The 55,556-nt window shown below is 71.0% G+C and carries 51 protein-coding genes and 1 riboswitch; of the genes, 31 read left to right on the top strand and 20 right to left on the bottom strand.

The genetic code is table 11. The annotated features are described in order from the left end of the window. The first annotated feature begins 169 nt into the window (after positions 1-169). Genes dcd through H9I38_RS06700 form a run of 4 tightly spaced genes read left to right on the top strand, consistent with a single transcriptional unit; the run spans position 170 to position 3,886 of the window. Positions 170-814: a dCTP deaminase gene (gene dcd, locus H9I38_RS06715; protein WP_226337996.1), complete on the top strand. Its 645-nt coding sequence runs from the start codon at positions 170-172 to the stop codon at positions 812-814. A gap of 11 nt (positions 815-825) precedes the next feature. Next, positions 826-2,034 (top strand): sensor histidine kinase, encoded by a 1,209-nt coding sequence (locus H9I38_RS06710; protein WP_226337995.1) that lies wholly within the window; start codon positions 826-828, stop codon positions 2,032-2,034. After that, on the top strand, positions 2,031-3,152 hold the full coding sequence (locus H9I38_RS06705; protein WP_226337994.1) for a hypothetical protein: 1,122 nt from the start codon (positions 2,031-2,033) through the stop codon (positions 3,150-3,152). The genes H9I38_RS06710 and H9I38_RS06705 overlap by 4 nt, the downstream gene beginning before the upstream one ends. Continuing rightward, the gene (locus H9I38_RS06700; protein WP_226337993.1) at positions 3,149-3,886 is read left to right on the top strand and encodes a response regulator transcription factor; all 738 of its coding nucleotides are present in this window, start codon (positions 3,149-3,151) and stop codon (positions 3,884-3,886) included. The genes H9I38_RS06705 and H9I38_RS06700 overlap by 4 nt, the downstream gene beginning before the upstream one ends. 253 nt (positions 3,887-4,139) lie before the next feature. Here the strand turns inward: H9I38_RS06700 and H9I38_RS06695 are convergent, their stop codons facing one another. Then, positions 4,140-5,486: an MFS transporter gene (locus tag H9I38_RS06695; protein ID WP_226337992.1), complete on the bottom strand. Its 1,347-nt coding sequence runs from the start codon at positions 5,484-5,486 to the stop codon at positions 4,140-4,142. Positions 5,487-5,611: 125 nt separating this feature from the next. Between H9I38_RS06695 and H9I38_RS06690 the strand changes: the two genes are divergently transcribed. The 6 genes from H9I38_RS06690 to mnhG are packed head-to-tail and all read left to right on the top strand — an operon-like array spanning position 5,612 to position 12,302. Beyond that, complete coding sequence (locus H9I38_RS06690; protein ID WP_226337991.1) at positions 5,612-8,647, top strand: Na+/H+ antiporter subunit A; 3,036 nt, start codon at positions 5,612-5,614, stop codon at positions 8,645-8,647. Then, positions 8,644-9,072, top strand: coding sequence for a Na(+)/H(+) antiporter subunit C (locus H9I38_RS06685; protein WP_319002208.1), 429 nt, complete (start codon positions 8,644-8,646; stop codon positions 9,070-9,072). Before H9I38_RS06690 ends, H9I38_RS06685 begins: the two co-directional genes overlap by 4 nt. After that, entirely contained in the window at positions 9,072-10,685 is a 1,614-nt protein-coding gene (locus H9I38_RS06680; RefSeq protein ID WP_413463530.1) for a Na+/H+ antiporter subunit D, read from the top strand. Before H9I38_RS06685 ends, H9I38_RS06680 begins: the two co-directional genes overlap by 1 nt. Continuing rightward, on the top strand, positions 10,682-11,461 hold the full coding sequence (locus H9I38_RS06675) for a Na+/H+ antiporter subunit E (RefSeq protein ID WP_226337989.1): 780 nt from the start codon (positions 10,682-10,684) through the stop codon (positions 11,459-11,461). Before H9I38_RS06680 ends, H9I38_RS06675 begins: the two co-directional genes overlap by 4 nt. Continuing rightward, entirely contained in the window at positions 11,458-11,739 is a 282-nt protein-coding gene (locus H9I38_RS06670) for a monovalent cation/H+ antiporter complex subunit F (RefSeq protein ID WP_226337988.1), read from the top strand. The genes H9I38_RS06675 and H9I38_RS06670 overlap by 4 nt, the downstream gene beginning before the upstream one ends. Continuing rightward, entirely contained in the window at positions 11,736-12,302 is a 567-nt protein-coding gene (mnhG, locus tag H9I38_RS06665; RefSeq protein WP_226337987.1) for a monovalent cation/H(+) antiporter subunit G, read from the top strand. The genes H9I38_RS06670 and mnhG overlap by 4 nt, the downstream gene beginning before the upstream one ends. A gap of 19 nt (positions 12,303-12,321) precedes the next feature. On the opposite strand, the gene H9I38_RS06660 is transcribed toward mnhG, so the two are convergent. The 3 genes from H9I38_RS06660 to H9I38_RS06650 form a co-directional block, all read right to left on the bottom strand. After that, the gene (locus H9I38_RS06660; protein WP_226337986.1) at positions 12,322-13,020 is read right to left on the bottom strand and encodes a potassium channel family protein; all 699 of its coding nucleotides are present in this window, start codon (positions 13,018-13,020) and stop codon (positions 12,322-12,324) included. Beyond that, positions 13,013-14,506 (bottom strand): TrkH family potassium uptake protein, encoded by a 1,494-nt coding sequence (locus H9I38_RS06655; RefSeq protein ID WP_226337985.1) that lies wholly within the window; start codon positions 14,504-14,506, stop codon positions 13,013-13,015. The genes H9I38_RS06660 and H9I38_RS06655 overlap by 8 nt, the downstream gene beginning before the upstream one ends. 90 nt (positions 14,507-14,596) lie before the next feature. Then, positions 14,597-14,860 (bottom strand): DUF4235 domain-containing protein, encoded by a 264-nt coding sequence (locus tag H9I38_RS06650; protein WP_226337984.1) that lies wholly within the window; start codon positions 14,858-14,860, stop codon positions 14,597-14,599. Positions 14,861-15,002: 142 nt separating this feature from the next. Further along, a riboswitch (TPP riboswitch) is annotated at positions 15,003-15,121 on the top strand. A 40-nt stretch (positions 15,122-15,161) separates the two neighbouring features. Here H9I38_RS06650 and H9I38_RS06645 point away from each other — a divergent pair. From H9I38_RS06645 to H9I38_RS06635, 3 genes are read left to right on the top strand one after another with little or no spacing between them, the layout of a single operon-like run. Then, positions 15,162-15,854, top strand: coding sequence for an ECF transporter S component (locus H9I38_RS06645; protein ID WP_226337983.1), 693 nt, complete (start codon positions 15,162-15,164; stop codon positions 15,852-15,854). Next, positions 15,847-17,421 carry an ABC transporter ATP-binding protein gene (locus H9I38_RS06640; RefSeq protein ID WP_226337982.1) on the top strand — a complete coding sequence of 525 codons (1,575 nt, stop codon included), beginning with the start codon at positions 15,847-15,849 and terminating at the stop codon, positions 17,419-17,421. Before H9I38_RS06645 ends, H9I38_RS06640 begins: the two co-directional genes overlap by 8 nt. Continuing rightward, the gene (locus tag H9I38_RS06635; RefSeq protein WP_226337981.1) at positions 17,418-18,206 is read left to right on the top strand and encodes an energy-coupling factor transporter transmembrane component T family protein; all 789 of its coding nucleotides are present in this window, start codon (positions 17,418-17,420) and stop codon (positions 18,204-18,206) included. Before H9I38_RS06640 ends, H9I38_RS06635 begins: the two co-directional genes overlap by 4 nt. A 76-nt stretch (positions 18,207-18,282) precedes the next feature. Here the strand turns inward: H9I38_RS06635 and cls are convergent, their stop codons facing one another. Continuing rightward, positions 18,283-19,761, bottom strand: coding sequence for a cardiolipin synthase (cls, locus tag H9I38_RS06630; protein ID WP_226337980.1), 1,479 nt, complete (start codon positions 19,759-19,761; stop codon positions 18,283-18,285). A gap of 135 nt (positions 19,762-19,896) precedes the next feature. On the opposite strand from cls, the gene H9I38_RS06625 reads away from it, so the two are divergent. The 4 genes from H9I38_RS06625 to H9I38_RS06610 all read left to right on the top strand — a co-directional run bounded on the left by H9I38_RS06625 (position 19,897) and on the right by H9I38_RS06610 (position 22,846). Continuing rightward, a complete protein-coding gene (locus H9I38_RS06625; RefSeq protein WP_226337979.1) occupies positions 19,897-20,835 on the top strand; it encodes an aminodeoxychorismate lyase in 939 nt (312 codons plus the stop codon). A 168-nt stretch (positions 20,836-21,003) separates the two neighbouring features. Continuing rightward, positions 21,004-21,864: a cation diffusion facilitator family transporter gene (locus tag H9I38_RS06620; protein ID WP_226337978.1), complete on the top strand. Its 861-nt coding sequence runs from the start codon at positions 21,004-21,006 to the stop codon at positions 21,862-21,864. 497 nt (positions 21,865-22,361) lie between these two features. Beyond that, a complete protein-coding gene (locus tag H9I38_RS06615; RefSeq protein ID WP_226337977.1) occupies positions 22,362-22,610 on the top strand; it encodes a ribbon-helix-helix domain-containing protein in 249 nt (82 codons plus the stop codon). Continuing rightward, positions 22,607-22,846, top strand: coding sequence for a toxin (locus H9I38_RS06610; RefSeq protein ID WP_226337976.1), 240 nt, complete (start codon positions 22,607-22,609; stop codon positions 22,844-22,846). The genes H9I38_RS06615 and H9I38_RS06610 overlap by 4 nt, the downstream gene beginning before the upstream one ends. 40 nt (positions 22,847-22,886) lie before the next feature. Here the strand turns inward: H9I38_RS06610 and H9I38_RS06605 are convergent, their stop codons facing one another. The 5 genes from H9I38_RS06605 to H9I38_RS06585 all read right to left on the bottom strand — a co-directional run bounded on the left by H9I38_RS06605 (position 22,887) and on the right by H9I38_RS06585 (position 27,590). Continuing rightward, a complete protein-coding gene (locus H9I38_RS06605) occupies positions 22,887-24,968 on the bottom strand; it encodes a chorismate-binding protein (RefSeq protein ID WP_226337975.1) in 2,082 nt (693 codons plus the stop codon). Between the two features lie 3 nt (positions 24,969-24,971). Further along, positions 24,972-25,511: a low molecular weight phosphotyrosine protein phosphatase gene (locus H9I38_RS06600; protein ID WP_226337974.1), complete on the bottom strand. Its 540-nt coding sequence runs from the start codon at positions 25,509-25,511 to the stop codon at positions 24,972-24,974. A gap of 78 nt (positions 25,512-25,589) precedes the next feature. Further along, positions 25,590-26,216, bottom strand: coding sequence for a LysE family transporter (locus tag H9I38_RS06595; protein WP_226337973.1), 627 nt, complete (start codon positions 26,214-26,216; stop codon positions 25,590-25,592). An 81-nt stretch (positions 26,217-26,297) separates the two neighbouring features. Then, the gene (locus H9I38_RS06590) at positions 26,298-26,483 is read right to left on the bottom strand and encodes a hypothetical protein (RefSeq protein ID WP_226337972.1); all 186 of its coding nucleotides are present in this window, start codon (positions 26,481-26,483) and stop codon (positions 26,298-26,300) included. 90 nt (positions 26,484-26,573) lie between these two features. After that, positions 26,574-27,590 (bottom strand): trypsin-like serine peptidase, encoded by a 1,017-nt coding sequence (locus H9I38_RS06585; RefSeq protein ID WP_226337971.1) that lies wholly within the window; start codon positions 27,588-27,590, stop codon positions 26,574-26,576. A 373-nt stretch (positions 27,591-27,963) separates the two neighbouring features. Here H9I38_RS06585 and dnaK point away from each other — a divergent pair, with 373 nt between their 5' ends. The 4 genes from dnaK (at position 27,964) to H9I38_RS06565 (ending at position 32,176) form a co-directional block, all read left to right on the top strand. After that, positions 27,964-29,829, top strand: a complete 1,866-nt coding sequence (dnaK, locus tag H9I38_RS06580) for a molecular chaperone DnaK (RefSeq protein WP_226337970.1) — start codon at positions 27,964-27,966, stop codon at positions 29,827-29,829. A 9-nt stretch (positions 29,830-29,838) separates the two neighbouring features. After that, the gene (locus tag H9I38_RS06575; protein WP_226337969.1) at positions 29,839-30,498 is read left to right on the top strand and encodes a nucleotide exchange factor GrpE; all 660 of its coding nucleotides are present in this window, start codon (positions 29,839-29,841) and stop codon (positions 30,496-30,498) included. Positions 30,499-30,620: 122 nt separating this feature from the next. Continuing rightward, on the top strand, positions 30,621-31,679 hold the full coding sequence (locus tag H9I38_RS06570; protein WP_226337968.1) for a DnaJ C-terminal domain-containing protein: 1,059 nt from the start codon (positions 30,621-30,623) through the stop codon (positions 31,677-31,679). Positions 31,680-31,756: 77 nt separating this feature from the next. After that, positions 31,757-32,176, top strand: a complete 420-nt coding sequence (locus tag H9I38_RS06565) for a heat shock protein transcriptional repressor HspR (protein ID WP_226337967.1) — start codon at positions 31,757-31,759, stop codon at positions 32,174-32,176. Positions 32,177-32,636: 460 nt separating this feature from the next. Here the strand turns inward: H9I38_RS06565 and H9I38_RS06560 are convergent, their stop codons facing one another. Next, the gene (locus tag H9I38_RS06560; RefSeq protein WP_319002207.1) at positions 32,637-34,268 is read right to left on the bottom strand and encodes an AMP-binding protein; all 1,632 of its coding nucleotides are present in this window, start codon (positions 34,266-34,268) and stop codon (positions 32,637-32,639) included. A 191-nt stretch (positions 34,269-34,459) separates the two neighbouring features. On the opposite strand from H9I38_RS06560, the gene H9I38_RS06555 reads away from it, so the two are divergent. The 3 genes from H9I38_RS06555 to H9I38_RS06545 all read left to right on the top strand — a co-directional run bounded on the left by H9I38_RS06555 (position 34,460) and on the right by H9I38_RS06545 (position 37,461). Beyond that, complete coding sequence (locus H9I38_RS06555) at positions 34,460-36,631, top strand: neutral/alkaline non-lysosomal ceramidase N-terminal domain-containing protein (RefSeq protein WP_226337966.1); 2,172 nt, start codon at positions 34,460-34,462, stop codon at positions 36,629-36,631. A 69-nt stretch (positions 36,632-36,700) separates the two neighbouring features. Continuing rightward, positions 36,701-37,045, top strand: a complete 345-nt coding sequence (locus tag H9I38_RS06550) for a ribbon-helix-helix protein, CopG family (protein WP_226337965.1) — start codon at positions 36,701-36,703, stop codon at positions 37,043-37,045. A gap of 44 nt (positions 37,046-37,089) precedes the next feature. Continuing rightward, positions 37,090-37,461, top strand: a complete 372-nt coding sequence (locus tag H9I38_RS06545; protein WP_226337964.1) for a PH domain-containing protein — start codon at positions 37,090-37,092, stop codon at positions 37,459-37,461. A gap of 93 nt (positions 37,462-37,554) precedes the next feature. On the opposite strand, the gene H9I38_RS06540 is transcribed toward H9I38_RS06545, so the two are convergent. Together H9I38_RS06540 and H9I38_RS06535 are read right to left on the bottom strand one after the other, a co-directional pair. After that, a complete protein-coding gene (locus H9I38_RS06540) occupies positions 37,555-38,964 on the bottom strand; it encodes a TIGR01777 family oxidoreductase (RefSeq protein WP_226337963.1) in 1,410 nt (469 codons plus the stop codon). Positions 38,965-39,376: 412 nt separating this feature from the next. Then, the gene (locus H9I38_RS06535; RefSeq protein ID WP_226337962.1) at positions 39,377-41,329 is read right to left on the bottom strand and encodes a BCCT family transporter; all 1,953 of its coding nucleotides are present in this window, start codon (positions 41,327-41,329) and stop codon (positions 39,377-39,379) included. A gap of 217 nt (positions 41,330-41,546) precedes the next feature. Here H9I38_RS06535 and H9I38_RS06530 point away from each other — a divergent pair, with 217 nt between their 5' ends. The 5 genes from H9I38_RS06530 (at position 41,547) to H9I38_RS06510 (ending at position 47,343) form a co-directional block, all read left to right on the top strand. Continuing rightward, positions 41,547-42,890 (top strand): TIGR03773 family transporter-associated surface protein, encoded by a 1,344-nt coding sequence (locus H9I38_RS06530; protein ID WP_226337961.1) that lies wholly within the window; start codon positions 41,547-41,549, stop codon positions 42,888-42,890. After that, positions 42,887-44,446 carry an anchored repeat ABC transporter, substrate-binding protein gene (locus tag H9I38_RS06525; protein ID WP_226337960.1) on the top strand — a complete coding sequence of 520 codons (1,560 nt, stop codon included), beginning with the start codon at positions 42,887-42,889 and terminating at the stop codon, positions 44,444-44,446. Before H9I38_RS06530 ends, H9I38_RS06525 begins: the two co-directional genes overlap by 4 nt. A 74-nt stretch (positions 44,447-44,520) precedes the next feature. After that, a complete protein-coding gene (locus H9I38_RS06520; RefSeq protein ID WP_226337959.1) occupies positions 44,521-45,573 on the top strand; it encodes a choice-of-anchor M domain-containing protein in 1,053 nt (350 codons plus the stop codon). After that, entirely contained in the window at positions 45,570-46,430 is an 861-nt protein-coding gene (locus tag H9I38_RS06515) for a metal ABC transporter ATP-binding protein (RefSeq protein WP_226337958.1), read from the top strand. The genes H9I38_RS06520 and H9I38_RS06515 overlap by 4 nt, the downstream gene beginning before the upstream one ends. Next, positions 46,417-47,343, top strand: coding sequence for an anchored repeat-type ABC transporter permease subunit (locus H9I38_RS06510; protein ID WP_226337957.1), 927 nt, complete (start codon positions 46,417-46,419; stop codon positions 47,341-47,343). The genes H9I38_RS06515 and H9I38_RS06510 overlap by 14 nt, the downstream gene beginning before the upstream one ends. Here the strand turns inward: H9I38_RS06510 and H9I38_RS06505 are convergent. The 5 genes from H9I38_RS06505 to H9I38_RS06485 form a co-directional block, all read right to left on the bottom strand. Beyond that, positions 47,318-47,953: a GNAT family N-acetyltransferase gene (locus tag H9I38_RS06505; protein ID WP_226337956.1), complete on the bottom strand. Its 636-nt coding sequence runs from the start codon at positions 47,951-47,953 to the stop codon at positions 47,318-47,320. The genes H9I38_RS06510 and H9I38_RS06505 overlap by 26 nt on opposite strands. Continuing rightward, complete coding sequence (locus H9I38_RS06500) at positions 47,950-49,026, bottom strand: SDR family oxidoreductase (RefSeq protein WP_226337955.1); 1,077 nt, start codon at positions 49,024-49,026, stop codon at positions 47,950-47,952. The genes H9I38_RS06505 and H9I38_RS06500 overlap by 4 nt, the downstream gene beginning before the upstream one ends. A 265-nt stretch (positions 49,027-49,291) precedes the next feature. Next, entirely contained in the window at positions 49,292-49,699 is a 408-nt protein-coding gene (locus H9I38_RS06495; protein ID WP_226337954.1) for a hypothetical protein, read from the bottom strand. A 589-nt stretch (positions 49,700-50,288) separates the two neighbouring features. Continuing rightward, positions 50,289-50,525: a hypothetical protein gene (locus tag H9I38_RS06490; RefSeq protein WP_226337953.1), complete on the bottom strand. Its 237-nt coding sequence runs from the start codon at positions 50,523-50,525 to the stop codon at positions 50,289-50,291. Between the two features lie 349 nt (positions 50,526-50,874). After that, positions 50,875-51,111 (bottom strand): hypothetical protein, encoded by a 237-nt coding sequence (locus tag H9I38_RS06485; RefSeq protein WP_226337953.1) that lies wholly within the window; start codon positions 51,109-51,111, stop codon positions 50,875-50,877. A gap of 604 nt (positions 51,112-51,715) precedes the next feature. Here H9I38_RS06485 and H9I38_RS06480 point away from each other — a divergent pair. Next, complete coding sequence (locus H9I38_RS06480) at positions 51,716-52,726, top strand: hypothetical protein (RefSeq protein WP_226337952.1); 1,011 nt, start codon at positions 51,716-51,718, stop codon at positions 52,724-52,726. Between the two features lie 106 nt (positions 52,727-52,832). On the opposite strand, the gene trmB is transcribed toward H9I38_RS06480, so the two are convergent. After that, positions 52,833-53,747 carry a tRNA (guanosine(46)-N7)-methyltransferase TrmB gene (trmB, locus tag H9I38_RS06475; protein ID WP_226337951.1) on the bottom strand — a complete coding sequence of 305 codons (915 nt, stop codon included), beginning with the start codon at positions 53,745-53,747 and terminating at the stop codon, positions 52,833-52,835. Positions 53,748-54,223: 476 nt separating this feature from the next. Between trmB and H9I38_RS06470 the strand changes: the two genes are divergently transcribed. Then, positions 54,224-54,616: a YccF domain-containing protein gene (locus H9I38_RS06470; RefSeq protein ID WP_226337950.1), complete on the top strand. Its 393-nt coding sequence runs from the start codon at positions 54,224-54,226 to the stop codon at positions 54,614-54,616. Between the two features lie 196 nt (positions 54,617-54,812). On the opposite strand, the gene H9I38_RS06465 is transcribed toward H9I38_RS06470, so the two are convergent. Continuing rightward, on the bottom strand, positions 54,813-55,556 hold a 744-nt coding region (locus H9I38_RS06465), incomplete at its 5' end, for a M23 family metallopeptidase (protein WP_413463526.1).

Raw genomic sequence — 55,556 nt, 5'->3', positions numbered from 1 at the left:
CGGGACCTGGCTTCACGCCCAACAGGACTCCCCTCACAAAAAACCCCGCCAATCCCTTGCGGGAGGCGGGGCAGAATGCACTCAGTATACCGGGGTCGGGAGTTGGCCGTCAACGGGCGAGAGGAGGACCGCAACAGCGTCTCCAGCCCCTCCTGATAGGTTGAGCACCGTGTTGCTCTCAGATCGTGATATCCGCGCGGCGCTCGCGGACGGGCGCGTGGGCCTTGATCCGCTCGACCCGGAGATGGTCCAGCCCTCGAGCGTCGACGTGCGCCTGGACCGCTTCTTCCGGCTCTTCGACAACCACAAGTACGCGCACATCGACCCGGCCCAGGACCAGGACCAGCTCACCCGCCTCGTCGAGGTGGATCCGGACGAGCCGTTCATCCTGCACCCGGGGGAGTTCGTCCTCGGCTCCACGTTCGAGGTGGTGACGCTCGGGACCGACGTCGCGGCCCGCCTCGAGGGCAAGTCCTCGCTCGGACGCCTCGGCCTGCTCACGCACTCGACCGCAGGCTTCATCGACCCGGGCTTCTCCGGCCACGTCACGCTCGAGCTCTCCAACATGGCCACCCTGCCGATCAAGCTCTGGCCGGGATCGAAGATCGGCCAGCTCTGCTTCTTCCAGCTCTCGAGCGCCGCCGAGACCCCCTACGGCTCGGGCGCCTACGGCAACCGCTACCAGGGGCAGCGGGGGCCCACGGCCTCGCGCTCGCACCTCGGGTTCCACCGCACGGACGTCTCGGCCGTCGGCTCCGGTTCGGCCGGGGGCTCCGGGCGGACCGCGGAGGCCGAGCCGGCCGGAGAGCGCTAGGGCAGCGCCGCATGGCGGACTGGGCCATCGGCCCGCGCTTCGGCCCCCTCGACCCGGACGAGCCCGGCGGCCGCGTCTTCCGCCGCGTCAACTCGATCGACCGCGTCACCGCCCTCATCTGCGCGTTCGTGGGGCTCCCGCTCCTCGGCCTGCAGGTCTCCGGGCTCATGCGCGCCTGGCCCTCCACACCGGCCCGCGGGGCCACGGCTGCGGCGGTCCTCGCCGTCGGCGTCGGGATGCTCGTGCTGTGCGTCCTCCAGTCTCTCGAGAGGATCCGTGTGCGGGTCGTTCCGCCGCTCGCGGCGGTGCTTCTCGCCGCGCTCACCGTGCTCATGGCCTGGGTGGGCGTCCGCGTGGACCTGCCCGGGGCGGCGTTCGGCCCGGTCATCTTCTTCCTCGTCCTCTGCATCAGCACGGAGTGGCAGCTCGCGTGGCCTCTCGTCTTCGTGGGTGTGTACGCCGTGGCGGTGCCGCTGCTCGCGTCGGAGCAGTCGCCGCTCGACATCCTCTGCGCCGTCCTGGCCCTCGGCTTCCACGGCATCGGGTTTCGGTTCGTCGTGCGGGCCATCCAGCGCCACGAGCGCGCCGTCGAGGAGGCCGAAGCGGAAGCGCGGGCGAGGACCGTGGCCGTCCAGGGCGAGTCCGTAGCCCTCCTCGAGCGGACGCACTGGGACACCCTGGTCCACGACCACGTCATCAACGTCCTGCGCTCCGCCGCCAACACGCACGGTGAGAGCAGCCCGTGGCTGCGCGCCGAGTCCCGGCGCACGCTCGCCCTCATGAACGCGCCGGTGGAATCCGCCTCGACGACGACGGCGAGCGAGGTGGCCCGCCGCCTCTCGGCCGTGGTCCAGGGCATCGCGCCGGGCGCCGTGCTCAGCGTCGAGTCCGGCTCCGCCCGCGAGGACTACGACTCGACCGCCGTCACCGCGATCGTCGCCGCCTGCGGCGAGGCCCTGCGCAACGCGGTGCGCCACTCGGGCGCGGAGAAGATCGAGGCCGCGGCGCTGCTCACGCAGGAGGGGATCGCGGTGACCGTGACCGACGACGGGATCGGCTTCGACCAGCGCCACGTCCGGCCGAGCGCGATGGGCATCCGCGGATCGATCACGGGCCGCATGGCCGGAGCGGGCGGCCGTGCGGCGATCTCCTCGCGCGAGGGCGGCGGCACGTCGGTGCGGCTCGAATGGGCCGTCCCGGAGGAGGGGGCGCGGCCGTGACCCCGATCTTCCGTGCCGCCATCCGCCCGATCCTCGCGTTCCTCTGGGGGTACCTGGGCCTGCACGTCGTCTTCGGGCTGGCCAACACGGGCCGCTCCGACTGGGGGCCGGGCATCTGGCTCGCGGCCATCGCGGGACCGTGCCTCTGGATCGCCGTGGTGCGCATGACCGGGGCCTCGCTGCCGTGGGCCAATGCGGCGGCCGTCGCCTCGGTGCTCGTCGGAGCCGCGGTCAACGTCTTCGCCCTGGGCCCGCAGGACCTCAACTCCTACGCCAACTGGTGGCCGGGGCACGCCTCGGTGCTCGCCTCGCTCCTCGTGGTCTACGGCAAGCGCCGGCAGGCGGCCGGCGCCCTCGCGGTCGCGGCGGCCGCGGCCTTCGGGTTCGGGGCCCTGCGGCACGGGGGATTCGCCATGGGCTTCGGGTACGCGCTCAGCTCTGTGGCGACGCCGGTGGTCTGGACGGCCGCTGTCGCGTGGACCCTCTCCCTGCTCGGGCACATCTCGGACCGCCAGCTGGGGCTCGCGAGCCTCACCATGCAGCAGGACCTCGAGGCGGAGCTGAGCCGCGAGGCGGCCGAGCGGCAGCGCCGGGACGTGGAGGTGATGCGCTCGGAGTCGGCCGTGCACCTGGCGGAGATCGCCGGTCTCCGGCACGGGGCGGAGATCACGCCCGCCCAGCGGCGCCGCTGGGACCTCGGCGCCCTGACGCTGCGGGACGAGCTCGCCTCGCGCGCCCTCCTCGACGACACCCTGCGCAGGGCCGTCCGACTGGCGCGGCGCCGGGGAGCTGTCGTCGAGCTCCAGGACGGCCGCCCGGAGCAGGGCGAGGTACCGCTCAGCGCGCGCCGGGTCATGGCCTCGGCGGTGCGCCGTCTGACAGCGGAGGACAGCCTCTCCCTGCGCCGCCAGCCGGGCGTGGGCCAGCTCTCGGTCGCGTTCCTCGGGCCGAGCGCCGGGGCCTGGCTCGACTCTCTCGGAACCCTTCCAGATGGCACGGCCGTGCTTCGCGACGACGGCGTGGCGCACCTAACATTTGAGCAGGGCCTCTTCGAGCAGGCGAAGGCGCCTGCGGAGTCCCCGCAGAACCGGGTCCGGGAGGACGGGCAGGCACGATGACACTCAACGGCAGCAGCGGCACCCTGAACAGCGACGCGGGGAACGGCGGTCGGATCAGGATCGGCGTCGTCGACGACCACCCCCTCGTCGGCGACGGCCTCAGGGCCGTCCTGGGGCAGAAGGACGCGGGGATCGACGTCGTCGCCACCTCGGACACGGTCGAGGGGCTCCGGCGCAGCCTCGCCGAGCCGCCGTGCGCCGTGCTGCTCGACATCCGGCTCGCGGACTCGTCCACCCCCACGGACAACACCAAGCGGCTGCTCGCCTGGGGCACGCGGGTGCTCATCTACACGCAGGGGGACCAGCACGAGGAGATCCTCCGCGCCCTCCAGGCCGGCGCGTCCGGGGTGGTCCACAAGCAGGACCCGGTGGACGAGCTCGTCGAGGCCGTCCGGATCGTGACCACGGACGAGTTCCGCATCACCGCGGACGGCCGGGGCGAGCGGCGGCCCGGTCAGCACGTGTCCCGGCGGCTCGCGCAGGCGCTCGAGATCCTCATCCACCGCGCGCCCAACGCTAACCTCACCGCGCAGGAGCTCGAGGTGGTGCGGCTCTACGCCTCGGGCATGGCCGGGCGGCACGTGGCCCAGGTCATGCACCTCTCGGAGGCCACGGTGAAGACGTACCTCCGCCGTGCTAAGGACAAGCTCATCCAGGAGGGCTTCCAGGCCGGGACCAAGCACGACATCCGCACGGCCGCGATCAAACTGGGCATCATCCCGCCCATCCGCTGACGCCGTGTCATCCGTTTGGGTGACAGAGGGCTTGCTTTTTCACCTGAATTGATGTCACCCCCTCCGAGGCGGGGTGGGGTTGGATGGAGATGTGCCCGGGAGACCGGGACACCGCAGGGGTTTCGAGAGGTCGCCCCGAGCGGGGGTTTCAGAGGGTCTGTCCAACGTGGGGGTTTGGACAGGCCCTCTTCCGCTGTCCGGGACGGCTCAGGGCTCGGGGCAGGCGCTCCGGGCGGCTCAGGACCCCGCGGCCTCAGGTCTCCGGACGGACCGTCGGCTCCCGGACCGGCAGGAGCGCGAGGAGCCCCGCCGCGAGCACGAGCGCGATGCCGACGACGCCGTGGATCTGCCGCCCGCCGATCGCGATGCAGAGGCTGAAGAGGCTCGGCGCCAGGAAGCTGACGGCACGGCCCGTTGTGGCGTAGAGGCCGAAGAACTCGGACTCCTTGCCCTCCGGGGCCAGGCGCAGGAGGTACGAGCGGCTCGCGGACTGGGCGGGGCCCACGAACAGGCAGAGGAAGAGGCCGAACACCCAGAACGTCGTCGTCGCCGACCATGTGAAGGAGCCGAGCGAGAGGGTCCGGGTGTTGAGCGCCAGGATGAAGCCCGCCGCGACGAGCAGGCCCGCGAGGGCGCCGAGGATGACGCGCTTGGGGCCGAGGCGGTCGTCGAGCCGGCCGCCGAGGAGGGCGCCGAGGGCGGCGACGATGTTGCCCGCGATGGCGAAGACGATGACCTGCGGCTGGGTGAAGCCGAAGGTGACCGTGGCGATGGCGCCGCCGAGCGTGAAGACGGCGGCGAGCCCGTCCCGGAAGACGGCGGAGGCGGCGAGGAACCAGATCGCGTGGCGGTCGGTCCTCCAGAGGCCCGCGAGGCGTCGCCCGAGGATGCGGTAGGACTCGAGGACGGAGACTTTCGCGGCCCGGGGCTCGTCCGCCCGTGTCTCGGGGACGAGGAAGAAGAGCGGCAGCGCGAAGACGAGGAACCAGAGGGCGGAGAACACCGCTGTGAGGCGGAAGGGCCAGCCGTCCTCCGTGGGGACGGGCAGCCCGAGGACCGGCTTGACGAACCCGAAGAGCACGATGACGAGCGCCGCGATCCCGCCGAAGTACCCGAGCGACCAGCCGAAGCCTGAGACCTTTCCGGCCGTGGCCGGCGTGGAGACGTCCGCGAGCATCGCGTTGTAGTTGACCGAGGCGAGCTCGAAGAAGAGGGTGGCCGCCGCGATGAGCCCCACCCCGAGCAGGAGGTACTCGGGCGCCGGGCGCACGAAGGCTCCGGCGGCGCAGAGCGCGACGACGACGAGCGTGGTCGCCACGAGCCACAGCTTGCGCCGTCCGCCCGCGTCCGAGCGCTGGCCCAGCACGGGCGCGAGGAGCGCGAGGACGAGTCCCGAGGCGCCGAGGGCCCAGCCGAGCACGGCCGAGGACCGGTCTGGATCTCCGAACTGCGGGGAGACGAGCCAGACGGTGAAGACGAACGTGGTCATGACCGCGTTGAAGGCGCTGGACCCCCAGTCCCACGCTCCCCAGGCGAGGACGCGCCGGCGGGGGACGGGGGAGGCCTGCGAGCGCGGGCGACCGGGGGCGATGTGGCTCATGGGCTGAGGATACGCGGTCTGCGCTCAGCCTGTGGACAGCGCAGGGCCCCGTGAGACCCGGACCGGTAGAATGGACTCTCCACGCCAACGATCCGGCCGCCCCCGCGGTCAGTAAGGACCGCGCGTTGCTCATCGCCCTCGCCCTGCTCTCTGCGAACGCCCTGGCGGCGCCGCTCGCCTACAGGGCGTTCGGCCGCCGCGCGTTCTACGGGCTGGCGGGGGCGCCGGCGCTCGTCTTCGGCTGGCTCGCGTGGCTCTGGGCCTCGGACCCGGAGAGCGTCCGGGAGCAGTCCTTCGCGTGGATCCCGCAGCTCGGCATCAGCCTGGCCTTCCGCATGGACTCCCTCTCCCTCACGCTCGCGCTGCTCGTGACCGGCGTGGGATCGCTGGTGCTCGCGTACTGCGCGCAGTACTTCCTCAAGGCGAGCCGCACGGCCGTGGGGCAGGCCATGTTCGCGGGCCAGCTCACGGCGTTCGCGGCGGCCATGTTCCTGCTGGTCACGGCGGATGACCTCATGGTGCTGTTCATCGCGTGGGAAGCCACCACGATCCTCTCCTACCTCATGATCGGCTTCGCCCGGACACGCCTCACGGCCCGCCGGGCGGCGCTGCAGGCGCTCTTCGTGACCACAGCAGGCGGGCTCGCCATGCTCGTGGGCCTGCTCATGCTCGCGCAGTCCGCAGGCACCATGCGGATCTCGGGGGTGCTCGAGGCCGTCGCGAGCGGACGAGCGGACGCCCACAGCCCCTTCCTCACGGCCGCGGGGGTGCTCGTCTTCCTCGGGGCCGCCTCGAAGTCCGCGCTCGTCCCGGGGCACTTCTGGCTGCCGGGCGCCATGGCCGCGCCCACGCCGGTCTCCGCGTACCTGCACGCCGCGGCCATGGTCAAGGCCGGCGTCTACCTGCTCGCGCGGTTCGCCCCGGCGTTCGGGGACACGGAGGCCTGGCGCTGGCTCGTGGTGGCCCTCGGGGCCGGAACCATGCTCCTCGGCGGATACCGGGCGCTGCGGCAGTTCGACCTCAAGCTCATCCTCGCCTACGGCACGGTCAGCCAGCTCGGCTTCCTCACGCTCGCGGTGGGCTTCGGCACCCCGGAGCTCCTGCACGCGGGCATCGCTCTGCTCGTGGCGCACGCGCTCTTCAAGGCGGCCCTGTTCCTCGTGGTCGGCGTCATCGACCAGCGCTCGGGCACCCGTGACATCCGCGAGCTCGCCGGCCTGGGGCGCCGCGCGCCGGTGCTCTTCTGGACGGCGCTCGTCTCCGCAGCGTCCATGGCGGGCCTGCCGCTCACGCTCGGGTTCGCCGCCAAGGAGGGTGTCCTCGAGGCGCTCCTCCACGAGGCGCACGAGCTCCACGCCCTCGCCGCCCTCGTCGCCGCCGTGCTCGGCTCCGTCCTCACCGTGGCCTACAGCGCCCGGTTCATGATGGGAGCGTTCGGGGACGGGCGGTTCTTCGACGTGGACGGCTCGCGGATCATCCAGCGGATCAGCGCCGCGTTCATCCTGCCGCCCGCCGCGCTCGCGGCGCTCACGCTCGTCTTCGGTCTGCTGCCCGAGCCGGTGGACGTCCTCGCCCACGGGGTGGGCGTCTCGGCCGGGGCGCTCCAGGGGGAGGAGCCGGCGCTCGCCCACCTCGCCTTCTTCCACGGCATCACGCCCGCGCTCGGGCTCTCGGCCGTCGCCTGGGCGCTCGGGGCGCTCCTCGTGCTCGGCCGCCGGCCCGTCTCCCGCCTCCAGGACGCCCTCGGCGCCCCGGTGGATTCGGACCGCCTGCGGGGCCTTCGGCGCCTCGACGCGGAGCGGGCCTACCGGCAGGGGATCGGTCTTCTGGACGACCTCGCGATCTGGCTCACCGGACGCACCCAGCGGGGCTCCGTGGCGTTCTACGTGTCCATCATCCTCGCGGTGGCCGTGGCGGCCCCCGTCGCGGCGGCGCTCGCGGGAGCCCCTCGGGGCGGGCTGCCCGCGCTGCACTGGCACACGGCGGACTCCGGGGCGCAGATCGTCGTGGCCGCGGCCGTCGTCGTCGCGGCGATCGCGGCGCTCGGGGCCGACAAGCGCTTCCTTGCCGTGCTGCTCGTCTCCGTGGGCGGGTACGGCGTGGCCGTGGTCTTCGCCCTCCAGGGCGCTCCGGACCTGGCGCTGACGCAGGTCCTCGTGGAGACGGTGGTGACCGTCGCCGTGGTGCTCGCCCTGCGCGTCATGCCCGCCCGGATGGGCGAGGCGGGCCAGGGGCGGCACAAGACCGTCCGCGCCGTCCTGGGACTGGGGTTCGGGGCCGGCATGGTCTTCCTCGCCGCGCTGGCCATGAACGCCCGCAGCGCCAAGCCCGTCTCCCTCGACTTCCCGTTCCTCAGCTATCAGGGCGGAGGGGGCGCGAACATCGTCAACGTGACGCTCGTGGACATCCGCGCGTGGGACACGTTCGGGGAGGTCTCGGTGCTCGCCATCGCGGCCACGGGCGTCGCGAGCCTCATCTTCGTCAACAGCCGCGGAGACCAGCAGCTCCACGCCGGGTTCTCCTCCTCCGTGGCCAGCGGGGCCGTGCACCGCGGGACCGTCTCCGGGGCGGACCGCTTCGGCGAGGCCACCAAGAACCCCTGGATCACGGCCGGCCACACGCTGGACGCGGGCTCGCGGTCCGTCATGCTCGAGGTGGTGGTCCGCCTCCTCTTCCACACGCTCATCGTGGTCTCCGTCTTCCTGCTCGTCGCAGGGCACAACGAGCCGGGCGGCGGCTTCGCGGCCGGCCTCATGGCGGGCATGGCGCTCGCGGTCCGCTACTTCGCGGGCGGCCGGTACGAGCTTTACGAGGCCATGCCGGTCTCGGCGGGCACCATGCTGGGCTGGGGGCTCGGCGTGATCGCGCTCTGCGCCATCGTCCCTCTCTTCTTCGGCGGGCACGTGCTCGAGGCCGTCATGGTCTCGGCAGACGTCCCGGTGCTCGGCAAGGTCAAGCTGACCACGAGCACGGTGTTCGACATCGGCGTCTTCCTCATCGTCGTCGGCCTCGTCTCGGACGTGCTCCGCAGCTTCGGCTCGCGACTCGACTGGCTCGCGGCCCGCAAGGCCCTGGAGGACGCCGGCGGGGACCACCAGGCGGACGGCGACCAGGACGCGGCTCACGAGCCGGGCGAGCACCGGGCGGGGGTGAGCGCATGAGCGCCAACCTCACTCTGCTGCTCCTCATGGGCGCGCTCTACGCGGCGGGCATCTACCTGCTGCTGGACCGTTCGCTCACGCGGATCCTCCTGGCCCTCATCCTGCTCACGAACGCTACGAACATCCTCATCCTCGCCACCGGCGGGTACGCGGGGGTCGCCCCGCTCGTGGAGGAGGGCGTGGCGCCGCAGGACTACAACGATCCGCTGCCGCAGGCGTTCATCCTGACGTCGATCGTCATCAGCTTCGCGCTGACGGCGTTCATGCTCGGCATCACGTACCGGACCTGGGTCATCCGGCGCCGGGACGAGCTGGAGCGGGACGCGGAGGACGCCGCCGTCGCGGCCAAGCCCTCCTATGACGCGGAGGAGGACGCGGACGTCCGCCACGAGGGCACCGAGTTCACGGAGGAGCACGAGGGATGATCGACACCACCGCCGCCGCTCCGTTCGCCATCGCCCTGCCGTTCCTCGGCGCCGCCGTCGCGTTCCTCGTGGCCCGCCACCCGCGGGTCCAGCGGCTCATCGCGATCATCACGCTCTCGATGACGCTGCTGCTCGAGTCCTCGTTGCTCGTCTCCACCGCCGCGAGCGGACGCCCCACCGCCGTGTACCTCGGAGGATGGGCCCCGCCGTTCGGCATCACGATGGTGGTGGACCAGTTCTCCAGCTTCATGCTCGTGGTCTCGAGCCTCGTGTCCCTGGCCGTCCTCGTCTTCGCCACCGGGCAGAACGCGGAGGAGGAGGAATCGGACGGACCGGTCTCGATCTTCCACCCCACCTACCTCATCCTCGTGGCGGGCGTCTCCAACGCATTCCTCGCGGGGGACCTCTTCAACCTCTATGTGGGCTTCGAGATCCTGCTCACCGCGAGCTACGTGCTCATGACCCTCGGTGCCACGGACTCCCGCATCCGCGCGGCCCTCACATACGTGGTGGTCTCCGTGGTGTCCTCGGTCCTGTTCCTCATCGCCATCGCGCTCGTCTACGGGGCCACGGGCAGCGTGACCATGGCGGACGTCGCGGGCAAGCTGGACGCCCTGCCGCACTCGACCAACCTGGCCCTGCACGCCCTGCTCCTCGTGGCGTTCGGCATCAAGGCCGCGGTCTTCCCGCTCTCCTTCTGGCTGCCAGACTCGTACCCCACGGCGCCCGCGCCGGTCACGGCCGTGTTCGCGGGCCTGCTCACCAAGGTGGGCGTCTACGCCATCATCCGGACGGAGACGGTGCTCTTCCCCGGCCAGGACTTCGACGCGATCCTCATGGCCGTCGGCGGCGTGACGATGCTCGTCGGCATCCTCGGCGCGCTCGCGCAGTTCGACATCAAGCGCATGCTCTCCTTCACCCTCGTCAGCCACATCGGCTACCTTGTGTTCGGCGTGGGGACGGGGTCCGTCGTCGGCCTCGGGGCGGCGGTCTACTACGTGGCGCACCACATCATCGTCCAGACCTCGCTCTTCCTCGTGGTGGGCCTGATCGAGCGGGTCCGGGGCGTGACCAACATCGAGCGCCTCGGCGGCCTCGCCAAGTCCGTGCCGTTCATCTCCCTGCTCTTCTTCATCCCGGCGATGAACCTGGCAGGCATCCCGCCGCTCTCCGGCTTCCTGGGCAAGGTGGGGCTCCTCAACGCGGGCATCGCCCTGGACTCGCCGCTCGGCTGGGTGCTCGTGGCGGTCTCCGTCGTCACGTCCCTGCTCACGCTCCTCACGGTGGCGCGCGTATGGAACCGCGCGTTCTGGCGCGAGCACGGCCAGTCCACGGCCGCGGAGGCGGAGATCGGCGTGGAGGAGGACGTCCCAGGCCGTCCCGCCACGGCCTCGATGCTGGGGGCGACGACGGCTCTCGTCGTCGCAGGCCTCGCCCTGACCGTCGGAGCGGGCCCGCTCTACGCGCTCTCGGAGAACGCGGCCCGCCAGATGAACGCGCGCACGCCGTACATCGAGGCCGTTCTGGGGCATGACCGTCTCCAGAAGATCCCTCAGGACCACGGAGGCAGCGCGCCGAAGGCGGCGCCGAGCGGGAAGGGAGGCAGCCGATGACGCAGCGCCCGGACGAGGAGCAGCCCCTCGAGGCTCCGCCCGCGGACGAGGTGTTCGCCGACCACGGGGACCGGCACCTCGACGACCTCGGCCGTCCCGACGAGGACGGCCACCACCCGCACGAGAACCCGGACGTGGACCCGGAGGCGAGCGACGTCCCCACCGCTGCCCGGCGGCGCAGGCCCGTGCCGCTGCGCAAGGAGCTGCCGCTCCTGGCGTGGCTGATCGTCGTGTGGCTCGCCCTGAGCCAGGACGTGCGGCCCGCGAGCCTGCTGTTCGGGCTCGTGCTCGTGTGGGTGATCGCCCACGTGTTCCGCCTCCCGCCCGTGGAGCTGGCCGGCCGCTTCCGCCCCCTCAAGGCGCTGGCCATGCTCGTGCGGATCACGTGGCTCTCCCTCAAGGCGTCCCTGCGGGTGTTCATGCTGGCGGTGGCCCAGGGCCCGCGGGTGAAGTCCTCCATCCTGCGCGTGGACCTCGTGACCCATGACGACCTCATCATCACCGCGGTCTCCCACGCGCTCGCGATCGTCCCCGGCTCGATCGTCTGCGAGGTCTACCGGGACGAGTCCGTCCTCTACGTCCACGTGCTCGGGGTCTCCACGGACGCCGAGGCGGAGGCCTTCATCGCCGAGGCGCACGAGACCGAGTACCGCATCCTCGACATCATGGGCCGTGAGGACGAGGTCGGGCTGGCCCGGGAGAGGGCCGAGGAGCGCGAGGCCGCCGCCCGCGCGCACCATGCCGACCACGCCGCCCCGAAGGGATCAGCCGTATGAGCTTCCTCGAGATCTGCACCGTGATCGCGGGCGCGCTGCTCGGCGTCGCCTCGCTCGTGACCATCGTCCGCCTGCAGAAGGGGCCGCTGCTCCTCGACCGCGTCATCGCCGTGGACGTGCTCGTCACGGCGTTCAGCGGCGCCCTGGCCGTTTACATGGTCTCCACGAAGAGCGTGGACCACCTCACCCTGCTCATCGTGCTCTCGCTCGTGGCGTGGGTGTCCTCGCTGTCCTTCGCCATCTTCCTGGCGGCCCGCAAGGAAGGGCAGGGCTCATGACCGGCGGCCTCGTCTTCGACGCCGTTGCAGGGCTTCTGCTCGTGGCCGGCACCTTCTGGGTGCTGGCCGCGGCGATCGGCATCGTGCGCTTCCCGAGCGTGCTCACCCGGCTCCACGCCGCGTCGAAGCCCCAGGTCATCGGCCTGCTCATGACCCTCGTTGCGGTGGGCCTGGCCGTCCGCCGGTGGGAGATCGTCCCCTTCCTCGCTCTCGTCTGGGCCCTTCAGCTCGTGACCGTCCCCATCACCGCGCACATCGTGGCCCGGACCGCCCACCGCACGGCGAACGGCCGGACGCGGGACCTCATGCGGGACGAGCTCGAGGACGACCTCGCGGCGGCTGCGGAGGGCGAAGGCTCTGAAGACGAGCCAGCGGAACCGGGCCGCGGGGCGGAGGACGCGGCACGCCAGGGCGGACAGCCGCCTGAGGGCGGCACGGCCGCGGAAGACGGCCCCGTGCCGCGGCACGCGCGTCCGGAGACGGTGGAGGGCGAGCTGGAGGCCGAGGCCGAGCAGGAGCCGGAGCCGGAACAGGAGCGGGGGAGCGGCGAGCCGCCCCGCTGAGCTGGGCCGCTGAGCCCGGTCAGCCCTCCCCGGCGAACCGCTCCGCGGCCTTCGTGGGGCCGGTGATGATGAGGACGTCGTCGTCGTGGAAGACCGTTGAGTCCGTGGGGTACTCCCACTCGCCGCCGTCGCGCTGGAAGGCGGCCACCCGGACGCCGTGAGGGTCGTCAGAGCAGATCTCGGAGAAGGAGCGGCCTGCCATCGCCCTGTGGGGGCGGGTCTTGATGACCGAGTAGCCGTCCGCGATCTCGATGTAGTCCAGCATGTCCCCGCGAACCATGTGCGCCACGCGGCGCCCCATGGCCTGTTCCGGGTGGATGACGTTGCGGATCCCGAGCTGGTCCAGGATGGTCCCGTGGGCGTCCGAGACGGCCTTGGCCCAGATCCGCGTCACCCCGAACTTCACGAGCATCGAGGTGATGAGGATCGAGGACTCGATGTCGGTGCCCACGCAGACCACGACCCGGGAGAAGTCGTTGATGCCGAGCTCCCGCATGGACTCCTCGTTCGTGGCGTCCGCCCGGACCACGTGGGTCACGAGTCCGTTGAACTGCTGGACGATCTCGCCGTTCTCCTCGACCGCGAGGACCTCGGCGCCCGCCGCCATGAGCTCGAGCGCGAGCGCCTGGCCGAACCGGCCGAGGCCGATGACCGCCACCGAGTCGTCCTTGTCGATGTGCTTCGGGCTGGTTCCGCCGAAGAGCTTGAAGTCAGCCAATGATCGGCCTTTCCGTGGGGAGCTCGTACTGGACTGGGCGCACGCGCAGCGCGAGCGCCGTCGCGAACGTGATGGGGCCGAGGCGCCCGATGAACATGAGGGCCATGAGGACGGCCTTCGCCGCGGCCGGGAGCGAGGCGGTGATGCCCGTGCTCAGCCCCGCCGTCGCGAACGCCGAGACCACCTCGAAGAAGAGGCGGTCCGTGCTCTCGGAGGAGAGGAGCATGAGGAGGGCGGTTGAGCCGACCACGAGCGCCACCGAGAGCAGCGCCACCGTGATGGCCTGCCGGTGGACGCTGAGGGCCAGCCTCTTGCCGAAGATGTTGACGTCCTGCGTGCCCCTGATCTCCGAGACGATGATGAAGAACAGCACCGTGAACGTGGTGATCTTGATGCCGCCGCCCGTGCCGGCCGGTCCGGCGCCGATGAACATGAGAACGTCCATCGCCATCCAGGTCACCGGGTGGAGCGAGCCGATGTCCACGCTGCTGAAGCCCGCGGTGCGCGTCTGCACGGCCTGGAAGAAGCCGTTGAGCACACGGTCGGCCGGCGGCATCGTCCCCAGCGTCTTCGGGTTCCCCCACTCGAGCGCGGTGACGACGACGGTGCCGGCGGCGAGCAGCACGACCGTGCCCACGAGCACGAGCCGCGTGTTCATGGACCACAGCCTCTGGTTCCCCCGATGCCGCACGAGCTGCATGATGACGGGGAAGCCGAGGCCGCCGATGACGATGGAGACGCTGATCGGGACGAGGATGAAGGGGTCTCCCGCGAAGCCCGAGAGGTTGTCGGAGAAGAGCGCGAAGCCCGCGTTGTTGAAGGACGAGACGGCGTGGAAGCCGCCGAGCTCGAGAGCACGGCCGAGCGAGATGTGGTCGTGCAGCCAGAACCGCAGGGCCAGGGCCACGGCCACGAGGGCCTCGACCGTGAGGCTGACGGCGATGACGCTGATGACGGCCTGGCGCACGTGGGCGAAGTCCTGGCTGCCGTGCTCGGCCGCCGCGGAAATGCGGTCCTTGAGCGAGACTCGGTGCATGACGAAGAAGCCGAGGAGCGAGGCGAACGTCATGACCCCGAGCCCTCCGAGCTGGATGAGCACGAGGATGACGATCTGGCCGAACGGCGTCCAGTAAGTCGCCGTGTCCACCGTGGACAGGCCTGTCACGCAGAGGGCGGAGACGGCGGTGAACGCGGCGTCGAGCAGGTCCGCCCCGCCCGGCGCCCGCGAGGCGGCGGGGAGCATGAGGAGGCCGGTGCCCGCCGCGAGGGCGGCGAGGAAGCCGAGGAACATGGGCCGCGTGGGGGAGAGCAGGCGCGGGCGGCGGTGCGGCTGCCCGGCGTCAGACTGCTGGGCGTCCCGCAGGTGCCGCCGCGCGGAGGTGCGCTGGGAGAGCTGGCGCTGGGCCACCCGCTCGCTCTGGACGGGGTCTGGGCCGCGGCGCGCGGGCCCGCGCGGGGGACGCTGAGGCCGGGGAGCCTGATGCATGGCTCCGAGTATAACGAGGCGGATTCCGCCTCAGACGCGAGCGGCCGCCGTCCCCGACGAGGACGGCGGCCGCAGCGCGAGGGGAGAGTCTTAGGAGACTTCCTTCTGGGACTTGTTGAAGGTGCGGATGGCCTTGGCCTCGCCGCGGCGCACGAGCTGCGTGAAGACGGCGGTGACCGCCGCGGACACGACGGCGAAGGTGACGGCCTGCACGAAGGACTGCTCCGCGTCCTGGCCCTTCTTCGGCGCACGGTTGCCCGTGGTCTTCTCCCAGATGACGTTGACGAGCTTCGTGCTGGCGAAGCCGGCGCCGATGCTGGCGCCGGTGCCGATGAGCTTGATGATCGTTTCCACGCTGACTCCTTGCGGTGTTGGGGATGATCGCGCCCTCGGACGGGCCCGATTGCTCTACGGCCAGCATAGCGGGGACTCTGGGGCCGATGGGCCGGTCTGCGGTAGGCTGTTCAGCTGTGCGCCGCGAGTGCGGGGCACGGCAAGACAACGACAGGGGAGCGCCGGCCGCAAGGCCTGAGAACAGGGCGCTGAGAGTGCGAAAGCAGACCCTCGAACCTGATCCGGTTAGGACCGGCGGCAGGGAGTCGAGTTTCTCGCCGGCTGAGGCCGGCCCCCTTCCATGACCGTGGAAGGACCCACCGTGAACACTGCTCACACCACCGACACCTCCGTCCGCGAGGACCGCCCGGGCGCAGAAGGTCCGCAGGAGCGCCGGGAAGCCGGTCGCGCCCCGGAGCGCCCGCGCCGGCGCATGGCCTGGCGGACCGTGGACATCGTCATCGCGGCCCTCGTGGCCGTGTTCGGCGGCGTGCTCTTCTGGGCGTGGAACGCGCTCTACGGCGTCATCAGCGCCGGCTTCGCCGCCTACCCGCCGGCGGGCGGCCTCGTCATCGGGGCGTGGCTCATCCCGGGCGTCCTCGGGGCGCTCATCGTCCGCCGCCCGGGTGCCGCGATCTTCTGCGAGGTGCTCGCGGCCGTCGGCGAGGCGCTGGTCGGCTCGGTCTGGGGCATCGCCGTCCTCATCTCGGGCATCCTGCAGGGCATCGGGGCCGAGATCGGGATCGCCCTCTTCGGGTACCGCCGTTTCGGGGTGTCCGTCGCGATCATCTCGGGGGCCCTCTCGGGCGTCTTCGGCACGGTGAACGACGCGTTCATCTCCGGCTCCTACGCCGAGTGGGTCATCGGCTGGAAGCTCGTCTACGTCCTCTGCGGCGCGGTCTCCGGCGCGCTGCTGGCCGGCCTCGTCTCGTGGCTGCTCACGCGCGCCGTCGCCGCCACGGGCGCCCTCTCCGGCCTCTCCTCCCGGAACGCCCACCGCGAGCCCGTTGCCTAGCGGACGCGCGGACTCCGGCCCGGGCGCGGCGGTCCCCGCGGCCGCCGTCGAGCTCGAGGACTACGCCGTACTCCACGAGGGCGCGGCGGCGCCCTCGCTCGGCCCAGTCACCCTGCGGATCGAGCCGGGGGAGCGCGTGCTGCTCCTCGGCCCCTCGGGATCGGGGAAGTCCACGCTGCTCGCCTCGCTCGCGGGGGTGCTCACCTCCCCGGAGGCCGACGACGGCGTCCACGAGTCCGGCAGCGTCCGCCTGGACGGCCTGCATCCCGCCGAGGCGAAGGGCCGCGCCGGCCTCATGCAGCAGGATCCGGAGGCGCAGGTCATCATGGCCACGGTGGGGCGGGACGTGGCGTTCGGCCCGGAGAACCTCGCCGTGCCGCGGGAGGAGATCGCGCGCCGCGTGACGGCGGCTCTCGACGCGGTGGGGCTCGGCAGGCTCAGCCCCGAGCGCCCCACGGGACAGCTGTCCGGGGGACAGAAGCAGCGCGTGGGCCTCGCCGGCCTGCTCGCGATGGAGCCGGGCCTCATCCTCCTCGACGAGCCGACGGCGAACCTCGACCCGGCGGGCGCCGCCGAAGTCGTGGCCGCCGTGGACGAGTCGTGCCGGCGGACGGGGGCGGGCCTCGTCGTCGTCGAGCACCGGCTCGAGGCGTGGGCGGCCGTGTGCGAGCGTTGCGTGGTCCTGGCGCCCGGCGGCGGCGTGCTCGCGGACGGGCCCGTGGAGGAGGTCCTCGCAGAGGAGTCGCCGCTGCGTCCGCGGCTGCGCGAGGCCGGAGTGTGGCTTCCGGGGGAGACGCCGCGGGTCCGGGTCGGGCCGCCGGAATCGTCCCCGGCCGAGCCATCCGGCCCTCGTGCGGCCGCGCCCTTGCTCGAAGCGCGCGGCCTCGCGGTGACGCGGGACCCCAAGCGGCGGTGGACGCTGCGGAGGACGGACCGTGCACCGCGGCGCGCCGTGCAGAGCGGCGTGGACCTCGAGGTGCGGCCCGGCGAGGCGCTGGCCGTCATGGGGCCGAACGGCGCGGGCAAGACGACGCTCGCCCTCACGCTCGCCGGGCTCCTGGACCCCCTGGAGGGGGAGGTGACCGCAGGACCTGAGCTCGCGGCAGGCCTCCGGGAGCTCAGTCCCCACGCGTGGCGGGCCCCTCAGCTCATCCGGCGCATCGGCACCGTCTTCCAGAACCCCGAGCACCAGTTCGTCACCTCGAGCGTCCGCGAGGAGCTCGAGCATGGGCCCCGGCTCGCGGGCCTTGACGAGGACGAGGTAGGCCGGCGAACGGACGCGCTCCTCGCCTCTCTCGGGCTCGCCGACCGCGCGGACCAGCAGCCGTTCACCCTCTCCGGCGGCCAGAAGCGCCGCCTCTCCGTGGCCTCTGCGCTCGCGGCGGCCCCGGACGTGCTCGTCATCGACGAGCCGACCTTCGGCCAGGACGCCCTCACGTGGGGCGAGCTCGCGAGCCTCGTCAACGAGCTGCTTCTGGACGGCCGGGCCGTGGTCGCCGTGACCCACGACGAGGAGTTCGCCGAGGCCGTCAACGCCCGGATCGTGCGGATGGAGGTGCAGCCGTGAGCGCCGTCGCCGGCCGCCTCGCGCCGATCGAGCGCCTCAACCCCGTGACACGCGTGCTCGGGCTCATCCTGCTCGCCCTGCCGCCCACCCTCAGCATCGACCGCCTCACGAGCGGGGCGGTGCTCGCGCTCACGGTGCTCGTCCTCGCGCCGCTGGCCCGGGTCAGCCTGGCCGCGCTCGCCGTCCGCGCCTGGCCCGTGCTCGTGGGAGCGCTGGGGGCCACGTGGGCGGTGGCCGTGGGCTCCCACGACTCCGGGCGGCTGCTGCTCGACGCCGGGTGGCTGACCGTCTCGGAGGGCTCACTCGGCACGGCGGTCTCCATGCTGCTGCGCTCGTTCGCGCTGGCGCTCCCCGCGGTGATCGTCATGGCGACGACGGACTCCTCCGAGCTGGGCGACGGCCTCGCGCAGATCCTTCGGATGCCCCAGCGGTTTGTGCTGGGCGCGGTGGCGGCGATGCGCGTCGTCGGCCTCATGATCGAGGACATGCAGACCCTGCGCCTGGCCCGCCGGGCCCGAGGGGTGGGCTCCTTCGGCAGCCCGTGGGCCCGGCTCAGGGCGAACGCGGGGCTGACATTCGCGCTGCTCGTCCAGGTGGTCCGCCGCGGCTCCCGCATGGCGACGACGATGGACGCCCGCGGGTTCTCCGCGTCCGCACGGACGTGGGCCCGGCCTTCTCGGCTCGCGGGCCGAGACTGGGCCGCGCTCGGCTTCTGCGCCGTGTTCTCGGCGGCTGTGTGGACGGCGGCGAGCCTGACGGGCCTGCTCGACATCGTCTGGGCCTGACGGGCACGGGGTCTGACGGGCATTGGGGCTGAGGGGTTCGGGCCCGCGCGGCCCGAGTCAGTCAGGCCTGAGCCGGTCAGGCCAGACCGGACGCGAGGCGGCAGACGTTGTCCCAGTAGCGTCCGAGCCGCGGGCGCTGCTTCCACTCCTCGAGGTCCAAAGGCTTCGAGATGTCTCGGTAGCTGTCCTGGACCTCGCGGACGCGCTGGACGATGTCCCCGCCCATCATGAACACGATGCACTCGTTGTTGAGGGTGAAGGAGCGCTGGTCCATGTTCGAGGAGCCGAGGACCGCGACGTCGTCGTCCACGGTGATGTGCTTGGCGTGGAGGACGTACGGCGCGGGGTAGAGGTTGATGCGGACGCCGGCCTCGAGGATGGCCTCGTAGTAGGAGCGCTGGGCGTGGTCCACCATGAACTGGTCGCCCTTCTCCGAGACGAAGAGCTCCACGTCCACGCCTCGCTGCGCCGCCGTGGTCAGCGCGCTGAGGAGCGAGTCGTCCGGCACGAAATAGGGGCTGACGAGCGTGACCCGCTCCGTCGCGTTGTAGAGGAGCGAGTTGAAGAACTTGAGGTTGTTCTCGTTCGCGTAGCCGGGGCCCGAGGGGATGACCTGGCAGGTGACGTCGCCCGGGGTGTCCATCTCGCTGCTCAGCGTGACGTTCTCGGCCAGGGACTCGCCGGTCTCCGAGTACCAGTCCGTGGCGAAGACCATCATGAGCTCGGGGACGTTGGGGCCCTCGAAGCGGGCGAACAGCTCCACCCACTTGCGGCCGATCTTGTGGTTCGCCTTCTTCCGGTACTCGCGCTCGACCATGTTGAGACTGCCGGAGAACGCCACCCGCTGGTCGATGACGAGGATCTTGCGGTGGTTGCGCAGGTCAGGCCGCCGCCACTCGTTGCGGAACGGGTTGATGGGAAGCATGCGGCGGAAGTCGATCCCGCTCTGGACGAGGAACTTCTTGGTCTTCATGTAGCCGGTCACGCGGCCCGAGCCGATGTGGTCGTAGAGCACGCGGACCTTGACGCCCCGGTCATGGGCGCGCACGAGCGCGTCGAAGAAGGGCTGCGTGGTGGGGTCCACCGAGATGATGTAGAACTCCACGTTCACGGACTCCTGGGCCTTGTCCACCTCGTCCGCCATGGCCTGGATGGCCTCGATGTAGTCCGGCAGGAGGTCCACCTTGTTGCCGTCCGCGATGGGGAAGCCGGAGAGGTTCCGGTTGAGCTCCGCGGTGGTCTTGACCCACTCGGGGTAGTCGAACTGCGTCCAGTGCAGGTCGAAGCCCTGGGAGCGGTCCATGATGAACTTGGTGATCTCCTTCTGCTCCTTCATCCGCTTCTCATTGAGGCGGTTGGTGCCGATGAGGAGGAAGAGAGCCAGTCCGAGGACCGGGATGAAGAAGATCGCGAGCAGCCATGCCATGGCGGAGGCCGGCTTGCGGCGTCCGGGGATGATGCCGACGGCGATGATCCTGATCGCGTAGTCGATGACGATCAGGGTGATCCGGACCCAGTCCGGAAGACCGTCGAACAAAGGCACGAACCACTGCATCCGGCGACTCCTCTCACATGCCGCACGCGCGGCTCCTGTCCATCGTAAGCCCCTTATCCAAGCGGGCGGCGGAGTTATCCACAGTGGCCCGGCTGCCGCCTGAGGGCCTGGGCTTCGCCGGAGTAGGCTGGTCGCATGGCCTCCGCAGACGTGACTCTCGTGTTCCTGGATCCCGAATTCCCGCGTGGCCGCGTGGTGGACGCCGGCGCGCCCCAGCTCTTCGTGACGGACCTCGGACCGGCCCGTGGAGACGGCATCTTCGAGACTCTGCTCGCCGTGGACGGCCAGCCGCGGAAGCTGTCCGCCCACCTCAGCCGCCTGGCCACGAGCGCGGAGGCCATGGACCTCGAGATCCCGGGCCGTGAGGCCTGGGCTGAAGCCGTGGACCATGCGATTGCGGAGCACGGCGAGACCTTCGGCGCGCAGGAGAGGAGCCGCCTGGCAGTGCGCCTCGTGGCCACGCGCGGGAACGAGGCGGTCCATGCGCCGGCCGAGAACGCCAAGGCCGGGCTGCAGCCCACATGCTGGGTCCAGGTCACCCCCTCGAGCCTGCCCTCCAAGGCGGACGCCAAGCCCATCAAGGTGCTTCTGCTGGACCGCGGCTATGACTCGGGCGCCGCCGCCCGTGCGCCGTGGCTGCTGCTCGGGGCCAAGACTCTGTCCTATGCGGTCAACATGGCTGCCCTGCGCCATGCCAAGAAGAACGGTGCGGATGACGTCATCTTCACCACGAGCGACGGCCGCCTCCTGGAGGGGCCCACGTCCACCGTCCTGCTCGCCAGGGTGGCCGAGGACGGGACCAAGACGCTCTACACGCCGGAGCGGAAGACGGGCATCCTTCCGGGCACCACGCAGTCGGCCATCTTCGAGCTGGCGGAGCAGGCTGGATGGAAGCTCGGCTATGGGCCGCTTGAATCGGACGCCCTCTTCACAGCAGACGCCGTCTGGCTGGCGTCCTCCGTGCGCCTTGTGGCGCAGGTGGAGACCGTGGACGGCACGGCCATCGGGCAGGATCCGGAGCTCGCGGCGCGGCTGACCGACGAGCTCTGGGATTTCGCCGAGCGCATCAGCTAGGCGGCGGCTCCGTTCATGGGCACCACGGAACACAAGGGCCACACCCACAGGGCCGGGCACCAGCACGGGGTAGGCCACGCTCACGGGGCAGCCCATCAGCCTGGCGCAGCTCACCAGCAAGGCGCACCCCACCAGCACGGTGCGGGAGCCTCTCGCGGACGCCTCGCCGTGGCCTTCGGGATCACCCTGGCCATCCTGGCCGCAGAGGTGGTCGGAGCGTGGCTGACCGGATCGCTCGCGCTGCTCGTGGACGCGGGCCACATGCTGACGGACGCCGGTGGGCTCCTGCTCGCGCTCGTCGCGGCCACTGTTGCCGCCCGGCCCGCGCAGGGGCGGCGCACCTGGGGGTTCCAGCGTGCCGAGGTCCTCGCCGCCGGAGCCCAGGCCACCGTGCTCGTCGGCGTGGCCGTCTATGCGCTCATCGAAGGCCTCCAGCGCCTCGGCAGCCCTGCGGAGGTCCCTCCTCTGGGCCTGCTCGTGTTCGGCGTGATCGGCCTCGTGGGAAACCTCGTCTCCATGGCGGTGCTCTCCGGCGGCCGGGGCGCCTCCCTCAACATGCGGGCCGCTTTCGCGGAGGTCATGGCGGACGCCCTCGGCTCTGCGGCGGTCATCGCCGGCGCCGTCGTCGTCATGGCCACGGGATGGGCCCAAGCGGACGCGATCGCGGGCATGCTCATCGCGGCGCTCATTCTGCCGCGGGCCATCGCGATTCTGCGGGAGGCCGGGGACGTGCTCCTCGAGGCCGCCCCGCCGGGGCTGGATCTGGACGCGGTGCGGGAGCACATCCTCTCCCGCGGGCACGTCCTTGCGGTGCACGACCTCCACGCCTCCCGCATCAACACCGGCCTGACCGTGCTCACTGCGCATGTGGTGGTGGAGGACTCGTGCTTCCGGGACGGCCACAGCGCCAGCATGCTGCTCGAGCTCCAGCGGTGCGTGGCCGAGCACTTCGAGATCGCCGTGGAGCACTCGACCTTCCAGCTGGAGCCGCCCGGGCACGCGAGCGTCGAGCCGCACTCGCACGCGTAGACATCGTGGGGCCTGGCTGCGGGGCGTGCGAGCCGGGGCAGAGGCACCAATCCGGTGCCTAGAATCCGAAGTGAGCGCGCCGTGCACTCGCGCACCTTCTGAGGAGGCCCCCGTGTCCGTGTCAATGACATTCTCTTGAAGTCCGACCGGCAATGGCGCTGCCGCTGCAAGTTCGGCCTTGAGGACAGATGCGGAGACGGACGCGCGGGCGTCACAGAAGGGCGACGCCATTGAGATGGCCCGCCGAGAGCTGTGAGGGGACCCCCGGAAGAATCAATCCCCGTTGAGCACCCCTACATCTGCGAGGTGATCCAGCGCATCAGTCAACGCCGCCGACAGCACGCTGGCGGGCAGGAAGACCTAACAGTCCGGTGGGGAGAAGGAGAAGAAACGGCGCGCGTCAACGGGGGCGTCTTCGCAACGGCACCAGACGAAGCGACGGATGAGTCTGACGTTGCAGGGTTCCCCTTGCTTCTAAAACGTATTACGATTTGGGCATGGAGAGAATCAACGGGACCCCCGTCACCGACGAGATGATCCAGAAGTGGGCCGAGGAAGCCGAGCACGGCTATGACCCCGAACAGGTGCGCAAGCGCGGCCGCAAACCCCTGGGGACTGGGGGTACGCGGATTGTGCCGGTGCGAATCGATGCGGCCCTGCTTGCCGCAGTAGACGAGCGTGCTGCACGGGAGCACCTGACCCGCTCTGGCGCAATTCGCGCTGCTCTTTACTCCTACACGGCGTGAAGATCAATCACTCGGCGCTCAAGCACGGCCTCAGTGAAGCGGACATCCTCTGCGCCGCCGAGCACCGCGTCTTCGAGAGCGAACCCGATGAGGACATGCCCGCCAAACAGTTCATCCTCGGATTCGATACTCACGGACGAGTTCTCGAATTGGTTGTTCTCACCTTCGACAGCGGCAATCAGCTCGTCATTCATGCGATGAAAGCACGATCCCGCTACCTCGATCTGCTGCGCTGAGAGGCCGTCTGTCTCGCTGCTGCCGCCCCTGCCCGGCCCCTCACGCCTCCGGGAACTCCGCTCCCAGCGCCCGCAACACGCCCCGGGACTTGGCCCGCACCTCGTCCCACTCGGCCGCCGGCTCCGAGTCCACGGTGATCGCCCCGCCGAGTCCCAGCCGCATCCGGCCGCCCGAGACCTCCAGGCTGCGGATGACCACGCTGAGATCCGCGGACCCGTCCCACGCGAGGAAGCCGACGGCCCCCGAATAGGCCCCGCGCCGGCGTCCCTCAAGGCTGTGGAGGATGTCCATCGTGCTGATCTTGGGGCAGCCGGTCATCGAGCCCGGCGGAAACGCCGCCCGCAGCAGCTCGCCGCGCGGCAGCTCCGGCCGCACCCGGGCGGTCACGGTGGAGACCATCTGGAAGACGGTGGCGTACTCCTCGATGTCGCACAGCCGGCTCACGCGCACCGATCCCGTCTCTGCCGCCGCCCCGAGGTCGTTGCGGAGCAGGTCCACGATCATGATGTTCTCGGCCCGGTCCTTCGCGCTGCCCGCGAGCTCGGCCCGCAGCCGCGCGTCCTCTGCTGCGTCCGCGCCGCGGGGCCGGGTCCCCTTGATCGGCTCGGCGGTCGCGACCCCGTCCGCGTCCACAGAGAGGAACCGCTCCGGGCTGCTCGAGACGAGCGAGAACTCCTCCGCAGACCCGCGTCCCATGCGCAGCAGCGCGCCGAACGGCGCCGGCGAGGCCGCGCGCAGCGCCCCGAACAGCTCGAGCGGATCCGGGTGCGCCTCGGCTTCGAGCGCCGTGGTCAGACACACCTCGTACGAGTTCCCCGCGCGGATCTCCCGCTGGGCCGCCTCGATCTTCGCGAGGTAGCCCTCCCTCGGGTCGGCGGCGGTGAACGACGACGACGGCGCCGTCGCGGTGGAGCACCGGGAGGGGGCTGGAGAGGCAACCGAGGGACCCGCGGGCCCAGAGGCGGCGCCTCGCTCGAACCTCTGCCACGCGCCTGTGGCCACGTCGAGCACGAGCAGCCTCGAGGGCCAGAAGAGGCGGGCGTCCCGGTCCGCGGATTCGGGCCGAGGGATGTCCGGCGTTCCGCACTCGGCCCGGAGCTCGTAGCCGAGCTGGGCGATCCACGCGACGTCCAGCGGAGCCGGCGCGGACGAGCGCAAGCCCCCTCCGGCTTCGGCGCCCCCTCTGCCCTGCGGCACGGCCGACGGCCCGCTTCCACCCCACGGCCCGGCCCAGGCCTCCGAGAGCCACGGGAAGAAGTCGCCCGTGCGCCGGCCCCGGACGCCGGCGGCGCTCGCGTGGAGCCGTCCCGGCGCCCCCGGCTCTCGGGCGAAGTCCACGCCGAGCCGGCCGGCCGCCATGACCGTCCGCCGGTTCCGGGGGCCGGGCTCAGCGAGGGAGGAGTCGAGCCACGCCGCGTGCGGCGTGCCCGCGGAGAGCTCCGCGAAGAGCCCGCTCAGCGCCGCCCCGTCTGAAGGGCTGACGGTCCCGGAGCCCGTCTCCCGCCAGGCCTCGCGGAGCACCGGGCCCAGAGGGCCGGACGGGCGCAGGGCTGCGAGCACCGCGGCGAGGTCCGCCGCGGAGGGAGCACCGCCTTCGACCTCGACGTCCGCGGGTCCGGGTGCATCGGGGCTCGCGAGCCAGGCGTCCTCCTCGGCGGCCCAGAGGTCCCAATAGGGGGCGAAGGTATCGCCGTCGCGCTCAAGGGCCCGGGCCTTCCGCGCCTCGGGGTCCAGGCCGATCCACACCGTGAGCGCCTCCGCCCCGGCGGCCGCGGCTGCGCGGACCAGGGGACGGCTCGAGGCGCCCACGCCCTCGAGGAGGACCACGTCCGCCGGCTCCACGGTGCGCGTGTCCGCAGACGGCCGGGAGGTCTCCCAGTCCCAGAGGCGGAAGGACGCGGGGCGGCGCGCGGCCAGGGCGGGCACGATCTCTCCTGCGGTGGTGGCCACGGCCGGCTGCAGGCCGTGCCAGCCGGGGTAGACGTCCTCGAGGTCGGCGCGGACGGCGTGAACGCCGGCACGGCCGAGCTCAGCGAGCAGCGCGGCGGCCAGGGAGGACTTGCCCGAGCCGGAGCGCCCGTCGAGGAGGAGGAAGAGCGGTGGGGGAGGAGCGGCGGCCATCGCCTACTCGACGTTGAGCATGGCGCGCGCGGCCGCGTCCCGGCGGATGTGCTCCACGAGCCCGGGGATGCACGGCCGGATCATCCCGGCGATCTTCTCGAAGTCCTCGGGGCCGCCGTACCAGGGGTCGTAGATGCCCTGCTCCTTCGGAGACGCGTCCGCGAGCTCCGGGTTGAAGGAGCCGATCATGCTGATCTCGGGGGTGTTCTCCTCGTCGTCCGGCAGGTCCTGGGCGAGGTCCTCGAGGAAGTCGAGGTGCTCGACGTCGAGCGCGAGCGCCAGCTGCAGCGCCCCGAGCTGCTCGGCCGTGATGGGGCGGGAGACGTGCGCCTCGACGTCCTCCTGCTCGCCCACCTCGTGGTCCCGGAGCCAGGCGCGGGCGCGGCGGTCCATCGCGTTGCCCTCCTCCCAGTCCGAGACGGCGAAGGACTCCACCTGGACGTGGCTGGCCAGCCCGGCCTCCTCCAGGGCCTCGCGGAGCAGGAACTCGGCGATCGGCGAGCGGCAGATGTTGCCCGTGCAGACGGTGGCGACCTTGTACATCGGCAGTTCTCCTCACGGCGGCGGACCAGGCGGGACGACCCAGTCAGCCTATCGCGGCGGCCCGGCGGCTCCGAGGGCTCAGCGCGCCGGCATGAGGGCCACAAGCGCGGCCATGAGGAGGAAGAGGCACCCGAAGACCAGGTTGAGCCTCCGCAGCCCCCGCGCGGAGTGGGTGAGGCGGTTCATGGCCTTCGCGGCCGTGGCGAAGAACCCCCACATGACGATGATGTCCACGACGAGGATCGTGGCCATGACGATCCCGTACTGCACGGGCAGATTCCGCGAGGGGTCGATGAACTGCGGCACGAACGCCAGGAAGAAGAGGATCGCCTTGGGGTTGGTCATGTTGACGGCGAACCCCCTCAGCAGCAGCTGCCGGGCGGAATGGGGGACGGCGGCGGCGCCGTCGTCGTCGGCCTCCGGCCGCTCGAGAAGGAGGCGGATGCCCAGATAGGCGAGATAGAGAGCCCCGAGGATGCGGATGACGAGCAGGACGCCGGGATGCGAGGCGATGAGGAGCCCCAGCCCGAGGGCCGTGACGAGCAGCTGGAGCGCGAGCGCCGCCTCCTGGCCGAGGACGGTCCAGACGGTGCGCGTCCAGCCCGCCCGGAGAGACGTGGACATGGTGTTCACGGCGCCTGCGCCGGGCGTGAGGGCGATGACGGCGCACGCGCCGAGCAGGGCGAAGAACACGGAGAGGGCCACGGGCGCCATTCTGCCAGGCGCCCGCGGCCCTCTGCGGCCGGGGAAGAAACGGTGCGGGTGCGGGGAAGGCCAGCCGCGGAGTCAGTCCTCCGGGCTGCGAGCCGGGCTGTCCTCCGGCTCGCGCACCAGCTGGGCCGGCTCGGCCCGGCGGATCTCCTCGGCGGAGGGGATCCGCTTCTCGCGCGGGTCGATGCGGTGCTCGACGACGGTCTCGCCGTCCTCGCGCTCCGAGCGCTCAGCGCCCTCATGCGGGCTGTTCCGGCTCATGGCCTCTCCTCTCCCCGGCCGGCTGGCCGGTTCTCGCCTTCTGGAGGGAAGGCTCCCAGACGCGGGCGCCTGGGGCCAGTCCGTCTGGGACTACGCCGTCTGCGCGGTGTTCCAGACGTCCTCCGTGGCCGAGTCCCAGTACGGGCCGTACATCACGTTCTCGCCCGGGTAGCCGTACGAGTTGACGGAGTTCTGGTAGCCGTCCACGTCCGCCCCGAGGAACCACGGGCCGCCCGAGGAGCCGCCCGTCATGTCACACGGGATGCCCTGGGAGCGGCTGGAGCGGTTGATGGTGTCGTCCTTGGCGGAGCCGGTGCAGGACTTGAGCGTCTCGCCGTTGAACGGCGGGGCGGCCGGGTAGCCGAAGGCCTTGTAGACCTGGCCGCGCGGCTCGTTGAACGTCAGGCCGGACTGGCCGACGACGTCCCCGAGGTTCCGTCCGCGCTGCTGGTCGACGACGACGAAGGCCGTGTCGGCGTTCATGTCGTTCGTCTGCGTCCAGGCGCTCGAGGCGTAGAGGCCGCGGGCCACCCACTTGCCGTAGGGGGCGTTGCCGTTCTCGTACGCCGGGACGAACACGAAGTTCGTGGCGAAGCCGCCCTGCTTCAGGTAGTGGACGCAGTGGCCGGCGGTGGAGACGGTGTTGCCGTTCTCGCTGGAGACCGAGTTGGCGGAGCAGACGTAGTTCTTGCCGCCCTGGGTGAAGAACACCTTGCCGATATGGCGGACGGGCGACTCGCTGGCCGCACGGTACGCCGCCTTGGCCTGCTGCTGGGCGGCCGCGTTCGGGGCCTTGCCGGCCACGCGCGAGGTGGGCGCGTCCGGCGCCTTCTGGGCGGAGGTGAGCGGGCCGTACGGGCGGGTCTTGGAGGCCTGCTGGGCGAGGGCCTCGCCGTCCGTGGCGGTCTTCATGCGCTCCGGCGTCCAGTAGGAGGCCGCGCGGGTCTTCTCCTGGGCGCTGACGGCATGGGCCATCGGGACGCTTCCGACGGCGTCCGGGGCCTTGGCGGGTGCGGTGGACGCGTTCGCCGCTGCGCCCGTCAGCGCCGCTGCGCTGAGGGACACGGCGGCGAAGGCGCCGGCGAGAGCGGATGTGGTGTTCTTCATGAGGAATCCCCTGTCTGAACCCGGCATCCGGCGTGAGACTTTCTCCTCGCACCGCCTCCCGTTGACTCCGGAGGCGGCTGGTGCGGCCGGGTGCCGTGTCAAACAGTGTGCGCGAGCACACAGGAATTTGGAAGGGAACCTTCCGAATGGGAGGGATCTCCGCCGAGATCCCGCCGGACTCCGCTGTGGCGAGGCGCAATGGGGCTCCGAGGAGGGGATGTGAGGCGGTCTGGAAAAAAGTTGAGCGACTTCGACTCAAGTCTGCTTGACAAGTGCGCAGGACTGAGTAAAGTTGAGTCCAGAACGCTCAACCCGGGCTGGGATGCAGTTCCGGAGGAGCACATAAGCAATCAGACACTGAAAGGAAGAATCCATGTCACGAGCAGTCGGCATCGATCTCGGAACCACCAACTCCGTTGTCTCGGTCCTGGAGGGCGGCGAGCCCGTCGTCATCGCCAACGCCGAGGGCAACCGCACCACCCCGTCCGTCGTCGCCTTCTCCAAGGGCGGAGACGTGCTGGTGGGTGACATCGCCAAGCGCCAGGCCGTCAACAACATCGACCGCACCTACTCCTCCGTCAAGCGCCACATGGGCACGGACTGGACCACGGAGGTCGATGACAAGAAGTACACGCCGCAGGAGATCTCGGCGCGCACGCTCATGAAGCTGAAGCATGACGCTGAGGCCTACCTCGGCGAGAAGGTCACGGACGCGGTCATCACCGTCCCGGCCTACTTCAACGACTCTGAGCGCCAGGCCACCAAGGAGGCCGGCGAGATCGCGGGCCTCAACGTCTCCCGCATCGTCAACGAGCCCACGGCGGCCGCCCTCGCCTACGGCCTGGACAAGGGCAAGGAGGACGAGCTCATCCTCGTCTTCGACCTCGGCGGCGGCACGTTCGACGTCTCCCTCCTCGAGGTGGGCAAGGACGAGGACGGCTTCTCCACCATCCAGGTCCGCGCCACGGCCGGTGACAACCGCCTTGGCGGCGACGACTGGGACGAGCGGATCGTCGAGTGGCTCCTCGCGCAGGCGAAGGCCAAGGGCGCTGACCTGTCCAAGGACAAGATCGCCCTCCAGCGCCTGAAGGAGGCCGCGGAGCAGGCCAAGAAGGAGCTCTCCTCGGCCACGAGCACCAACATCTCGCTGCAGTACCTCTCCGTCACGGCGGACGGCCCGGTGCACCTGGACGAGCACCTCTCCCGCGCCAAGTTCCAGGAGCTCACCAAGGACCTGCTCGAGCGCACCAAGAAGCCGTTCCACGACGTGATCGAGGAGGCCGGCATCAAGGTCTCGGACATCGCCCACGTCATCCTGGTCGGCGGCTCGACCCGCATGCCGGCGGTCTCCGAGCTCGTCAAGGAGATGACGGGCAAGGAGCCGAGCAAGACGGTGAACCCGGACGAGGTCGTCGCCATGGGCGCGGCCCTGCAGGCTGGCGTCCTCAAGGGCGAGCGCAAGGACGTGCTCCTCATCGACGTCACGCCGCTCTCCCTCGGCATCGAGACCAAGGGCGGCACGATGACCAAGCTCATCGAGCGCAACACGGCCATCCCGACCAAGCGCTCGGAGACCTTCACCACGGCGGAGGACAACCAGCCGTCCGTGCACATCCAGGTCTTCCAGGGCGAGCGCGAGTTCACGCGTGACAACAAGAACCTCGGCATGTTCGAGCTGACGGGCATCGCCCCGGCTCCGCGCGGCGTGCCGCAGATCGAGGTCACGTTCGACATCGACGCGAACGGCATCGTCCACGTCTCCGCGAAGGACAAGGGCACGGGCCAGGAGCAGTCCATGACCATCACGGGCGGCACCTCCCTCTCCAAGGAGGACATCGACCGCATGGTCAAGGACGCCGAGCAGCACGCGTCCGAGGACAAGAAGCGCCGCGAGGCCGCGGACACCCGCAACCAGGCCGAGACGGCCGCGTACTCCACGGAGAAGCTCCTCAAGGACAACGAGGACAAGCTCCCGGAGGACGTCAAGTCCGAGGTCCAGGCGGACGTGGACGCGCTCAAGAAGGAGCTCGAGACCACTGAGGGCAACGACGACGCGGTGAAGTCTGCGTTCGAGAAGCTCCAGCAGTCCTCCATGAAGCTCGGCGAGGCCCTCTACGCCCAGGAGCAGCAGGGCGGCGCCCAGGCTGCCGGCGGCGAGCAGGCCGCGGGCGAGTCGAAGGACGAGGACGTCGTCGACGCCGATGTGGTCGACGAAGACGACGACAACTCCAAGAAGTAAGGGGACGCCATGCCACATCACGGAAACGAAGCCGAACACAACGATCCGGTGAACCCGGACGCCGCTGGCTCGGCGGAGGAGTCCGCGAGCGGCGAGGCGACCGGTCAGAGCGGCCAGGAGGGCGCCGGCCAGGCCGGCGCCCCCGGGCAGGGCCAGGCCCCGGACGGGGACGCGCTCTCCCAGGCCGAGGAGATCATCAACGCGGCAGAGAAGGGCGAGGACGTGAATCCGGACGAGGCTCAGGCGCCGTCGTCGGACGAAGCGGCCGAGCTCCGCAACGACCTCCTGCGGCTCCAGGCCGAGTACGTGAACTACCGCCGCCGCGTTGAGCGGGACCGGGCGGTTGCGGGCGAGAACGCCACGATTGCGGCGATCAGCTCGCTCCTGCCGGTGCTCGACGACATCGAGGCCGCCCGCCAGCACGGCGATCTCGAGGGAGGCCCGTTCGCGGCGATCGCCACGAAGCTCTACAGCGCCCTCAAGGGCCTGGGGCTCGAGGTGATCGACGAGACCGGCGTGCCGTTCGACCCGAACGTCCACGAGACGCTCATGCAGCAGCCGAGCGCCGAGGTTCCCGAGGACCACGTGGCGCAGGTTCTGCGCAACGGCTATCGCAAGGGCGAGCGCGTTCTCCGCGCGGCTCAGGTGATCGTCTCCACCGGCGAGTGATGAGCGCCCGCTGGTGACCGTGTGGCCCGCTCTGCCGCAGTGCAGGCGGGCCACACGTCTAACTGATGACATAGAGAACACAGGAACAAACAGGATTACGAGAGCAGAAAAGGAGAGCGCCCATGGCTAGTCAGGACTGGGTGGAAAAGGATTTCTACGCGATGCTCGGCGTCAGCAAGGACGCCTCCCAAGACGAGATCAAGAAGGCATACCGGAAGCTCGCCCGGAAATACCATCCCGATACGAACGCGAATGACCCGGAAGCCGAGAAGCGCTTCAAGGAGATCTCTGAGGCGAACAGCGTCATCGGAGACCCGGAGGAGCGGAAGCAGTATGACGCGATCCGGGCGATGGGCTCGGGCGCGAGGTTCACCGCAGGCGCCGGAGGCCCCGGCGGCGGAGAGGGCTTCGAGGACGTCTTCTCGAACCTCTTCGGCGGAGGCGGCGGCCGCACCACGTTCCGCACCGGCGGCGCGGGCGGCGGCTTCGGCGGCCAGAACATCAGCTTCGAGGACCTCTTCGGGGCGGCCGGCGCGGGAGCCGGCGGCTCGGGCGGGTTCCCGGGATACGGGACCGGCGGCTACGGCGGCGGCTTCCCGGGCGGCGGATACCCCGGCGGCGGATACGGCGCCCCGGAGAAGGGCGCGGACCGGACCGCGAGCACGACCATCGGCTTCGGCTCCTCCCTCAAGGGCACCCGCATCAGCCTGCGCGAGCCGAGCGGGGAGACCATCGAGGTCCGCATCCCCGCCGGCATCAAGGACGGCCAGAAGGTCCGCGTCAAGGGCAAGGGCCAGCAGGGTCCGGGCGGCGCGGGTGACCTCATGGTCACCGTCCACGTTCGCAAGCACCCGTTCTTCTCGCGCGACGGCGACGACATCCGCGTGACCGTCCCCATCACGGTGGGGGAGGCTGCGCTGGGCGGCAAGGTCCAGGTTCCGACCGTCAGCGGCAAGCCCGTGACACTGCGCGTGGCGCCGGGCACGTCGAGCGGCAAGACCGTGCGCGTCAAGGAGCGCGGCGTCGAGACGAAGAAGGGGACGGGCAACATGTACGTCACCTTCGAGATCGCGGTGCCGGACGAGCTCTCGGAGGAGGCCAAGGCCGCCGTCGAGCAGTTCGCCGAGGCCACGAAGGACCAGAACCCGCGCAAGGACCTGTCCCAGCAGGCCCAGCTCTAGGCCGCGGGACGCGCGCCGCCGCCCGGCAGGCGGCGAGAGCCCCATCACCTCATCTTCAGCATTCAGGAGGACTAGGAATGTTCGAGGAACAGCACGCTCCTGTCTTCGTCATCTCGGTGGCAGCCGAGCTGGCCGACATGCATCCGCAGACGCTTCGGCAGTACGACAGGATGGGGCTCGTCACCCCGAAGCGACAGGGCGGCAAGCAGCGCCGCTACTCCCAGCGGGACGTGGAGCTCCTGCGCGAGGTCCAGCGGCTGTCCAAGGATGGCGTCTCGCTGGCCGGCATCAAGCGGGTCATGGAGCTGGAGCACCAGGTCTCAGCATTGCAGTCCCGCGTGCGGGAGCTCACGCAGGAAGTCGAGCAGGAGCGCATGCTCCGCCGCGACGAGCAGCGAGTGTTCGCGGCCGGCACCCGCGGGGACGTCATCCCGTCTCGCCGCGGAGCCCGCATCCGCTCGAGCCGCGCCGTGGTGCTCTGGCAGCCGGAACAGTAGGTCGGCCTGTCCGGCCTGGCCTGCGCACGCTGGCGGCTCGTTCACACCCGCTTCTGCTCAAAAAGGGCGTCGTTTCCGGGTGTATTCGCTACTTTCAGGGTGCGGTGGCAGAAACGGGTGCAGCAGCGAAAAGAGGTGTGGCGGCGGAAGCCGGTGCGCTGGCAGAAGGGCGGGGCTGAGACGGCGGATGCTTCCTCCGGCGCAGTCAGGTGCCTCCCGGCGCGTGAGGACGGGCCGTGCTCGCGCAGGCAGCCTCCTCCGGCTTGTGCACCCGGATCGTTCGGAATCAGGGCCTGAAACCGAACGATCCGGGTGCACAGGCGGTTTGCGGCGGGCGGGCTTGCTGCAGGCCAGGGACGGAGGGGCTTGCGGCGGGCCGGACCCGGGCGGGCTTGCTGTAGGCCCGGGGCAGGCGGCACCCAGGCGGCCCGGGGCAGGCGGGCCCTGCAGCGGCCCTCCGCTAGGCCTGCTCGGCCTTCCGGAGCACGAACCGCTGCACCTTGCCGCTCGGGGTCTTGGGCAGCTCGGGGACGAAGTGCACGTGCCGCGGATAGGCGTGCGCCGAGTACTGCGTCCGCACGAGCATCTGCAGCTCCCGCACGAGCTCCGGGGTCCCCTCCGCGCCGGGGACGAGCACTGCGAACGCCTCGACGAGCTCGCCGCGCACGCCGGCCGGGTCCGGCCTCCCCACCACGGCCACGTCTGCCACGGACGGGTGGGTGATGAGCACGGACTCCACGTCGAACGGGCCGATCCTGTACCCGGCGCTCAGAATCAGGTCGTCCTCGCGGGCGGTGAAGAAGAAGTCGCCGTCGTCGTCGCGCCGTCCCTCGTCTCCGGTGAGGTACCAGCGGCCGTCGTCGGAGAAGCGCTCGGCGGTCTTCTCCGGCTCGCCGAGGTAGCCCGGGAACCAGAAGAGGGGAGAGGCGGGGACGTCGAGGGCGATGATCCCGTCCCGGATCTCGGCGGCGTAGCCGGCGAGCGGCCGGCCCATCGAGCTCGGCTTGAGGGGCTGCCGCACCGCGGGGTGCCAGTGGTTGCAGATCATCATGCCGAGCTCGGTCTGCCCGTAGTGGTCGCGGACCTCGGTGCCGAGGGCGGTCTCGGCCCACTGGACCACGTCCGCGGTGAGCGGCTCCCCGGCGGAGGAGGCCCGGCGCAGGGCCACCCGGGGCATGCCGGAGGCCTTGCTCATGGCGCGGTACATCGTCGGGGCGCCGGCGAAATTGGTCACCCCGAGCCGCTCGATCACCGCGAACGTGGACGCCGGCGTGAACCCGCCCGCGTAGAGGATGTTCGGGCGGCCGGAGACGAGCGGGGCCACCACGCCGTAGTAGAGCCCGTAGGCCCAGCCCGGGTCCGCGGCGTCCCAGTAGACGTCCTCGGCCGTGACCTCGAGGCTCAGCTCGAGGTAGGCGCGGAACGCGGCCATCGCGAAGAGCGGCACCGGCACGCCCTTCGGCTTGCCCGTGGTGCCGGACGTGTAGAGCTGGAGGAACGGCGCATTCCCGCCCAGGCGGGCGGAGGCCTCGAGCGGTTCCGTCTCCGTCTCCGCGCGGCGGAACTCGGGCCCGACGACGAGCGTCCGCACCCCCTCGATCCCCTCCGTCTTGGGGGCCTGGGACGGCTCCGTGACGATGAGCCGCGCTCCCGAGGCCGAGGTCCGCATCTCGATGGCGCCCGTGGCGAACGCCGTGAACAGCGGGATGTAGACGGCTCCGAGCCGTGCGAGGGCGATGAGCGTCACGGGCAGCTCGGCCCGCTTGGTGAGCAGGACGCCCACGCGGCTGCCCTCGCCGATGCCGTGCTCCCGCGCCAGGTAGGCGGCGAGCCGCCGGGAGCGGTCCTTCAGCTCGCCGTAGGTGAGGGCCGCGGCGTTGAGGTCCGTGTCCACGAGGGTGAAGGCGGTCGCGTCCGGGTCGTGCGCGTCGCAGAGGAACTCGGCTGCGCATGCGTCCTCGCCTCCGTACAGCTCGGCCCAGCGCTCGACGGCGGCCATGACGTCCTCCGGCGAGCTCGAGCCCGTGCCGCCGGACTGAACACCGTTCAATCCGCTCTGGCGGGCGGCGGTCTCGTGCTCGGATTCGCTCATGGGGTGCTCCTCGGGGTCGGAAGCCGCGCGGCACGCTGCGCGCCGACGGGGGTCTGCCTCTCACGCTACTCCCGGGCACCCGAGAAGCCATGCGGGCGTTCCGCGGAGCGGGCGATGTGACTGGCTTCACATCTCAGGTGACGCTTCGGTAGGGTTTCATCGACGCTCACCGGCTCGAAAGGCAGATCCCCATGGCCCGCTCCTCATTCTCCCGCCGCCGCTTCGGCCAGTTCGCCGGGGCTTCGGCCCTCGCCGCCGGAGCCCAGCTCGCCCAGGGCGCACCGGCCCTCGCCTCGCCGAGCCGCGGTCCGGAGGCGCCCGCGACGGCCGGGGGCGCCGGGGACGAGTACCTCATCGGCTGCGGCCTGTACGACATCACGGGCGCCGTCGCCGAGACCGGGTCCTTCGGCTACGCCGCCGGCCAGTCGATGACCGGCCTGCAGGAGAGGCTCTTCGCCCACGCGTTCGTCATCGGCTCGAACGGCGGCAAGGACCGCGTGGTCTTCGTGAGCGTGGACCTCGGCGCCGTCTTCCAGTCGGTGAAGCTGGGCGTCGTCGCCGCCCTCCAGACCAGGTTCGGCGGGCTCTACACGGACGAGAACGTCTGCATCTCCGCCACGCACACCCACAGCGCCAACGCGGGGCAGTCGCACGACACCCTGTACCAGATCGCCGGCGCGGACGCCGCCGGGTACGGCTACGAGGAGCGCAACCTGCAGGCGGCCGTGACCGGGATCGTCGAGGCGATCGCCCTGGCGCACGCCAACCTCGAGCCGGGTCGCATGGAGCTGCAGACCGGCACCCTGTCCGGCGTGACGAAGAACCGCGCGCTGCCCGCGTACCGTGCCAACAAGGACGCCGCGAGCTTCCCCACCACGGTCAACGAGGAGGTGGTCCAGCTCAAGCTGACCGCCGCGGACGGCACGCCCTGGGGACTCATCAACTGGTTCGCCATCCACGGCACGAGCTTCTCCCTCAAGAACACCCTCCTCAGCGGCGACAACAAGGGGTACGCCCAGTACTTCTTCGAGCAGCGCATGGGCGCCCACCCCAAGGACCCCAAGGGCTTCGTGGCGGCGTTCGCCCAGGCCGACGAGGGGGACGTGGTCAGCGTCCAGGGCAACTCCTTCTCCTCGCCGGGGTTCCAGGGCTCGGCGGACGAGTGGATCAACGTGGAGGTGGACGGCCGCGCGCAGCTCGGCAAGGCGGTGGAGCTCTTCAACGCGCCCGGGACCCCTCTCTCCGGTCCGGTGGCGGTCCGCGGCCGCTGGGCGGACTTCGGCAGCTACACGGTCAAGGCACCCTTCACCGGCGGTGCAGGGGACCAGAGGCTGCCTGTGCCGGCCCGCGGCTGGAGCTTCGCCGCCGGCGCCCCGAACGGCCCCTCGAACATCCCCGGCATCGGGTACGGCATGACCAAGGGCTCGTTCTCCGTCATCGACGCCGGCGACTCCCTCGGCAACGCCACCAACGCGGGCAACAAGCCGGCCCCGGCTGCCGAGGGCACACTCGTGCGGCTGGCCTTCTCCGCGGTCGGCAAGCTCGTCGGCGCGGACGACCCGGCCCACGGCGCCAAGGCGATCCTCCTCCCGGACGGCAAGTTCGGCTGGGCGCCCCTCCAGATTCCCGTGCAGGTCATGCGGATCGGCCAGCTCGCCGTCATTGCGGTGCCCGGGGAGGCGACGACGATGTCCGGCCGCCGCATCCGCAAGCAGGTCCTCGACGCCCTCAAGGGGACGGGGGTGACGCACGCCGTCGTCGCCGGCCTCTCCAACCAGTACATGGGGTACATCACGACGCCGGAGGAGTACGGAAAGCAGTACTACGAGGGCGCCTCGACCGAGTTCGGGCCGCACCAGCTCGGCGCGCTGCTCCAGGAGTACGACGCGCTGGCCAAGGGCCTCGCGAGCGGCGCCGCGACGCCGGGCGTCACCCCGCGGGACTCGGGGAAGCGGCCGCCCTCGCGCCCGGGCGTGGTGCTCGACGACAAGCCGGCAGGGCAGACGTTCGGCCAGGTGCTCGAACAGCCGAAGGCCTCCTACCGGCCGGGCGGCATCGCCACGGCGGTGTTCCGCGGCGGACACCCGAAGAACGACTTCCGGACGATGGGCACCTTCCTCAAGGTCCAGAAACAGGAGGGCGGCGCCTGGAAGGACGTCCTCGACGACCACGACTGGGACACGGTCTACCGGTGGGAGCGCGAGGGCGCCTCCTTCTCCCGCTGCACCGTGGAGTGGCGCATCCGGCCCGGCACGCCCGCGGGCACGTACCGACTGGTCCAGACCGGCGACTGGAAGAACGGCTGGAACGGCAAGGTCACGGCGTACACCGGCACCTCGCGGCCGTTCACGGTGGGGGCGTAGGGGGTCTTGCCGCTGCCCCCCTGCGCCTGAAAAGTGGGGTACACTTTACGGGTGTCTCAAACGAATTCGATGAGCAGCTGGGACGAGCAGTACTTCGCCGAGATGGCCGATTCGGCCGAACGGGGTGAATTCACGGAAACAGGTCCGGCGCTTGTCGGAGAAGAAGCCCGACGTGTGACGGAAGCCCAATTCATGGAGTGGTTCGGCACTGCAGACCCTGAGAAGCTGATCCGACAGGGGCGTCCCAGCAAAGAGCGTTCGCGGGACAGGGGCAAGGGGGCCTCGCCGATGCTTCGCGTGCGTGTCCCGCAGGAGATGGATCGGGCTATTCAAGAACTGGCTGACTCCAGGGGCAAGCAGAAGTCGGAGACCGTCCGCGAACTCATCCTCGCCGGTCTGCGCCACGCAGACTGAATGTGGCGAGTGACTCTGAACCGCGAGCGTCCTAACATGAGTCCATGACCGCAGAACTGTCTCACGTTGTTGCATGGACCTTCGTGTCTGAGGCGCCGATTCCCCCAGACATCGGAACTGTCCTGGTTCGCGGAGAAGAGCCGATCGCGGCCTTCAAGACCTTCCGTGACACCGCTGTCTTCACGAACAAGCGCCTCATCGTGAGGGACGCACAAGGGCTCACCGGCAAAAAGGTCGAAATGTATTCAGTCCCTTACTCCTCGATCAACATGTGGTCGAGCGAGAACGCGGGGACGCTTGACTTGAATGCCGAGCTGGAACTGTGGACGCGCGCCGGTCGTATGAAGATCAAGGTCGGCAAAGGAGTCGACGTGAGGCGGTTGGATCAGCTGATCGCCCACGTGCTCTTGACGTGATCTCGATCTGGTGGAGCCCCGGTAGGGCCCCGCGCTGCCTGACTGGTTCGCTGCCGTCCAGCGGAAGGGCTTCAGCCCTGGGGCGTAGGGGGTCTACCGCCCCAGCGTACGGCGCAGCGCGTCCTCCAGCGTGGGCGAGGTGAATTCGAATCCCAGGCCGCGCAGCTTGTCCGTCTCGAGTCCCGTGTCCGCGAGGACCGTCTGCTCCGCGCCCTCGCGGCCGAGGACGGCGGCCATGGCGGCCTTCGGCGTCGGAATGACAGCAGGGCGGTGGAGGACGGAGCCGAGCGTCGCGGCATACTCCTTCTGCGTCGCCTGCTCCGGTCCGGCTGCGTTGACCGGTCCGTGCACGCTGCGGTCAAGCGCTGAGAACGCGTAGATCCGGACGAGGTCGTCGAGGGAGACCCACGGCAGCCGCATCGAGCCGTCTCCGATCGGCCCGCCGGCGCCCGCAGCGAACTGCGGGGACTGCAGCGCGAGCATGCCTCCGCGGGCGCTGAGCACGATCCCCGTGCGGACCTGGACCGTCCGGACCCCCACGAACTCGGCCTTGCGGCCTTCGCCTTCCCACTCCTTGCAGACGGAGGCGAGGAAGTCCTCTCCGGCTGGGCTCTCCTCGTCGACCAGCCCCGCCGCGGCTCCGTAGTACCCGCTCGCCGAGGCGGTGACGAGCACCTCCGGGTTGGAGCGGTTGCGGCCCCGGTGCCGGCTGAGCGCGGACGTCAGAGTCCGCGTGGACTCCACGCGGGAGCTGCGCACCTCTTCCTTGTGCTTCTCCGTGAAGCGCCCCATGAGCGGCGCGCCGCCAAGGTGCACGACGGCGTCCACGGGGCCGAACACCGCGGTGTCCAGAGTCCCCGAGGAGGGATCCCAGGACCAGGCGTCCTCGGAGATCTGCTCGGACTCCCCGTCGCGGCGGTGCAGCGTGATGACACGGTGCCCGCCGGAGCGGAGGAACGCGGCCAGCTGCGTGCCCACGAGTCCGGTGCTGCCTGTGAGGAGAAAGGTCTTCTTCTCCGGGTGCTGCTCATGGAACGCCAGGTCCTCGGTGAGGCGCCGCGAGCGGAACTCGAACGTGCGGCGGAGGCTGGCCTCGACGAGTGACTGCACGCTCGGGATCCGCTCAGCGCCGAGGGGGAGGGAGTAGGTGACTTCGTCGAGCATGCGGGTTCCGCCGTGTCCGTCCTCCTCGATCCGGTGGCGGTGCTCCCACGAGGCGAACGGGCCTGACTCCTGGACGTCCGTGAACGTGCCCTGGCCCGAGGGGGCGAAGCTGTACTGGACGTGTCGCGCGGTCCAGGGCAGGCCGCCGCCGAACGGGAGGAAAGACGGGGAGAGCGCCAGGCGGCTCTCGCAGCCAGTGCGCAGTCCGTCCGTGGGCTCCTGGACGGGCGTGCCCATGAAATCGGGGACGAGTCTGGTGAACGCCCCGGGCCGCGACATCCACGTGTAGACCGTCTCAGGGCTCTGGGGGAGCGAGTGCGACCAGGTGAAGCTCGGCATGGCGGCCTTTCAGCGGGTGGAGGAAATGTAAACCAGATGAATGAAAATACATTCTCTCAAGTTATTCGGGAGAGGTTTGAAAAGAACTCCCGAATATCACCCTACGCATTTTTCCGGCCTGAGAGAACACCCGGCAGGAGGGTGCGTTGCAGCGGGGCTCAGTCCCACTTCCGGGCGCGCAGCACGAAATCGGCCTTGTGATGAGCTCTCGCCCCCTCGACTCCTTGCGCACCCTCTCTTGTCAGGATTCGGACGAAATCCTGACAAGAGAGGGTGCGCAAGCGCGGGTACCGGGTGCGCAAGCGCGGGTACCGGGTGTGCAAGCGCGGGTACCGGGTGCGCAAGCGGGGGTACCGGGTGCGCAAGCGGGGGTACCGGGTGCGCAAGCGGGGGCGGGCCGTATCGGGCGGCGTCAGTCCTTCGCGTGGACTGCGTGAGACCCGGGCTGGGTGTCACCGGCGGGCCTGCTGTCCGGAGAGGCCTCCGCCGTCGTCGTCTCCTTCGAGGCGCTGTCCTCAGAGGCGAGGTCCTCGGCGGGGGAGTCGCTCTCCGGGCGGGGGAAGTCGGCGTCCGGGGTGAGCTCGCCCTCCTCGTCGCGGAGCTGGTACCAGCCGGTGACCTCCTCCGCGTGGGAGTCGAACCCGGCTCCGGCGCCCCCGCCCTGGGGCGCCTCGGAGACGTGGAACTGGAAGTCGTCCCCGTGCCGCTCGATGCCGGTGACCACGGCCTGGCGGATCGCCGCGCGGGCGTAGTTGTAGCGCAGGGTCATGGGGTCCGTGCGGAGGTCCTTCATGAAGGCGAAGACCATGCCGATGAGCACGAACGCGAACGGCAGCGCAGAGACGATGATGAGGTTCTGCAGCCCCTCGAGCGCCTTGTTGCCGCCGATGAGGAGCATGATGATCGCGATGCCCATCATCGCGAGGCCCCAGAAGACCGTCACGCCCTTGTCCGGATTCGGCTTGCCGCGCTGGGAGAGGATGCCCATGACCACGGAGGCCGAGTCCGCGCTCGTGACGAAGAAGACCGCGATGCAGAACATGGCCACGTACACCGTGATCTGCGCGAACGGCAGGTTGTGGAGGACGTGGAAGAAGAGGTTCTGCGGGTTGGAGGCATCGCCGAGGTCCATCCCGTTGCGCTTCATCCACATCGTGGTGCCGCCGAACACGCCGAAGGCCGCGATGCAGACGCCCATCGGGGCCAGCAGGACCACCGTCACGAACTCGCGGATGGTGCGTCCGCGGGAGATGCGCGCCAGGAAGATGCCCACGAACGGCGCCCAGGAGACCCACCACGCCCAGTAGAAGACGGTCCACGTGGACTGGAACTTCTCCGACTCGGGGCCCCACGACGACGAGCGGCCGAGCATCGCGGGGATGTCCCCGATGTACTGGGCCACGCCCGAGGGGATGAAGTTGAGCAGGAAGAGCGTGGGGCCGGCGAGGAAGACGAAGACGCCGAGGCAGAACGCCGCGATCATGTTGATGTTGGAGAGGTAGCGGATGCCGCGCGAGACGCCGGAGACGGCCGAGGCGATGAAGGCGGCGGTGAGCACCGCGATGATGACGAGCAGCGCCGCGTTGGGGAGCTTGCCGATCCCGCCGACGATCTCGACGCCGCGGCCGATCTGGAGGGCGCCGAGGCCGAGGGAGGCGGCGGTGCCGAAGAGCGTGGCGACGATCGCGAGCATGTCGATGATGCGTCCCAGAACCGTCTGGCTCGCCCGGTGGCCGAGCAGAGGCGCGAACACGCTGGACATGAGCGGCACCCGCCCGCGGCGGTAGCACCCGTACGCCACCGCAACGCCGACGACGGCGTAGATGGCCCACGCGTTGAACCCCCAGTGGAAGAGGGTCTGCGCCATGGCGCGGTGCATCGCCTCGGCGGTCTCGGCCTTGGCCATGCCCGGGTTGGGCGAGAGGTAGTACGTGAGCGGCTCGAACGGGCCAAAGAAGAACAGCCCGATGCCCACGCCGGCCGAAAACATCATCGAGATCCACGCGAAGGTCGAGTACTCGGGCTTCTCGCCGTCGCGCCCCAGGGGGATGCGCCCGAACCGGCTGAAGCCGATGTAGAGCATGAAGAGCACGAGCATCGCGGCGAGGAGGTTGAACATCCAGCCCGTGTTCTTGACCACCCAGGTGAGGGCCGCGTTCGAGGCGGCGGTGAGGCCGGCGGTGTCGAGGAGGCCCCAGGCGATGAACGCGATGATGAACGCCGCGGCCACGCCGAACACCACCCGGTCCGTCCGGTACCTCAGCTTCACGTCCTCGACGTTGAGCCCGGGCACGAGCGCGGGGTGGATGTCGTGGGGGTAGCTCGAGTTGACCTCGGAGATGACTCGGCGGGGTGACGGGGCCATTGCGTCCTTCGGTGGGGGTCAGGGACGGGGCGCCGGGCCGGGGCTCCAGCGCCCGCGAGGCCTCTGCTGGCTGTGACGCACGCCGCAGGGCCTCTTCTTGCACAGTGTACGGATGCCCGGGCGGGCCCGGAAATGGAGGGGTCCTATCTAATTGATACTCATTCTCAAAAAGGGTAGGATAAGCGGGTCTCGATGCCGGGGGAGAAGGAGCTGGAGCATGGCCCGTTGGAACAGGGCGGAACGCGGCCTCGCGGGCCGGGCCGGAGCGCTTCTCCGGGGGTCTCGGGCCGGTGCGGTGCTCCTCGGAGCCGCCGTGTGCGCGAGTACTCTCGCGGCGGTTCCGGCACCCCGAGCGGAGGCGTCCGCGCCCTCGCTTGCGCGGGCGTCATCGGCCCTCGCCGCGCCCGCGTCCCTCACCGCCCGCGCCGGCCTCCCGCACGCTCTGCCGCAGTGCCGTCCCCGCTCCTTCGAGCGCATCTCCTCCGGCCACCTCGACTTCGGGCCCGTTCCCTCCGGCGCCGGCCTCGCCCCGCTGCTCAAGGACGACCGCACCCAGCCGCCCGTCTGGAAGGCGCCCGGCGGATCGGTGCTCACCCTCGGCGCTCCGGCGCGCCGGGCCGCCCCCGCAGGCCTCGAGTTCATCGCCCCCGCGGGCAGCCCGGTCTACATGATCGGCGGCATCCAGCAGGCCGGCGTCCCGTGGCTCGGCTGGAACACCCAGCACCCCGAGCTCTTGGCCCGCGCCGCCTCGGACGTCCGCATGACACTGGTCTCCGTCAAGGGCCCCGGCCAGCTCGCCGTGTTCACGAGCGGCAGCTTCGGCCGCCCGGTGGGGCAGCGGATCTTCGACACGGTCGGAGGCCCCCGCTCCGCCACCGTCCCCCTCAACACGCACGCGCACGGCAACTGGGTCTTCACTCGCCCCGGCGCCTACCAGGTCACCATCGGCTTCGCGGTCCGCCTCAAGGACGGCCGGACGGCGAGCGGCGCGTCCACCCTCAACGTCGCCGCCGGGGCGGACACCCCGGATGCGGCGTTCTCCGGGTGCGCCTCCTCGGGCGGCTCGCGCTCCGGATCAGGGAACGACGGCGCAGCCGCACCCGCCCGCCGCGGTCAGGCCGGGGGAGCCGCTGGGGCGCAGGGAGGCTCGGCCGGGGGCGCGGGCTCTGCGCAGGGCGGCTCCGCGGGCGGCTCGTCGGCCGGGGCAGCGGGAACCTCCGCTGGAGACGCCGGTGCCGGCGCAGCGGGGCAGACCGAGATCGGCCCTCCGCCCGGCGAGGTCGGACAGGGCGGAGCCCCGGGAGAGGGCCCGTCTGCGGGAGCAGCTCAGGCCGGCGGCCAGCCGGGCTCGGCACCGGGGACCGCCACGGCTGCACGGGCCTCCGGCGTGACAGGTTTCATCGAGGGGATCTCCTGGCCCTCGGCCGCGTTCGGCGCGGGAGCCGTGGTGTTCTTCCTTCTGCTCGGCGGCGGCGTCTACCGGCTGGCGCTCGGGCGTCCGGGCCGCGGGTCCGGCAGCGGGTCCGACGGCGAGCCCGGCGGATCCGGTCCTGAACAGTGAGGGGCCGGCGCGCCGTCGTCGTCGTTCTCGCGGCCGCGCTGGCGCTCGCGGGGTGCTCGGGGAAGGCCCCCGCGGAGGACGGACGGCTGAAGGCCGTGGCCACCACGCCGATCATCGCGGACGTGGCGCGGCAGGTGGCGGGGCCGGACGGGGACGTGACCTCGATCGTGCCGCCCGGCGCGGATCCCCACTCGTACGAGCCGAGCCTGCGGGACAGCCGTGACCTCGCCTATGCGGACGTGGCCCTGAGCAACCACCTCCTCCTGGAAGAGCAGCGGATCATGCGCTCCGTGGCGGCCACGCTGCCGGAGGACTCCTCTCATGTGGAGCTCTCGGAGGAGTCGGAGCGGCACGGCGCGGACCTCCTGCCCGTGGTGGAGGACCAGGCGCTGGACCAGCTGTGGCTCGGCGCCCGCGTCACCGGACGGGGAGCGCCGGCGGGCCAGCCCGCCCCCGAGTCCGTCACGCTGCGCCTCGAGAGCGCCGAGGGCCCGGGAGACGCCTTCGGCTACGTCACCCAGACGTTCGGACGCGTGGAGCGGGTCTTCGACTCGACCAGGCCGGGGCAGGGCGGCATGGGCCTTCCGCCGCGCTCGCACACGCACCTGTCCTGGGGGTTCACGCGGCCCGGCGAGTACACGCTGCGCTTCGCGGGCTACAGCGGGGACCGGCGGATCGCGCCGGCGGCGCCGGTCCGGTTCGTCGTCGGCCAGGACGCGGGGAGCTCGCCCTCCGCGAAGGGGCGCACGGTGCTGGACGCGGGGCACGCGGACGTCACCCTCGATCTGGACCGGGGCGCCGTGGCGGTCTCCGCCGAGGCCACGGGGCAGCAGAGCGTCCGCGGAGGCGGGGACGGCTCGCGCGGCGGCGGCCGGCGGCAGGCTCTCGAGCGGCACGAGGCGGAGTCCGTCGTGGTGGCTGTGGGGTCCAAGGCCCTCACCACGGTGCCCTCCGGCCAGAGCCACCGCTTCCTCGGGCGCCCCGACTCGGAGGTCTACATCCTGCCGCAGGCCGTGCTCGGCAAGCACGTGCACGGGTCCATCGACCCGCACGTCTGGCTCGACCCCGCCAACGTCAAGGCCTGGACGGTGCGCATCCGGGACGCGTTCATCGCCAAGGACCCGGAGCACGCGGAGGGCTACCGGGCCCGCGCCGCCGCCTACACGCAGAGGGTGGACGCCCTGGACGAGGAGCTGCGCGGGAAGCTTCGGAGCATCCCGCCCGAACGCCGCCACCTCGTGACCACGCACGACGCGTTCGCGTACTTCGCCCGCGCGTACGGCCTCAAGACCGCCGGGTTCGCGGTCCCCGCCACGGGGGCCGAGCCCGGGCCGCGCGAGCGCGCCCGCCTCGCCGGAGCCATCCGGGACCTCCGGGTGAGGGCCGTCTTCGCACAGCCGCGGGACGGCGCTCCCGGCCAGGCCCTCCGCCAGGCCGCTGCCGAACAGGGGGTGCGCGTGTGCGAGCTGCGCTCCGACACCCTCGACGACGCCGTCCCCTCCTACGAGGCCCTCCTGCGCTCCAACGCCGAGGAAGTCCTCCGCTGCCTGGGCTGACGGCCGCCGGCCGCGACTCGCTCTCATCCGACTCCGACTCACGCTCACCGATCTCCGACCCAGAAAGCACCGCCATGGCCCACCGTCTCCTCGCCGCCGCGACCTCCTCTGCAGCGGCCCTCGTCGTGTCCGCGGGGCTCCTCGCCCCGGCTGCCCCGGCTGCCCCGGCTGCCGCGGCCGTTCCGGCCTCAGTTCCGGCGTCCGCTCCCGCGGCCTCTTCTGCCCGGCAGGCCCTGTCTCTCCCCGGCGCCGGGAGCACGACGACGGCCGGCCGGCACGCGCTCGTCCCCGGGGCCCTCTCCCAGGACAAGAAGGACGACCTCGAGCAGACCGTCTCCGACTCGGAACCCGCGAGCACGGACCAGGTGCTGTTCCACCAAGGGCACCTCGACATCGGCCCGCGGATCGCGGACGGCCGCTGGACGCTGCAGATCCGGGACGACTCCGGGGACAAGCCCGTGTGGCGGCGGCTCAGCGACACGGTGGTGCTCGTCAAGGACGAGACGCGACTGACCGTGCCGGAGGACGAGACGTACCGGTTCATCGGCCAGCCGCCCGGCACCTCGGTCTACGTCCTGCCGCAGACCGAGAAGCAGGGCGTCCCGTGGCCCGGCTGGAACACGCAGAGCCCCGGCGCCCTCAAGACGATGGGCAAGGGCGCGGACTTCACCCTGGACCGCGTCTCCGGGCCGGGCGACGTCCTCATGTACCTCGAGAACGGCACGCTCGAGAAGCCCCAGGTCCTCTGGGACAGCCGCAAGAAGGAACGGCAGAACATCTTCGCCGAGGCCAACTCCCACACCCACGCCAACTGGGTCTTCACCAAGCCGGGCGTCTACGCCCTGCAGGTGACCTCCTCCGCCAAGACGAAGGACGGCAAGACGGTCAAGGACACGCAGGTGCTGCGCTTCGCGGTCGGCTCGGCCACGGACCCGGCACCCGGCTTCGCGGCGGACCCGTTCCACGGGCAGGCGCAGGCCGCGGACTCCGAGCAGGCCGAGACCGTCCCCGCCACCGCGGTCGCCTGGGCCGTGGCCGGGAGCGTGGTCCTGCTGGTGGGCGCGGCCGTCGTCGTCGGCGTCCGGCGCCGCCGGAGGCTCCTCGAGGCAGAGGAGGGGCGCTCGTGACGGGCGCTCAGAACGCGGGCGCTCAGAACGAGGCCGCCCAGAACGCAGGTCCCCAGAACGCGGCCGCCCGGCCGAGCCCCCGCCCGGCGGCCGAGCCGCGTTCCGTCCTCGACGTCGAGGGCGTCTCCGTGAGCCTCGGCGGGCGCCGCGTGCTGGACGGCGTGGACCTCGCGTTGGAGGCCGGCGAGGTGCTGGGACTGGTCGGCCCGAACGGCGCGGGGAAGACCACGCTCCTGCGCACCGCGCTCGGGCTGATCGCCCCGGAGCGCGGCCGCGTGCGCATCGAGGGCCTCGAGCCGCGCCGAGCCCGCCGCCGCGTGGGGTACGTCCCGCAGAAGCACGACGTCGACTGGAACGTCCCCATGACCGTCCGCGATCTCGTGCTCACCGGGCGCATTCCCCGCTGGGGCGTGTTCGGCCGCACGCAGCCGGAGGACGTGCGGGCCGCGGCGTCCGCCCTGGAGCGGGTGGGGCTCGCCTCCCTGCGCCGCCGGCCCATCGCGGAGCTCTCCGGCGGGCAGCGGCAGCGGGCGCTCATCGCGAGGGCGCTGTGCCTGGAGCCGGCGCTCCTGCTCCTCGACGAGCCCTACACGGGCGTCGACGTGCCCACGCAGGAGCTCGTCACGGAGCTGCTGCACTCGCTCGCGGGCGAGGGGACCGCGATCGTCATGACCACCCACGACCTCCACCACGCCGCCGAGCACTCCACTCGCCTCTGCGTGGTCAAGGGCGCGGTCCTCGTGGACGACGCCCCGCGGGCCGCCATCGGCCACCCCGCGCTCGCGGAGGTCTTCGGCGAGCGGACCGCCGAGCGGCTCGCCCTCACTCTCGGAAGGGGAGCCCATGCAGGCCTTTGACTTCTTCGCGGACCTCGTCAACCCGCAGCTCGGCTTCCTGCCGCGGGCGCTTGTGGCGGCCGTGCTCAGCGCTGCGGTCTGCGCGGTGGTGGGATGCCACGTGGTCCTGCGCGGCACGGCGTTCATCGGGGACGCGGTCTCCCATGCCGTCTTCCCGGGCGTCGCGGTGGCGTTCGTCCTCGGCGGGAACGTGCTCGTGGGCGGAGCCGTGGCGGGCGTGGTGTCCGCGCTGCTCATCACGCTGCTCGGCCGCGGCCGGCTGCTCAAGGAGGACAGCGCCATCGGCGTCGTGTTCGTGGCGGCGTTCGCGGTGGGGCTCATCGTCATCAGCCGCTCGCCGGGCTACACGGGATCGCTGGAATCGTTCCTCTTCGGCTCCATCGCGGCGGTCTCGGGGGAGGAGATCCCCGTGCTTGCCGGGCTCGGCGCGCTGCTCGTGGGCGTGTGCCTGCTGCTCACGCGGTCCTTCCTCGCCGTGACGCTGGACCGCGAGTCCGCCCGCGCCCTCGGCCTTCCGGTCCTCGCGCTGGACGCCGCGCTCAACGTGCTCGTCACCCTCGCGATCGTCTTGTCCCTGCACATCGTGGGCAACGTGCTCGTGGTGGCGCTGCTCATCGCCCCGGCGGCGTCCGCGCGGCTCCTCACGGACCAGATGGGGCGGATGCTCCTGCTCGCGCCGGTCATCGGCGCGGTCGAGGCGTTCGCGGGCCTCTGGGCGGCGTGGACGCTGGACCTGCCCGTCGGCGCGACCGTCGTTCTCGCCTGCACCGCCGGCTTCCTCCTCGCGCGGTTCGCGGCGCCCCGGCACGGCCTCTGGCGGACGATGCTCCCGCGCGGCTCGCGGCCGGCCGGCGAGGACAGCGCTTCCGGGCCGCCTCCGCGGGAGCTCAGCGCTCCCGCAGCATCCAGGTGAGGTTCGTCCGGACGCTCGGCCACTCGTGCTTGAGGAGGGAGAAGACGACGACGTCGTCCAGCTGGCCCCCGCGCAGGCGGCGAGCGCCGCGGAGCACCCCGTCCTGACGTGCGCCGAGGCGGGCGATCGCGGCTCGGGACTGGTTGTTGCTCCAACTCGTCCGGAAGCTGACGGTCTCCGCCCGCCACAGCTCGAACGCGTAGGTGAGGAGCAGCAGCTTGGACTCGGTGTTGGTCCCGGTCCGGTGGGCGCTCGCCCGGTTCCACGTGAAGCCGATCTCCAGCCGCGGGACCTCGGGCGCGATGTCATAGAAGCTCGTCATGCCGAGGACCTCGTCGTCGCTCTGTCGGACGGCGGTGAAGGGCATCATGGCGCCCTGTTCCTTCAGGGCGAGTCGCCGCTCGATCTCCGCCTCCATGCCCTCGGCCGGCGGGACGCTCGTGAACCAGCGGTCCCAGATGCGGCCGTCCTCCACGGCGTCCTGGAGTCCGCCGAGGTGGGAGCGGTCTAGGGGCTCGAGGCGGACGAGATCCCCCTCGAGCGGCCTCCCCGGGTCCGGGAACCCGGCGTTGAGGCCGTGCGCGTTCGCGCTGTGCGGGGCCGGGGTCATCGGGACTTCCTGAAGGGCTTCCCGAGCAGGGAGCGGAGCCGGGAGACGGGGCCGCTGGGTGCGACGGTCTTGGCGGACATGCCGGTGGCCGCTGTGCCGTCCGTCGTCGTCGTGCCCTCCGCCGCGGTGCCGCCCGCGGTGCCTTCCGCCGTCGGTCCCTGCGAGACCGCGGAGCCTCGCTTTGCGGCCTTCTCCTGCGTGGCGGTCCGCCTGGCAGCGCGCGCCTCGGCGCGGGCGGTCTTCTTGGCCTCTTTCGCCTCGGGGCGGGAGCCGCGGAGGTCGTAGGCGGGCGGGCGGCCCTCGGCGACGCGCTCGCGGACGAACTCGGCGAAGGTCTGGCCGGGCCACGCGTGGTCCCGGGAGATGCCGAGGCCGCGCTCGAAACCGTGGCGTAAGGCGCCGCCGAGGGCGAGGTCCGCCACCTTGGCGGTGCGGCCCGTCTCCTCGAGCCAGGTCTCGGCGAACTCGCCGCTCGTGCGGACCTCCGGCCCGGCGAGCGTCTCGATCTTGCCCGAGGGGCCGTATTCGGTGCGCTCGGCCAGGACGTTCGCGGCGTCTGCGGCGGCGATCGGCTGGACGAGCATCCGGGTGGGGAGGGGGAGCCGGGCGAATCGCCCCAGACCGATCCGGGGGAGGGCGGCCAGGGCCGAGTCGAGGAGCTCGTGGAACTGGGAGATCCGGATGATCGTGAAGGGCACACCGGACTGGCGCACCTGCGCCTCGGCCTCGAGCTTGGCGCGGTAGTAGGCGTAGGCGATCCGGTCTACGCCGATGATCGAGACGTAGACGAAGTGGCGCACGCCGGCGCGGCGGGCGGCCGCGGCGAGACGTGCGGTGCCGCCGACGTCGAGGTCCTGCCACTGCTTGCGATCCTGCGTGGAGGCGAGGTGGACGACGAGCTGCACGCCGGCCATCGCCTCCTCGAGCCCCGCGCCCGTGCTGATGTCCCCGGCGATGCCGCCGTAGACGCCTTCGCGGCGGGTCAGGACGAGGACCTCATGCCCGCGAGAGCGCAGGGCGGGGACGAGGAAGCTGCCGATCACACCGGTTCCGCCGGTCACCAGAACTCGCATGGGTTCAGACTACCGGCGGCGCTGCCGGGAGTCAGGGGGGGCGTCGGGGCGCCTTCATCCGGAAGCACGCGAGGCCCCGACCCGCTGGGGGAGCGGGCCGGGGCCTGAGGGGGTTGCGCGCCGGCGCTGGTGAGAGGCCGCGCCGCGGGGTGCCGGTCAAGGCTTTTGGCGCCGGGCCGGCTGGTGTGCGTCGTCAGAACGCCGGACCCGTGCGCGGCGCTTCAAACGGGCGCCGCTTCCAGGGTCCGGAGTCTGACGTCGGGGATCAGTTCTTCTTGCCGCGGCCGAAGACGAGGCCGAGGGCGATCGCCGCGAGCCACATGTCCTTGGCCATCGGGGTGCCGTCCTGGGTCGGGCGGATGCCGTCGTCCTGAGTCATGGAGTCGTTGCGGAAGTACATGGAGAGCATGCCCGCCGCGAAGCCGCCGAGCGCGAGACCGGCGAGGCGGTTCGGCACGAACGGTGCGAGGAGCGCGCCGCCGACCGCGAGCTCGCCGCCGACGAGGAACTGCTTGAACTGCTCGTCCGTGAGCTTGCCGAGCGCGGGGATGCCCGAGGAGGCCATGCCGCGGAGGTGGCCCGCGGTCGCGTTGTCCATCTGGAGCTTGCCGAGGCCGGAGTTGAGGATCCAGGCGCCGGTGATGCCGCGCATCGCGATGTTTCCGAGGTTCATGTCAAGACCTTTCGTCGTCGTCGCGGCGGTGGGAATGCGCGCCGTCCTGGCACGGCCTGCCGCGTCTTTCACTGACCCTAACAAGAGTGTCCCCTGATTTATTTCAACCTTCAAGTAATTGAGGAGGCTGGGGGATGGGTTTTGGGACGGGCGCGGGGCGGTCCGGCGGGCCACCGTCGTCGCGATCTGCCGTAAGCCGGACGTGACGGGCCCAGCCCGTGCTGCCCTGTGGCGATCCCCGCCCAGAGGTGCCGTCCTTCAACGGTTATCCGTACCCCTCGTCGTTCACCGCAGCACCCGCATTCGCCGCAGCACCCGTTTTCGCCATCGCACCCGGTTTCAGGCGAATACACCCGTTTCCGAGCGGGTTTTTGAGCAGGAACGGGTGTGGTCCGCAGAGGTGCTCGGAACCGGGTGTGCCAGGGCGGCGGTGCTCGGAACTGGGTGCGGCTGGGCGGAGGCACGTCAGAATCGGGTGCGGTTCTGCGGAGGCGCTCGGAAACGGGTTCCGATTGGCGGGCGTGAGCGGAAGCGGGTGCGGGTCAAGCCGAAAAGCGGGTGCAGACGCGCTTCGGCTGCCTTGGGCCTGCTAGCGAGGTGCCACTGTCCGGTTTGCGTCGTCCCGGGCGGCTCTCACGGCACGGATGGCCCTCCGGCACCCGACGACGACGGCCGCAGCCGCACCGGCGAGGGGCACGAGGACCGCTACGACCAGTGCTGCGAGGTTCCAGCCGTTCCTGGCCTGGGCGAATCGGTGCGCCATGAAGCCGACGCCGATTGCCCACACAAGGAGGGCGAGGACTTCAGGCAGATTCAGCGCAAACATGACGCTCTAAGTATCCAACGGCTGCGTTCGGGCCATCAAGACGCGGACCGTGCGTGCCGCAGCTCTCGTTCCACACCCGTTTTCGCCACCACACCCGGTTTCAGGCGAATACACCCGTTTCCGAGCGGGTTTTTGAGCAGAAACGGGTGTGGTCCGCAGAGGTGCTCGGAACCGGGTGTGCCAGGGCGGCGGTGCTCGGAACTGGGTGTGGCTGGGCGGAGGCACGTCAGCATCGGGTGCGGTTCTGCGGAGGCGCTCGGAAACGGGTTCCGATTGGCGGGCGTGAGCGGAAGCGGGTGCGGTCAAGCCGATAAGCGGGTGCAGACGCGCTTCGGCTGCCTTGGGCCTGCTAGCGAGGTGCCACTGTCCGGTTTGCGTCGTCCCGGGCGGCTCTCACGGCACGGATGGCCCTCCGGCACCCGACGACGACGGCCGCAGCCGCACCGGCGAGGGGCACGAGGACCGCTACGACCAGTGCTGCGAGGTTCCAGCCGTTCCTGGCCTGGGCGAATCGGTGCGCCATGAAGCCGACGCCGATTGCCCACACAAGGAGGGCGAGGACTTCAGGCAGATTCAGCGCAAACATGTCGCCCTAAGTATCCAACGGCTGCGTTCGGGCCATCAAGACGCGGACCGTGCGTGCCGCAGCTCTTGTTCCACACCCGTTTTCGCCACCACACCCGGTTTCAGGCGAATACACCCGTTTCCGAGCGGGTTTTTGAGCAGAAACGGGTGTGGTCCGCAGAGGCGCTCGGAACCGGGGGTGCCCGGGCGGAGGCGCTCGGAAACGGGTGCGAGTGGGACAGGGCAGGAGGGGGAGGGGAAAGAGACGAGGCGGGGGAGGGCGGCGGAGTGAGCGGAAACGGGTGCAGATCAGACCACTCCTGACGGATGGCCTCGGACGGAGTAGCGTGAGGGGTGCCAGCAGGCGTCAGCCTGGAAGGCTCGGAGCCGCATCGGTTCACTTCGACTCGGTTCGGGCCCGAAGGACGCCGACGCCACCCAGTCCCGCAATGCCACCGCACCCGCGCAGCCGAAACGCCACCGCACCCGCGCAGCCGCAACAGCGACGCACCCGCGCAACCGCGACAGAAACGCACCCGACCAAGCCGCCACACCCGGCCCCCGGCCCGAACCGCCAGACCGCCGACACACACCCGGACACCACAACCGCCGTCAGAGAGGCAGCCATGAGCCAGGTTCCTGAAAGCGCTCGCCACGTCATCGTCTCGGAGGAGAGCCTCACGGAGGACGCGGACGCGGTCCTGCTCTCCAACATGAACGTGGTCAACACGATGTTCGACGAGCACATCGCCGCCGACGAGATCGCGGACGCCGCCCTCGAGTCCTACTACGTGGACTTCTACGCCACGCAGCTCGCGGCGGGCGGCTTCGGCCACCTTGTCTTCACGTCCGCGATGGACGAGGACGTCCTCCAGTACATCGCCGACGGCCTCGACGAGATGGGCGCCGAGGACCACCTCGAACTCTTCAAGAAGTTCGTGGGCGCCTACGAGAACCTCGGCGAGGACGGCCAGGAGTACTTCCTCACCGAGGAGGAGACCGACGACGACGAGATCACCGACGACGCCGTCGAGGACGACTACTCCGACGACGACGAGGAGACCGACGCCGAGACCCAGGGCGCCTACGAGGCCGGCCGCCGCATGATGGACGAGGACGACGAGGTCACCTACGCGGAGACCGGCGAGGACGAGGGCGCGGAACTCGGCAACATCTACGAGGAAGACCTCAAGGGCCTCTACGAGGGCGCCTTCGACGAGCTCGACGAGGCCTACGAGGAGCTCAGTGAGACCCGCGATCTCACGGTCCTCAACGCCGCCTGGCTGAAGAGCCGCCCGGACCTGCGCCCGCTGCCGGCCGAGCAGATCGACGACGAGGTCTCCCGCCTCGCCAGCGAGGTCCCCGGCATCGACGAGCGGCGCTCCGCCGCCGAGGCCGACATCGAGGAGCTCCCCGAGCACGAGGCCCTCATCATGGAGCTTGTGGACGTCGCCGGGCAGGACCTCGAGGAGATCCAGGGCCGCGACTCTGACTTCGCCTGGGAGGGCATGAAGGGCGGCTGGCGCTTCACCACCAACGAGGGCGCCTTCATCATGGTGGACGACGACGACCACGCGCTCATGGTCAGCCTCGAGACGAACGAGGCCGTCGCCGAGCTGGAGTTCGAGGAGGAGTAGCGTCCCTCAGGCCAGGCCAGGCCAGGCCAGGCCAGGCCAGGTCAGGCCGGCGTCGCCGCCCCGCTCAGACGGTCACGTACGCGAGCCGGACGGCCCCGTAGTCGATTCAGACGGCCTCGTACGCGAGGTCGAAGACCTCCCGCCCGGCCGAGTGCCCCTTGGCCTCGAAGCTCGTGAGGACGCGCCCCTCGAATCGGGGCGCCCATCCGCCGAGCTCGTCCGTCTCATCCCGCCCCTCCTCGGTGAGGACGGCCTTGCGGCCCGCGCGGGCGGTCACACCAGCCACGTTCTCCAGCCCCTCCTGCCAGACGCGCGTCAGCGGAGACTCGGACCCGGCGCGCTCGCCGGCGTGCAGGTTGCGGAAGCCCTCGGCGTCGTCGAGCACCTGGCGCATGTGCTGGGCGTACTCGGACCAGTCCGTGGCGAGCCGCCACACCCCGCCCGGGCGGAGGGCCCGGCGCACCAGCGGTGCGAGGCTCGGCTGCACGAGCCGGCGCTTGTGGTGCTTGGTCTTGGGCCACGGGTCCGGGAAGAAGACCCAGACCTCGCTCGCGGATCCCTCGGGGAGCATGGTCGCGAGGGCCTCGGGGGCGTTGACCTGCGCCACGCGCACGTTGGTCAGCCCGGCCTGCCGGATCTTGAGCATCGTGTTGGCGAGCCCCGGCTTGTAGACCTCGAGCGCCAGGAAGTCCCGCTCGGGGTGCTCGGCGGCGGCGTGCGTGATGGCCTCGCCGAGCCCCGAGCCGATCTCGACGACGAGCTCCGCGGCCCGCCCGAACGCCGCCTCGACGTCGAGCACGAAGCCCGGGTCGACCGAGGTGTCCGCGACGCTGCGGGGCACGTCGATGAGGTACGTGTCCGCGAGCTCCTCCCAGGCCTCTTTGCGCCGGCCCTGGAGACGGGATCCGCGCCGCACGAAGGAGACGGGCTGCGTCCGGTGCCGCGAGGGGAGACCGGAGGGGCTGTTGGCGTCGGAGTCGGATCCGGGGTGCGAGTCAGGGTTCGGGAGATCGTCAGTCACGCCCTCCAGGGTACTGGGGTGCGGAGGGCCTCCGCCCGTCGCTTCCGCCCTCGGACCCGGTGCAGCCCTGAGGTGCCCGGGATGCAGAAGAGGGCCCGCGCCAGGGTGCGGGCCCTCCTTCGGGGGACTTGCAAGGTCGGACCTTGCTCTTGCCGGAGAGCGGGGGAGCCCTCCGGGGTTCCGTGCCGGGGAAGCACGAACCGGGGGAGTACCGGGTTCGCGGCGCACGCCGCGGTCCGATCTGCAATTCCGCCTCGGGGAAGGCGGACCCTCGACGGCGGCGCAGGGGATGAAGTGGTCTGCGAGCCGCTGTCACCTGTTAAGAGGGGCAGATGACGGGATCGTGACGCGACTTCGCAGAAATTTTTTTCCGAGATCCCGTCAGGGGCCGTTCTGCCCCGGAATGACGGGGAAGAAGCCCCGAAAACTTTTTTCCCGCCAGGCGTCCTCCGAGGTTCGTGGCCCACCATGGAGTCATGAAGCTCCTTCTCAATCTCATCTGGTTCCTCTTCGGCGGCCTCTGGCTCGCGCTGAGCTACTGGCTCATCGGCGCGCTGCTGTGCTGCACGGTGGTCCTGCTGCCGTGGGGGCTCGCCGCGATCCGCATCGGCTCGTTCGCGCTGTGGCCGTTCGGGCGCACCATCGTCAACCGGGACCCGGTCATGGGCCCGTTCTCGGTGGTGGGCAACATCGTCTGGATCATCGTGGCGGGCGTGCCCCTTGTGATCGCGCACATCTCGACGGCGCTGGCCCAGGCCGTCACCATCGTGGGCATCCCGCTGGCGCTCGCCAACCTCAAGCTCATCCCGGTCTCGCTGACGCCGCTCGGCACCGTGATCGTGCCCTCGGACCGCAACGCGTTCCTCTGAGCCCTGCCCGGGGCTCTGCCGCGAGTCCTGTCACGGCATGTGGAGCCGCGTCGTCGTGCTGATCCGTGCGGCCGTGCCGAGGCGCGCCCGTTCCGAGGCGCGCCCGGATGCAGAGAACCCCGCCTGCGCGGTGAGTCGCAGGCGGGGTTCTCCTTCATTCAGTCCGTCTTCCCCAACGAACCGAAGTCTGTGGGCGTCAGGCCGCTGTGTACCCGAGCCACGGAGCCGGGTTGGTCCAGGCGCCGTTCACGATGACCTCGAAGTGCAGGTGCGGTCCGGTCGAGTTGCCGGTGGTGCCCTCGGCGGCGATGTGCTGCCCCTGGGTCACGTACTGGCCGACCTGGACGTCGATCCGCGAGAGGTGGTTGTAGGTGGTCACCACGCCGTTGCCGTGGTCGATCTCCACGCGGTAGCCGCCGCCGTACGCGTGCCACCCGGCGAAGATGACGCGGCCCGACTGCGCAGCCTGGATGCTGGCGCCGTCCGGACCGGCGAAGTCGATGCCGGAGTGGTTGTCGCAGGACGGGAGGCCCGGGAAGCAGCGGGGGCCGTACCAGGACGTGATGTTGTCCGTGGCGATCGGCCGCGCGAGGCGTGTCTGCTGCATGAGGGAGGGAGTGGCGACCCCGTACGCTCCCGTGGCCGCGCTCTGGCCCACCGTGTAGGTGTAGTTCCGGTTGGTGTTGGTGTCCCCGGCGTTCGAGGGAGCCGTCTGGCCGCCTCCGGTCTGCGAGGGAGCGGTCTGCGAGGGCGGGGTCTGGGCCGGGCTGAGCTTGTCTGCCGCGGCCTGGGCCTGCTCCTTGCTGCCGGTGGAGAACAGGACGTTGAGGTACGCGTTGGCCTGCTTGCCGGTGCCGTAGTAGGTGCCCTTGGCGCCGTTGCCGCCCCAGTAGTTCCACCACTGGGCGGGGGCGCTGGCGTCCACGTACGCCTTGGAGGC

Origin of the sequence: Arthrobacter sp. UM1 (genome assembly GCF_020483305.1) — a bacterium.
Lineage (GTDB): Bacteria > Actinomycetota > Actinomycetes > Actinomycetales > Micrococcaceae > Falsarthrobacter.
The sequence above is the reverse complement of the archived record's forward strand: the minus strand, read 5'-3'. Positions and strand labels throughout refer to the sequence as shown.

Bases quoted from the DNA above. Each gene is read 5' to 3' on its own strand.
- H9I38_RS06710 (WP_226337995.1), top strand. From the start codon at position 826: ATGGCGGACTGGGCCATCGGCCCGCGCTTCGGCCCCCTCGACCCGGAC.
- H9I38_RS06700 (WP_226337993.1), top strand. From the start codon at position 3,149: ATGACACTCAACGGCAGCAGCGGCACCCTGAACAGCGACGCGGGGAAC.
- H9I38_RS06695 (WP_226337992.1), bottom strand. From the start codon at position 5,486: ATGAGCCACATCGCCCCCGGTCGCCCGCGCTCGCAGGCCTCCCCCGTC.
- H9I38_RS06685 (WP_319002208.1), top strand. From the start codon at position 8,644: ATGAGCGCCAACCTCACTCTGCTGCTCCTCATGGGCGCGCTCTACGCG.
- H9I38_RS06675 (WP_226337989.1), top strand. From the start codon at position 10,682: ATGACGCAGCGCCCGGACGAGGAGCAGCCCCTCGAGGCTCCGCCCGCG.
- H9I38_RS06670 (WP_226337988.1), top strand. From the start codon at position 11,458: ATGAGCTTCCTCGAGATCTGCACCGTGATCGCGGGCGCGCTGCTCGGC.
- mnhG (WP_226337987.1), top strand. From the start codon at position 11,736: ATGACCGGCGGCCTCGTCTTCGACGCCGTTGCAGGGCTTCTGCTCGTG.
- H9I38_RS06655 (WP_226337985.1), bottom strand. From the start codon at position 14,506: ATGCATCAGGCTCCCCGGCCTCAGCGTCCCCCGCGCGGGCCCGCGCGC.
- cls (WP_226337980.1), bottom strand. From the start codon at position 19,761: ATGCAGTGGTTCGTGCCTTTGTTCGACGGTCTTCCGGACTGGGTCCGG.
- H9I38_RS06625 (WP_226337979.1), top strand. From the start codon at position 19,897: ATGGCCTCCGCAGACGTGACTCTCGTGTTCCTGGATCCCGAATTCCCG.
- H9I38_RS06615 (WP_226337977.1), top strand. From the start codon at position 22,362: ATGGAGAGAATCAACGGGACCCCCGTCACCGACGAGATGATCCAGAAG.
- H9I38_RS06605 (WP_226337975.1), bottom strand. From the start codon at position 24,968: ATGGCCGCCGCTCCTCCCCCACCGCTCTTCCTCCTCCTCGACGGGCGC.
- H9I38_RS06600 (WP_226337974.1), bottom strand. From the start codon at position 25,511: ATGTACAAGGTCGCCACCGTCTGCACGGGCAACATCTGCCGCTCGCCG.
- H9I38_RS06590 (WP_226337972.1), bottom strand. From the start codon at position 26,483: ATGAGCCGGAACAGCCCGCATGAGGGCGCTGAGCGCTCGGAGCGCGAG.
- H9I38_RS06585 (WP_226337971.1), bottom strand. From the start codon at position 27,590: ATGAAGAACACCACATCCGCTCTCGCCGGCGCCTTCGCCGCCGTGTCC.
- dnaK (WP_226337970.1), top strand. From the start codon at position 27,964: ATGTCACGAGCAGTCGGCATCGATCTCGGAACCACCAACTCCGTTGTC.
- H9I38_RS06575 (WP_226337969.1), top strand. From the start codon at position 29,839: ATGCCACATCACGGAAACGAAGCCGAACACAACGATCCGGTGAACCCG.
- H9I38_RS06570 (WP_226337968.1), top strand. From the start codon at position 30,621: ATGGCTAGTCAGGACTGGGTGGAAAAGGATTTCTACGCGATGCTCGGC.
- H9I38_RS06565 (WP_226337967.1), top strand. From the start codon at position 31,757: ATGTTCGAGGAACAGCACGCTCCTGTCTTCGTCATCTCGGTGGCAGCC.
- H9I38_RS06560 (WP_319002207.1), bottom strand. From the start codon at position 34,268: ATGAGCGAATCCGAGCACGAGACCGCCGCCCGCCAGAGCGGATTGAAC.
- H9I38_RS06555 (WP_226337966.1), top strand. From the start codon at position 34,460: ATGGCCCGCTCCTCATTCTCCCGCCGCCGCTTCGGCCAGTTCGCCGGG.
- H9I38_RS06550 (WP_226337965.1), top strand. From the start codon at position 36,701: ATGAGCAGCTGGGACGAGCAGTACTTCGCCGAGATGGCCGATTCGGCC.
- H9I38_RS06545 (WP_226337964.1), top strand. From the start codon at position 37,090: ATGACCGCAGAACTGTCTCACGTTGTTGCATGGACCTTCGTGTCTGAG.
- H9I38_RS06540 (WP_226337963.1), bottom strand. From the start codon at position 38,964: ATGCCGAGCTTCACCTGGTCGCACTCGCTCCCCCAGAGCCCTGAGACG.
- H9I38_RS06535 (WP_226337962.1), bottom strand. From the start codon at position 41,329: ATGGCCCCGTCACCCCGCCGAGTCATCTCCGAGGTCAACTCGAGCTAC.
- H9I38_RS06530 (WP_226337961.1), top strand. From the start codon at position 41,547: ATGGCCCGTTGGAACAGGGCGGAACGCGGCCTCGCGGGCCGGGCCGGA.
- H9I38_RS06520 (WP_226337959.1), top strand. From the start codon at position 44,521: ATGGCCCACCGTCTCCTCGCCGCCGCGACCTCCTCTGCAGCGGCCCTC.
- H9I38_RS06510 (WP_226337957.1), top strand. From the start codon at position 46,417: ATGCAGGCCTTTGACTTCTTCGCGGACCTCGTCAACCCGCAGCTCGGC.
- H9I38_RS06505 (WP_226337956.1), bottom strand. From the start codon at position 47,953: ATGACCCCGGCCCCGCACAGCGCGAACGCGCACGGCCTCAACGCCGGG.
- H9I38_RS06500 (WP_226337955.1), bottom strand. From the start codon at position 49,026: ATGCGAGTTCTGGTGACCGGCGGAACCGGTGTGATCGGCAGCTTCCTC.
- H9I38_RS06495 (WP_226337954.1), bottom strand. From the start codon at position 49,699: ATGAACCTCGGAAACATCGCGATGCGCGGCATCACCGGCGCCTGGATC.
- H9I38_RS06490 (WP_226337953.1), bottom strand. From the start codon at position 50,525: ATGTTTGCGCTGAATCTGCCTGAAGTCCTCGCCCTCCTTGTGTGGGCA.
- H9I38_RS06485 (WP_226337953.1), bottom strand. From the start codon at position 51,111: ATGTTTGCGCTGAATCTGCCTGAAGTCCTCGCCCTCCTTGTGTGGGCA.
- H9I38_RS06480 (WP_226337952.1), top strand. From the start codon at position 51,716: ATGAGCCAGGTTCCTGAAAGCGCTCGCCACGTCATCGTCTCGGAGGAG.
- H9I38_RS06470 (WP_226337950.1), top strand. From the start codon at position 54,224: ATGAAGCTCCTTCTCAATCTCATCTGGTTCCTCTTCGGCGGCCTCTGG.